This is a genomic window from Variovorax sp. J22P240, from assembly GCF_030316855.1.
Lineage (GTDB): Bacteria > Pseudomonadota > Gammaproteobacteria > Burkholderiales > Burkholderiaceae_C > Variovorax.
The window spans coordinates 56,350-112,099 of record NZ_JASZYR010000003.1; the positions used below are offsets into that span (position 1 = coordinate 56,350).

Sequence of the window (55,750 nt, forward strand, 5' to 3'; positions counted from 1 at the left end):
GATAGGGCTCGACCGAATCGAAGCCCATGAAGGGCGAGAGAGTGACGGCGTCGGCGCCGTAGCGCTCGAAAGCCTCGCGGGCGTACTGCTCGGCCGTCGAGCCGATGTCGCCGCGCTTGGCATCGAGGATCGTGGGCACGTGCGGCGCGTTGCGGCGCATGTGCTCCATGAGCTGCTCCAGCTGCCCTTCGGCCCGGTGCGCGGCAAAGTAGGCGATCTGCGGCTTGAAGGCGATCGCGAGATCGGCCGTGGCATCGACGATACGGGCGCAGAAGTCGTAGATCTTGCTGGCGTCGCCCTTCAGGTGGGCGGGAAACTTCGTCGGTTCGGGGTCGAGGCCGACACACAGCAGCGAGCCGTTTTGGCGCTCGGCGGCGCGCAGCTTGTCCAGGAAGGTCATGGGGCGGAATTTTAGGCGCGCCGGCTCAGGGCGGCCGGCGACGGGCTCAGCCCGCGCGTTCGAACTGTTCGGCGGCCAGGCAGAGGTCGGCCCAAGCGCGGCCCTTATCGCCCGGGTTGCGCAGCAGATAGGCAGGGTGGTAGGTGGCGACCACCGGCGGCGCGTCCTTCACGCCGGGCAGCATCGCTACCGGCACGGCGCGACCGCGCAGCTTGCCGAGCGGATCACCGCTTTGCAGCAGGCTTTGCGCCGCCAGCGGACCCATGGCGAGCACGAGACGCGGCGCCAGCGCGGCAGCATGCTCCGCGAAGACATCGGCGATCGGGCGCGGGCTGTCCGGCTGCCCCGAGGCCACGCCCCGGTGCGTGCGCATCAGGTGCACGGGCGTCTCGCCACCGTGCAGATGCAGGGTGCGAAGCATGTTGTCGAACAGGCGTCCCGCGTCGCCGGCAAAGGGCTCGCCGTGGCGGCCGTCGAGTTCCGGCGGCATGTCCGCGACGATGAGCCAGCCGCCTTTCGGTGCGGCTGCGTCGCCATAGAGAAGCCGTGGCGCATCCACGAGGATGGAGGCGCCGTGGGTCAGCGCGACCGGCGCGCGCGGGGCCATCGCAGGTGCCGCCGCCGGTTCGGCTGCCAGGGGGCGCACCGGCGCGGCCGGCGCCACGACCCGAGGTCGAGCTTCCGCGGCGGCTTCGCCCACTGCGGGCGCTTCCGCCACGGCAACAGCCGGCGCTTCGACCAGCTCCGTCGCCGGCCACCAGAAGAGCTTGATGCCCATCTCGTCCAGCATCGCGCGCTGCCGCGCATCGAGGCTCATTCCACTCGTCGTCATTTCAAGCCTCCCCAGGCGCTATTGGATTCTTGCAGGCGCAGGCTCATCACCACTGCGTCCTCGCGGCGACCGTCGTGGGCCGGGTAGTAGCCCTTGCGCACGCCGACGCGGCGGAAGCCATTTCGTTCGTAGACCGCGAGGGCGCGCGCATTGCTTGCGCGCACTTCGAGCCACAGCCATTGGACGTTCTGCCCGCGCGACCATCCGGCCAGCGCCTCCAGCATCAGCGGCGCCCATCCTTGCCCATGGAAGGCCGGCGCCACGGTGATGTTGAGCAGGTGGACTTCATCGACGCCCTTCATGGCGACGAAGTAGCCAATCAGCGTTTCGTCTTCGGTGCGACCCACGGCCCGGCTCCACAGTGCGCGCACGCCAGTCTGCGACGGCGCAGCCTGGCTGTCGGCGGCAGGTGCCACGAGGCATTGACAGTGATAGCCGGCGGCCAGGGAATCGGTGAAGTTGGCCTGCGTCCAGGGGTGGGTGAACGCCGTCTGCTCGATCGCGCAGACGGCGGGGACGCGCTCGACCGTCATCGGTTCGAGGCGGGCTTCACGCGGCTGTTGCAGGACGGCGCTCATGGTGAATGCGTGGCCGCCGCCTTGATGGCGGCGCGCTCTTCGGTAGTCTGCGCCACTTTATCGCGAACGTAGAGAGGCCAGGCGTCCGCCGGCGCGACGGTGCGGCCCGCGGCCAGCAGCGCGGGCGCGAGGCGCAGCAAGGCCGCCGCTGTGGGAAGCACTTCATGCCGCGCCGTCGCGCGCGGGAGGCGCTCGCCGTAGGCCCCGAAGGCATTGCCCGCCAAAGCCCAGCCGGCCGGCACGACAACGGCTTCGGGCGCCAGTAGTTCCGCTTCGCTCGCGGTGACTTCGAGGCCGAGGTCGTAGCACGCCGTGTAGACCTGCTCCATCCGCGCATCGAGCACTGCGACCACACGCTCGATACCAAATCGATGGCGCGCCTCCTCGGCGACGGCATGGAGCGTGTCGATCGGCAGCAGCCGCACGCCGGCGCCGAAACCCAGGCCCTGTGCGACCGAGCAGGCCGTGCGCAATCCGGTGAAGGAACCAGGCCCGCGGCCGAAGGCGATGGCATCGAGTTCGACGAGCGTCAGGCCGGCTTCGACGAGCAGTTGCTGGATCAGCGGGATCAGCGTCGATGACGATTGCGCGCCGCCGATGCCGCTGTGTTCCAGCAACGTGTCGCCGTGCCGAACGGCGATCGAGAGTGCCTCGGTGCTGGTGTCGAAGGCGAGCAGCTTAGGCATCGATACCGCTCCTCGCCGCGGCGCTCACCACGGGGGCGGTCGTCTTCACGATGGCCGCTCGGCTGCGCTGCACGCCGAACAGGATGCCCGCGGTGACCAGCAGCAGGCCCGCGATCAGATTCCAGTACAGCGGTTCGTCCAGGAAGATCACCGCACCGAGCGCCGAGAGCCCCGGCACCAGGGCCGTGATCATGGTGGAACGCACGGGCCCGAAGTACTGAATCATCCGCGTGAAGGTGATGCCCGAGATGACGACCGAGCCCACACCCTGGAACAGCATCTGGAAAGCGATTTCGCCGACAGGCGCCGTATCGAGCCGGCTTGCCACCGCGCCGAATGCCGCCAGCAGCGCATAGACCGGCACATAGGTCATGAAGGCGAAGACCGTGATGGCGATGGTTGCGCGCACGGCGTCGAGCCCGTGCTTGCGCACCACCACGCTGTAGCAGGCCCAGCAGAAGGCTGCACTCATGAACAGCAGGTCGCCCTTCCAGATCGCGCCGCCCTCCAGCGCATGTAGCAGGCTGGCGCCGCCGACGAAGAGATCGCCCAGGACGATCAGTGCCAGGCCCAGGGCGCGTCCCGGCGTGATGCGGTCGCGCAGCACGATGGCCGCGAGCACCGCCGTCCACAGCGGCAGGCTGCCGGGCATCAGGACGGACGCATGGACGGCCGGCGCAAAGACGAAGCCGGTGTAGGCGAGCAACGCATAGGCCAGGCCTCCGAAGACACCGGCGATCGCGGTGAGGCGCAGCGGGAGCGGCGACAACCCGAAGAACGAGCTTTGCGCGGTCGGATCGCTCGCTCGCGCGCGCATCACCAGCCAGGCGCCCCAAGGCATCAGCACCAGGCTGGCGCCGCAGATGCGGGCGAATGCGATGTCGAAGGGGCTCAGCGACCGGCCGGCGGAGGCCCGCGCGATCACGATGAAGGCGGTCCAGACGAAAACGGTGACGATGGCTGCGCCGATGCCGATGGTGCGGGGAGAAAAACGGGGAGCAACGGGCATCGAGGGATTATCGGCTCGGTGGCCATTGCTCCCCCCAGGCTAGCCCACTTCGTGTGGCCGCCCACCCCCTGCCGGGGGCAACACCAGCGGCCCGGCAAAGCCGGTTCCGCGGTGTTTCTGGTATGGCGGGTCGGATAATCGCGGGGATGTCTTGCTTGCCTCTTGTCTTGCGGCGCTTCTGCCGCGTTCTTCCGGTTGTTTTCGCGCTCTCACTGGCGCCGTTTCACGTTGGGGCGCAAGCGCTTCCCAACGAAGTCGATGCTGCGCTGGTCCGCGCGAAGGTGCCGCGCGATGCCGTGACGATGCTGGTGGTCGACGCCGAGGGCATCCGCCCGCCCCGGCTCGCATGGCGCACCCAGACGCAGGTCAATCCGGCGTCGATCATGAAGCTGGTCACGACCTATGCGGCGCTCGATCTGCTGGGCCCGGCGTTTACGTGGACGACACCGGTGTACGTCGACGGACCAGTGCGCAACGGAGTGCTCGAAGGCAATCTCTATATCCGGGGCCAGGGCGACCCGAAGCTCGTGCTGGAACGGCTGTGGCTCCTGCTACGCCGTGTGCAGGGCCTGGGCATCCAGAGCATCAATGGCGACATCGTGCTGGACCGCAGCGCGTTCGAAGTCGCGGACACCGACCCGTCCGCCTTCGACGGCGAGGGCCTGCGCCCTTACAACGCCGCGCCCGACGCGCTGCTGATCAATTTCAAGTCGGTCGTCATGACCTTCGTGCCCAACCGCGCGACGCAGACGGCGCAAGTGAGCTTCGAGCCGGCACTGGCCGGCGTGACCGCGCAAACTACGGTGCCACTCTCGGCCGGGGAGTGCAACGACTGGCGCACGACGCTGGCCGCCGACTTCGCCGATCCGGCACGCCTCGGCTTCGCAGGCAGCTTCCCGGCCGCCTGCGGCGAGAAGGTCTGGCCCGTGGCTTATGCCGATCCTCGCAGCTACGCGGCACGCGCGGTCGGCGGACTCTGGATCGAGATGGGCGGCCGCATCCAGGGCGTGGTGCGCGAAGGCCGCGTGCCTGCGGAACTCAAGCCGGCCTTCGAGCTGCCCTCACCGCCGCTGGCCGAGGTGATCCGCGACATCAACAAATACAGCAACAACGTGATGGCGCAGCAACTCTTCCTCACGCTGGGCCTGCAGCAGAAGAGGCGCGGAACGCTCGACGGCGCGCGCTCGACCATGCGCCAATGGTGGAACGACCGCATCGGCACCGGCGAAGGGCAGCCGGTGTTCGACAACGGATCGGGCCTCTCGCGCGAGGAGCGCATCAGCGCGGCCGCGCTTGCGAAGATGCTGCAGGTGGCGTGGCGCTCGCCGGTGATGCCCGAGCTGGTGTCGTCGCTGCCGGCTTCGGGTGTCGACGGCACGCTGCGCAAGCGCGGCCTGCGCTCGGGCGGCGCGGCCCACCTCAAGACCGGCACCTTGCGCGACGCTGCGGGCGTGGCCGGCTACGTGCATGCCGCGAGCGGCCGGCGCTATGTGGTCATCGCCATCGCGAATCACGCCAACGCCGTGGCGGCGCGGCCGGCCTTCGACGCGCTGGTCGACTGGGCCGCGCAGGACAACTGACTGTTCGCTGACCGCCGCCCCATGTAGGCGAACACCGCTTGCGCGGCTTGCCACCCCTGCCCAGAATCGAGCGCGAGTCCGATTCCAATCACAGCAGGAGACAAGGCCATGACCCGATTGCCCGCACTCGCCCTCTCGGGCATCGCGCTCCTCCTCTCCGGCTGTGGAGGCGGCGACCACAACAACTTCGTGTTCAACGTACCGTCCGCGGTCGATTCGGGACGCGGCTCGGTCGTGACGTTTCCGCCCGAGCGAACCAAGCAACTGTCGCTCAACGATTTCACGGCGCTGCTCGCCTCCACGCCCCAGGGAACGCAAATACAGCAGGTGACGGGGGCCGCCAAGTGCGGGGTCGACATCCGATACCTGGAGTACCGCACCGTCGGCGGCCAAGGCGAGGAAACCAACGCCACGGCCGCCATCATGGTGCCCACCGGCAGCGACGCCGTCTGCAACGGCCAGCGCCCGACGGTGCTGTACGCCCACGGCACCACCCCGGCGCGAGACTACAACCTCGCCAAGTGGACCGAGGCCAACCAGCCCGCCGCTGGCGAGGGCCTGATTGTCGCGGCCATGTTCGCCGCACAGGGCTACATCGTGGTGGCGCCCAACTACGCGGGCTATGACAAGTCGACGCTTCCCTACCACCCCTACCTCAACGGCGACCAGCAGGGCAAGGACATGGTCGACGCGCTGGCCGCGGCGCGCAAGACCTTCTCGGTGATCAGCGCGTCCGATTCGGGTGCCTTGTTCATCACGGGCTATTCGCAGGGCGGCTACGTGGCCATGGCGGCGCACCGCGAGATGCAGACGACCGGAAAAACGGTGACGGCCTCGGCGCCCCTGTCCGCGCCCTCAGCCATCGCCCTGCTGACGGACTACAGCTTCAGCGGCTGGCCGGCGCTGGCCTCCACGATCTTCACCCCCTTGCTTTCGACCAGCTGGCAGAAGCAGTTCGGCAACGTCTACACAGCCACCAGCGACATCTACGAAGCGCAATACGCGCCGGGCATCGACACCCTGCTACCCAGCCTGACGCCGATCAACACCCTGTTCCAGACTGGAAAGTTGCCGCCCCTCGCGCTCTTTCCGGCCAACGCCGTGCCGGGACCGATCAGCCCTGCGTTCTCCATCTTCTACGGCCCCAACAACCTGGTCAGGCAAAGCTACCTGACACAGGCCGCCAACGACATCCTGGCCAATCCCTGCGCCGGCAATGCCCTGCCGGCGACGGTGGCATCGCTGGGCACCACGGCGCCGCTCAACTGTCAGCCGTTGCTCGGCTTCCGCAAGGCAGCGGTGGCGAACGACCTGCGCAACTGGCTGCCGACCCGGCCCATGATGATGTGCGGCGGCGCCAACGACCCGACCGTGAACTTCCTGAGTACCCGCGCGACCGTCGGCTACTTCCGCGCCCGCGGCGTGCCGGCTGCGGCGTTGACGGTGGTGGACCTCGAAGACGGCGCCACGACCGATGCCTTCTCGTCCGCTCGAGCCGGTTTCGCCGCGGCCAGGGCCAGCGTCGTCGCGAATACGCCCGGCACGCCCGCGGACCAGGCGCAGGCCGTCGCGCTGGCGTACCACGGCACGCTGGTGATGCCGTTCTGCCTGGCGTCGGCCCGGGGCTTCTTCCAGGGCGTACTCGCTTCAGGACTCTGAAGCGGAACTGTGGGATTCAGGCCGCGGCTGCGCGCTGCAGTCGGTCCCGGACGCCTTCCCATTCGGGCCCGGATGGGGGCGTCTCCACCCAGATCAGCTTGACGCCTTCGGCGTCGAAGGCGCGCAGCACCGCGAAGAGCTGTTGCGCGGTGGCTGCCGCATCGTCCGGCATGCGCCGCTGCAGCACGCGCTGCGACCGGCTCTTGAGCGCGGTACGCGACCACACGGCGATGTGCGCTGCATTCGCGCCGAGCACGTCGAGCCCTGTCTGCAGCGCCTTGGCATCCATGAGGCGCACCTTGGCGCTGGGCGCGTAGTGCGCTTCGAGCGTTCCGGAGGCGCGCGGATCGGGCGTGGCGAGGTCTTCCTTGTCGCGCAGCGCTTCGCCGCACGCCGACTCGATCTGCCCGCGCGTGATGGCGCCGGGGCGCAGCAGCACGGGTGCGCCCCGGCTGCAATCCACGATGGTCGACTCGATGCCGACCTCGCACGGACCGCCGTCGATCACCAGGAGTTCGTCGCCGAATTCCTCCTGCACGTGCAGCGCCGTTGTCGGGCTCACGCGCCCGAAGCGGTTGGCGCTCGGCCCTGCGACGCCGTACACGCCCTGCCGGGCGCAAGCCGCGAGCAGCGCCTGCGCCACGGGATGCGAAGGGCAGCGCAGGCCGATGGTGTCCTGCCCGCCCGCGGCGGCCGCGCCGACGCCGGGCTGGCGCGCCACGATCAAGGTGAGGGGTCCGGGCCAGAAGGCGCGCACCAGCTTTTGCGCGAACTCGGGAAGTGGCTGGGCGAATCGGGCCAAGGCCTCGGTGCCGGTCGCGCCGGCCGGCACATGCACGATCAGCGGATGGTCGCTCGGCCGGCCCTTGGCCGCAAAGATCCTCGCGACGGCGGCGTCGCTGCCCGCATCCGCGCCCAGGCCGTAGACGGTTTCGGTCGGAAAGGCGACCAGCCCACCATCGCCCAGGATCCGGGCGGCCTCGTCGATGGCTTCGGGCGTACGACCGTCGCGGATCATTCCGCTCACTCCGACAAGGGGATGGGCAGGCCCAACAACGCCGCGGCAAAGTCCGCCGTGCTGCGAACCGCTTCGATACCGTCCCCGGTGATATTCAGGTGCCCCATCTTGCGGCCGCGACGCGCCTCGGTCTTGCCGTACAAGTGCAAGTGCGTGCCGGGCAGGGCGAGCACGTCGGCCCAGCGCGGCTCTTCCTGCACGTCGCTGTCGATGAACCACAGGTCGCCGAGCAGGTTGAGCATGATCGCGACGCTGTGCTGGCGCGGCGGATTCAGCGGCAGGCCCGCGAGCGTGCGCACCTGCAACTCGAACTGCGAGACGTCCGAGGCGTCCATCGACCAGTGGCCGCTGTTGTGCGGACGCGGCGCCATCTCGTTGACGACCAGCGAGCCATCGGACAACACGAAGAATTCGACGCACAGCACGCCGACGTAGCGGAGGCCTTCTGCGATTGAACGGGCCGCCGCCACGGCACGGCGCGCGGTCGATTCGGGCATGTTCTGCGGATGGACTTCGGTCACGGCGAGGATGCCGTCACGATGCAGATTGCGCTGCACCGGGAAATGCACCATGTGCCCGTCCACGCCCCGCGCGACGATCACCGAGCACTCGAAATCGAGCGGGAGCAGTTTCTCGAGCACGCACGGGACGCCACCGGCATCGGCCCAGGCCGCGGCCAGCTCGGCCTGCGTCGCCACGCGGCGCTGGCCCTTGCCGTCATAGCCAAGCCGGGCGGTCTTGAGGATCCCGGGTAGCAGGTTCGGCTGAACGGCCGCCAGGTGGTCGGCAGTCTCGATGACGGCGTAGGGAGCGCAATCGACGCCGCAGCGAATGAAATGGCCCTTCTCGCGGATGCGGTCCTGCGCGATCGCCACCGCATCGGCGCCGGGGGCCACCGGCCGCGCGATGGCGAGATGTTCGAGCGAAGGGGCCGGAACGTTCTCGAACTCGGTCGTGATGGCGTCGGCCAGCCCCGCGAGCCGCGCCAGGCCGTCCACGTCGGTGTAGTCGGTGTGGATGTGGTAATGGCTCACTCGCCCCGCAGGGCTGTCGGCATCGGGGTCGAGCACTGCGGTGAAATAACCCATGCGCTGGGCCGAGTGCACGAACATGCGGCCCAGCTGGCCGCCGCCGATCACGCCCAGCGTGGCGCCCGGCGGAATGGTGCTCACAGTGCGCCCCCACCCTGCGGCGAAAACGGTGATACCTCCGCGGACTCGACCGGCGGTAGTGTCATGGACTGGGCGGCCTGGGTCTGCTTTTCGCGGAAGGCGTCGAGCTGCGCGCGCAGCGTCGGGTTGCCCACCGCCAGCATCGCGACCGCGAACAGGGCCGCATTGGCCGCGCCCGCGTTGCCGATGGCGAAGGTGGCGACCGGCACGCCCTTGGGCATCTGCACGATGCTGTAGAGCGAATCCACCCCCTGGAGATGCCGGCTCGCGACCGGCACGCCGAGCACCGGCACCGTGGTCTTGGCCGCCAGCATGCCGGGCAGATGGGCGGCCCCGCCGGCGCCTGCAATGATCGCCGCCAGCCCGCGCGGCGCGGCGCTTTCGGCGTAGGCGAACAATTCGTCGGGCATCCGATGAGCTGATACGACCCGGGCTTCGTGGGCGATGCCGAATTGCTGGAGAATCTCGACGGCGTTGCGCATCGTCTCCCAATCGGAGTTCGAGCCCATCACCACACCGACCTGAATTGCTTGCTTCATGGTTCGAATTTTACGTTTCACCCCCCACATCCAGCGATGATCGACATCACCCTCGAAAATTTCCAGACCGAGCTCATCGACGGCTCGATGACCACACCGGTGCTGCTCGACATCTGGGCCGAGTGGTGCGGCCCGTGTAAGCAGCTCGGCCCGGTGCTCGAAAAGCTCGAAGTCGAATACGCCGGCCGCTTCACGCTCGCCAAGCTCGACGCCGACAAGGTGCCCCAGATTTCGCAGCAGCTGAGCCAGATGTTCGGCGTGCGCAGCATCCCGTTTTGCGTGATGTTCAAGGAAGGGCAGCCGGTCGACGGCTTCGTCGGCGCGATTCCCGCCGACCAGATCCGCACCTTCCTCGACAAGCACGTGCCAGGCGCCGACGAGACCGAGGCACTGGAACAGGAAGAGTCCGCGCAGGCAGCGCTGGCCGAGGGCGACACCGTGGGCGCGCTCGAAAAGCTCCAGCATGCGGTCGCCACCGACCCGGCCAACGACGATGCGCGCTTCGACTACATCAAACTGCTGCTGCAGGAAGGCCGCATCGACGATGCCAAGGTGGCCTTCGCTCCGGTGATCGCCAAGACCACGATCGTGCGCCGCTTCGACTCACTGCAGCGCTGGATGGACGCGATCGATTTCGCGATGCCGGCGACGGGCGCCGCACCCGCGCTGGCCGATCTGGAGTCACGGATCGCGGCCAACAAGCGCGACTTCGATGCCCGCTTCGACCGCGCCCGCCTGCTCATGAGCGCCCAGCACTGGACGGACGCAATGGACGAACTGCTCGACATCCTGATGCGCGACAAGAGCTGGAACGAGGACCTTGCGCGCAAGACCTACATCGCCATCCTCGACATCATCGAGCCGCCGAAGGTCAAGGTGGCCGATGGCCAGATCCCGCCCGACGATCCGACGGTGGCCAGCTACAGGCGCCGTTTGAGCAGCGTGGTCCTGAGCTAGGGCGACCTCGAATACGATGCCGGGGTGAACAATCTGTTGCAGAAGGAAGACAGACCATGCGTTTTCGCCCCGCTGCCTTTTTCGCCGTAGTCCTGCTTGCCGCCGGAGTGGTGGCCGGATGCGGTAGCGGCATCAGCCTCGACGAAGCAATCGAAGGCCCGGTCTGGCGCCTCGAACAGCTTGGCGGGGAAACGGTCACGCCCAGCGGCGATCCCCAGCGCGATGCGCAGCTCCAGTTCGACCGGCGCAACAACCGCCTGAGCGGCTCGGGCGGTTGCAATCGCGTGACGGGGACTTTCGAGCGCAGCGGCAGCGCGCTCAAGATGAGCCAGTTGGCCTCGACGCGCATGGCGTGCGTCGATCCGGCACGCAGCGCCAGCGAAACGCAGTTCTTCGCAGCCTTGCAGGCCACGGCGAGCTATCGGATGCAGGGGCCTTCGCGTCTGTCGCTGCTCGATGCGAGCGGGCGGACGGTGGCGACGCTGAGCAGCGCCTCGACACGCTGAAGGCGCCGCCCTACCAGCGGCTCGGCAGCGGCCCCTTGACCTTCATCCGCCCCTGGCTCACTTCGATGTAGCCACCGACGGCCAAGTCTTTCAACAATCGACTGACCATCTCGCGCGAACACCCGATCTCGCTCGCGATGGCCTGATGCGTCAAGCGCTCCTCGATGCAGCGCGTTCCGTCGGGCTGCAGCTTGGCGCGCTCCTCGAGCAGCAGCTTCAGGCGGCCATAGACGTCCAACAAAGCCATGCTGCGTGCGCTTTCCGTCGCCAGACGCGCGCGGCGGATCAGCCGCACGATCAGCGCCAGCGTGAACTCCCGATCCGCCCCGATGTGCTGCAGCACGGTTTCGCGCGTGACCACGGCGCAAACCGTCGGTTCGACCGCCTGCACGCTCGCGGATCGCGGGCCGCCGTCCAGCGACATCTCCCCGACGTACTCGCCGGGTCCGTGCAAGGCCAGCGTGACTTCGCGGCCTCGCGCATCGGCAAGAAAAGCCCGCAGCCGGCCGGACAGCACGATGTAGACGGAGCCGCCGGTGTCGCCCTCCTCGATCAGCATGGCGTGCGTCCGGTAGCGCCGCTGAACGCCGTGCTCCGCCAGCTTCTGCAACGGTGGCGGCAGCACGACTTCCGGGAGGTCGCCAATGGATGCGTGAGGAGCCATCCACTGAATATAAGCGCGCGCCCAGACCGCACGCGCTTGGGGTAAGTCGCTACTCGACCATCCGCAAGGCGGACACGATCTGCGGCATGCGCGACACGCGGTGGACGACCTCGCGGATGCTGCTACTGCCCGTCTTCTGGCGCACGTTCTTGATGTGAGTACGCACTGTGGACATTCGAATGCCTTCCAGGCAGGCGATCTCTTCGGCCCCGTGGCCGGCGCACAGCCGGGCCAGCACGTTCTGCTCGGCCCGTGTCAGGTGCCGGGCGCGCGCGAACATCTGCATCGTGAGCATCTCGCAGCCAGGGCGGCGGCTGCACATGACGAGCACGGTGTCGATGGTCGAGGCGCCATGCACGGCAGCGAGCGGGATGAAGGCCAGCGACAGCGTGTCGCCGTCATGCTCGAGTTCGACGATGCCGCGGCAGTCGCGCTCCGCGTCCTTGAGCGCCTGGCGAACCTGTGACTGGGCTGCGGGGTTGCTGGCGCAGAGCATGCCGTCCCCGTTGCGCAGCATGTGGCCTGTCGCCAACTCGCGGCGGGCTGGGTAGTTGGCGTGCAGGATGCGGCCGGTCAGGTCGATCAGCAGCAGTCCATGGTCGATTTCGTCGAGGACTCGGGCCAGCATGCCGGCCTGCAACGCGTCGGGTGGGCTCGCCGTGACGGGACTCCAATCCGAAACGTAACGGATCTGAAGGTCGGCTGTCGTTTCCATGGCGCTCTCCTCATTTGTAGGGATGCGCTCAGTTTGAAAGACGGCCGCCTTTGCGTGCGGTGACTATTGCCGGCGACTTTGTGATTTATTCACATCACCCCCCCGAGTGGGCTTGACTCAACCCGTCAGCCGTTGCAGCGCTTCGCGGTACTTGGCAGCCGTCTTCTCGATCACTTCAGCCGGCAGGCGCGGCGCGGGCGGGGTCTTGTCCCAGGGCTTGCCGTTGATCTTCGTGGCTTCGAGCCAGTCGCGCACGAACTGCTTGTCGTAACTCGGCGGGTTGGTGCCGGCGGCGAGGGCGGCCTCGTAGCCCTCGACGGGCCAGTAGCGCGAGCTGTCGGGGGTGAGCACCTCGTCCATCAGCACCAGCGTGCCGGCTTCGTCCAGGCCGAACTCGAACTTGGTGTCGGCGATGATCATCCCCTTGCCGAGCGCGATCTCGGCGGCCGCCTCGTAGATCGCAATGCTGGTCTCGCGGATCTGCTGCGCAAGCTTGGGGCCGACGATTTCCACCACCTTGTCATAGCTGATGTTCTCGTCGTGCGCGCCCGCCTCCGCCTTGGCGGCGGGGGTGAAGATCGGCAGCGGCAGCTTGCTCGCGTTGGTGAGGCCCTCCGGCAGGGGCACGCCGCAGACGGCGCGGTTTTCCTGGTATTCCTTCCAGCCGCTGCCTGCGAGATAGCCGCGCACGACTGCTTCCACGGGAATGGGCTTGAGTCGCTTGACAAGCATCGAGCGGTCCCTGACCTGCGGCACCTCCTCCGGCTTCACCACGCTTTCCGGCGCATCGCCGGTCAGGTGATTGGGGCACAGGTGGCCAAGCCGGTCGAACCACCACAGCGCCATCTGCGTGAGGATCACGCCCTTGCCCGGAATGGGCTCACCCATGATCACGTCGAAAGCGGAAAGGCGGTCGCTCGCGACCATCAGGATGCGGTCGTCGCCGACGGCATAGTTGTCGCGCACCTTGCCGCGCGCGAGCAGCGGAAGGCTCTGGATGGAGGAGGTGTGGACGGTGGTCATTGGGATGGCTGTGGAGCGGTGCGGTGGACGTCGGAGATTGTGCGCGCGGCGCCACTCAGAAAAAAGCCACCGCGAAGGTGGCTTCTGCGTCGGATCGTCGGATCTAAGGGGTCAGACGACTTCTTGGATCAGTTCGCCCTTGGCGTACTTGGCGGCGACCACTTGCAGGTTGTCGCCCTTGATCTTCGGGCCCTGGCCTTCGCAGCCGAACTCGATGTAACGCTGCTTGCAGATCAGCCTGGCGGCTTCGCGCGCCGGCTTGAGCCATTCGCGGGCGTCGAACTTCTCGGGGTTCTCGGCCAGGAACTTGCGCACCGCGCCGGTCATTGCCAGGCGAATGTCGGTGTCGATGTTGATCTTGCGCACGCCGTGCTTGATGGCTTCCTGGATTTCCTCGACCGGCACGCCGTAGGTTTCCTTCATGTTGCCGCCGTACTGGCGAATGATCGCCAGCAGTTCCTGCGGCACGCTCGACGAGCCGTGCATCACCAGGTGGGTGTTGGGAATGCGGCGGTGGATTTCCTTGATGCGGTCGATCGCCAGGATGTCGCCGGTGGGCTTGCGGGTGAACTTGTAGGCGCCATGGCTGGTGCCGATGGCGATGGCCAGCGCGTCGATCTGGGTGCGCTTGACGAAGTCGGCGGCCTGCTCGGGGTCGGTCAGGAGTTGCTCGCGCGTCATCGTGGCATCGGTGCCGTGACCGTCTTCCTTGTCGCCCTTCATGGTCTCCAGCGAACCGAGGCAGCCCAACTCGCCTTCGACAGTCACACCGTACTTGTGCGCCATGTCGGCGACCTTCTTGGTCACGTCGACGTTGTAGTCGTAGCTGGCGATGGTCTTGCCGTCGGCCTCGAGCGAGCCGTCCATCATCACGGAGCTGAAGCCGAGGTCGATGGCGCCCTTGCACACGTCCGGACTCTGGCCGTGGTCCTGGTGCATCACCAGCGGGATCGTCGGATAAGCCTCGATCGCCGCCTGGATCAGGTGCTTGATAAAGGCTTCGCCCGCGTACTTGCGGGCCCCGGCGCTGGCTTGCAGGATGACCGGCGCGCCGACTTCCTTGGCGGCCTCCATCACGGCTTGCACCTGTTCGAGGTTGTTGACGTTGAACGCCGGAATGCCGTAGCCATTGGCGGCGGCGTGGTCGAGCAGTTCGCGCATCGAGACGAGAGCCATGGAAATACCTCGCGGAAATCTGGGGATGAATCGGGAAAAACTCCAACGATTCTACTAACCACCCCCGCGGACATCACCCCATGGCCTCAGAGACCGCTCCCGATTCGGGAAACACTGCGGAACCGGCTCGGCCGGACCGCCGGTGTTGCCCCCGGTAGGGGGCAGGCGGCCAAACGAAGTGGGCGAGCCTGGGGGCGAGTCAAGTGACTCTGCAGATCTTGAGCATGTTCGTGCCGCCCGGCGCGCCCATCGGCTCGCCGCAGGTGATGGCGTAGACATCGCCCTTCTGTACGATCCCGCGCTTCTTCAGGTGGGCCTCCGCCTGCTCCAGCGCCGTGTCGCGATCGCTTTCCGAATCCATCAGCAGCGGGCGGACGTTGCGGTAGAGCGCCATCTTGCGCTGCGTCGAGAGGCGCGAAGTCAGCGCATACATGGGAATGTGCGCCCGGTGGCGGCTCATCCACAGCGGCGTAGAGCCCGATTCCGTCAGCGCGACGATCGCCTTGGCGCCGAGATGATGGGCCGTGAACAGCGCGCCCATCGCGATCGACTGGTCGATGCGGCTGTACTTCTGGCCGGTGAAATCGGCGTCGAGCTGCAAATCCTCGGCGGCTTCGGCGGCTTCGCAGATACGGCTCATTTCCTGCACGGTCTCCAGCGGATAGCGACCCGAGGCGGTCTCGGCCGAGAGCATCACGGCATCCGTGCCGTCGAGCACCGCGTTGGCCACGTCGCTGACCTCGGCGCGAGTGGGCACAGGATTGGTAATCATCGATTCCATCATCTGCGTGGCGGTGATGACGACCTTGTCCATCTCGCGGGCCATGCGGATCATCTTCTTCTGCAGCGCTGGCACGGCGGCATTGCCGACCTCGACGGCCAGATCGCCGCGCGCGACCATGATGCCGTCGCTCGCGCGCAGGATTTCCTCCAGCTTGGGAATCGCCTCGGCGCGCTCGATCTTGGCGATCATCCCGGGCTTGTGGCCGAATTCCGCGGCAGCCACATTGCAGAGCTGACGCGCCATTTCCATGTCGGTCGCGTTCTTCGGGAAGCTCACCGCCACATAGTCGGCCTGGAAGCTCATCGCGGTCTTGATGTCCTCCATGTCCTTGGCCGTCAGCGCCGGAGCCGTGAGGCCGCCGCCCTGCTTGTTGATGCCCTTGTTGTTGGAGAGATCGCCGCCAAGGCGGACGGTGGTGTGCACGGCATCGCCCTTCACGGCATCGACCGTGAGCACGATCAACCCGTCGTTCAGCAGCAGGCTGTCGCCGGGCTTGACGTCACGCGGGAGATCCTTGTAGTCCAGGCCGACTGCATCGATGTCGCCCGGTTCGGTGCGCGACGCGTCGAGCACGAATTTCGCGCCCGCCTCCAGGCGGACCTTGCCCTCGGCGAACTTGCCGACGCGGATCTTCGGACCCTGCAGGTCGGCCATGATCGCCACCTCGCGGCCGCTGCGGCGCGCGGCCTCGCGCACCATCAAGGCCCGATCGATGTGGTCCTGCGCCGTGCCGTGGCTGAAGTTGAGCCGCACCACGCTGACCTTGTGCTGAATCAGCTGCTCCACCAACTCGGGCGTACTCGACGCGGGTCCGAGCGTGGCGACGATCTTGGTGGCATGGCGGGGAAGGCGTGGCGTGCTCATTGAAGTCTCCGGTTTGTATTCCACACTGTATACACTTTGCCCGCCACCCGCCACCCATTTCTTCGGCGCCCCCTTCCAGAAACACCGCGGATCCGGCTCCGCCGGTCCGCCGGTGTTGCCCCCGGCAGGGGGTAGGCGTAGCGACACCAAGTGCGCGCAGCCTGGGGGCGAGCCCTATTCGGCGCGCTTGGCGAGGATTTCGAACGCCGGAAGCGTCTTGCCTTCGAGAACCTCGAGGAAGGCGCCCCCGCCGGTCGAGATATAGCCGATCTTGTCCTCGATGCCGTACTTGGCGATGGCCGCCAGCGTGTCGCCGCCGCCCGCGATCGAGAAAGCCTTGCTATCGGCAATGGCGCGGGCGATGGTCTTCGTGCCGCTGGCGAAGGCATCGAACTCGAACACGCCGACCGGGCCGTTCCACACCACGGTGCCGGCTTCGCGCAATTGCGCGGCCAGGAGGTCGGCGGTCTTCGGGCCGATATCGAGGATGAGGTCGTCGTCGGCCACGTCGCTCGCGTCCTTCACCGTCGCGGGCGCATCGGCTGCGAAAGTCTTGGCCGTGACGACGTCCACCGGTATCGGCACCGCGGCGCCACGCGCGCGCATGACTTCGATGACGGCCTTGGCCTCGTCGAGCAGGTCGGGTTCCGCGAGCGACTTGCCGATCTTGAGGCCCGCGGCCAGCATGAAGGTGTTCGCGATGCCGCCGCCGACGATCAACTGGTCGACCTTGTCGGCCAGGCTTTTGAGGATGGTGAGCTTGGTGCTGACCTTGGATCCCGCGACGATCGCGACCAGCGGCCGCTGCGGGTGGGCCAGTGCCTTGGTGATGGCGTCGATCTCAGCCGCCAGCAGCGGGCCGGCACAGGCAATCTTCGCGAACTGTGCGATGCCGTAGGTGGTGGCCTCGGCGCGGTGCGCGGTGCCGAAGGCGTCGTTCACGTAGATGTCCGTCAGAGCGGCGAGCTTGCGCGCAAGCGTCTCGTCGTTCTTCTTCTCACCCTTGTTGAGGCGGCAGTTCTCGAGCAGCACGACCTGCCCGGGCGCCACCTGGACGCCATCGACCCAGTCGGCCACCAGCGGCACCTCGCGGCCCAGCAGTTCGCCCAGGCGCGCCGCGACGGGCGCGAGCGAATCCTCGGGCTTGAACTGGCCCTCGGTGGGCCGGCCCAGGTGCGACGTGACCATCACCGCGGCACCCGCATCGAGCGCCAGCTGGATGCACGGCACCGAGGCACGAATGCGCGTGTCCTCGGTGATGCGGCCCGCGTCGTCTTGCGGCACGTTGAGGTCGGCTCGGATGAACACGCGCTGGCCGGAGGCCTTGCCTTGCGCACAGAGGTCGGTGAATCGAAGAACGTTCATGGGGATAAGCGGATTGGATGCGGATGAAAGTGCCTCGACGGGCAGCAACGGACATTGTAGGTATCGCTTGCTTTCAGGCGAGTGTCAGCCGGCGAGTCCCGGCTTCTCCACGAAGCCTTCCAGCAGTTCGACGAAGCTGGCGGCCGCCGGCGACAGCGAGCGCTTCGACGCACCGTACACGCACACCTCGCGGTGAAAGTCGGGCCGATCGAGCCGCACCATCTGCAACCCGTGCGCGCGCACCAGGGACGCAGAGTAGGTCGGGCAAACCGTGAGCCCCAGCCCGGAAGCGACCATGCCCAGCGCCGTGGTCATATAGGACACCTCCTGCGTCGTCGCCCGCAGCATGAATTCGCGCGCATCGGCCTCGAGTTCGGGCAGCACCCGCTGACGAAAGTCCCGCGTCGGCGCAATGAAGGTATAGGGCCCGAGTTCGCTCCAGCGCACCTTGCGGCGTCGCGCGAAGGGATGGTCGGGCGGACAGATCAGCCAATGGCGGTCGCGAAACAACGTGCGGCGCTCGATCGCGGCATCGACTGCCACGTCCTGCCCGACGGCCAGCTCCACCTCGCCCGACAGCACGCCGGCCAGCAGGTGCTCGGGCAGCGTGTCGGCCAGACGCACGTCGATGTCCGGATGGCGCTTGCGGTAGGCCGCGATCACGCGCGGCATCAGCGTGCAGGCCATGAGTTGCGGCGCGGCCAGGCGCAGCACGCCCCTCTTCTTGTCGCGCAGGTCGGTCACATCGGCCACCGCGCCTGCGAGGTCGACGAGCAGCCGCTGCACGGAGGGCTGGAACGCCCGCCCAGCCTCCGACAGCAGCACGCGCCGCGTGTGGCGGTCGAAGAGCTGCACGCCCATCTCTCGCTCCAGCTCACGCACCAGCACGCTCAGCGCCGATTGCGTGAGGTGCAGCGTCGCGGCGGCGGCCGTGAAGCTGCCGGTCTCGGCGACAGCAACGAAGGCGCGCAACTGTCGCAGGGTCAGATTCATGGCCTCAGTTCATCAATCAATGAATTTATTTCGATTGAATCATAAGAAGAACGACGGCCCAATCCCTCCCCAAGCCCCCTGATGGAGACAACCATGATCGCCGAGAACGCGCCTGCCGACTCGCCCCCCGTGCCCGTGCAGGGCCTGCACCACTTCGCCTGGCGCTGCCGCGACAGCGAGGAAACCCGCCGCTTCTACGAGGACCTGCTGGGCCTGCCGCTGACGCACGTGATCAAGAGCGACCACGTGCCGAGCACCGGCGAGCACTGCCCCTACGTGCACATCTTCTTCCAGATGCGCGACGGCTCGCACATCGCGTTCTTCGACCTCGGCGACGACGTCGCCGCGCTGCCCTCGCCCAATACACCGGCGTGGGTCAACCACATCGCGTTGCGCGTCGGTTCGGTCGAGGAGCTGATGGCGGCCAAGATGCGCCTCGAAGCGGCCGGTGTCGAAGTGCTGGGGCCGACGGACCACCACATCATCGAGTCGATCTACTTCTTCGACCCGAACGGCATCCGGCTCGAACTCACCACGCCCACGGCGTCCAAGGCGGAGATGGCCGCCCACGCGCAGCGAGCACGCGCCGAGCTGGACGCCTGGACGGTCCGCAAGGCCGAACTGCGGAAGGCGACGAACCATGGCTGACTTGCAACTCGCGGTCATCGACGTCAAGCCCGGCGCCACGCTGGAGAGCCAGTCGGGCCTGCAGATGCTGCGCCCGCGCATCTACGGCGCGTATCGCGCGCCGAGCGGCCCGAAGAAGGTCGCGGCGATCGTGATGCACCCCACGAGCAACTTCATGGGCCACTACCTGATCGGCCCGCTGGCCGAGCGCGGCATCTGCTGCATGGGCCTGAACTCGCGCTACATGGGCAACGACACGGTGCTGCTGATGGAACGCGCCATCCAGGACCTGGGCGCCGGCGTGCAGTTCCTACGGGCGGCGGGCTACGAGAAGGTGGTGCTGATCGGCAACTCGGGTGGCGCCGCATTGGCAAGCTTCTACCAGTCGCAGGCAGAGAACCTCACGGCGCACCACTTCCCCGACGGCGATCCGACGCACCTGCATCGAGACGACCTGCCGCCGGTGGACGGCATCGCGCTGTGCGCGGCGCACCAGGGTCGTTCGAAGCTGATGCGGGACTGGATCGATCCCTCCGTCACCGACGAGCACGAACCGATGTCCGTGGACCCCCATCTGGATATGTACGACGCGCGCCACGAAGTGCCCTACAGCGCCGACTTCCTCGCACGCTTCAGTGCGGCCCAGAAGGCGCGCCTCGACCGCATCGAGCAATGGGCACTGGAGCGGCTGCGCCAGTTGCGCAGCACGCCGGGCGCGCCACGCGACCAGGCCTTCGTCGTCTACCGCACGCATGCCGATCCGCGCTGCGTGGACCTGTCGATCGACGCTAACGACCGCGCACCCGGCAGCGTCTGGGGCGATGCGCGGCAGGTGAACTACTCGGCCAACGCGATGGGCCGCACGACCTCACTGACGGCCTTCCTCTCGCAATGGTCCTCGCGCTCGCAGGCCGATGGACCATCGAATCTCGCACGCACGACGGTGCCCAAGCTGCTGCTGACCTACACCGGCGACCAGTCGACCTTTCCGAGCACGCGCGACGCGTGGATGGCGGCGGGCGGCGAGCGCATCCGCAACGTCGACATCGTCGGCGGCAACCACTACCTCGCCGGCCAGCCGGAACTGGTGCTGCGCGCGGCCGATGCGGTCGCCGAGTGGGCGCACGCGCTATGAGCACGTTGAAGACACCAATGGAAAGCTACACCTTCGCACCCGAGTACCAGCTGCCGCATTGGCCCTTCGTTCCTCCGCCCGAGCTGGACAACGATGCCGTCGTGCGCCATCCGATCGTGATCGTCGGCGCAGGCCCGGCAGGGCTCACGCTCGCCTGCGACCTCGCCCGGCGCGGCGTGCACGCGGTGCTGCTCGACGAGGACGACACAGTCGGCGTGCGCGGCGCCTCGTCGCGCGGCATCTGCTACGCGCAGAAGAGCCTGGAAATCTTCGCGCGCCTCGGCATCTACGAGCGCATCGCGGAGAAGGGCATCACGTGGTCCTTCGGCCGCACCTTCTCCGGCGAGCAGGAGGTCTACAACTTCAACCTGAAAACCGACAGCGTCTCGGTGCAGCCGCCCTTCATCAACCTTCAGCAGTTCTACGTCGAGTGGTTCCTGGTCGACCGCATCCTCGAACTCGGCCTGACCGACCTGCGGTGGAAAAGCAGAGTGACGCAGGTGACGCCGCTCGTCGACGGGGTGCGCGTGCAAGTGGAAACGCCCGCCGGCAGCTACACCATCGAAGCCGATCACCTCATCGACGCCACGGGCGCCAACAGCCCGATCCGCACCCAGCTCGGTATCGACGCGCACCCGTCGCGCAGCACCGACCGCTGGTGCATCAGCGACGTGCGCTTCAAGAAGCCACTGCCGACGGAACGCTGGACCTGGGTCGACGCGCCCTTCAACGAAGGCCGCGCCGTCTGGCAGCACCTGATGGGCGATGGCGTCTGGCGCATCGACTACCAGATGCCCGAGGACTGCGACACCGCCCATATCAGCAGGCCCGAAGTGGCCGGTGCACGCCTGCGCGAGCAACTCGGGCCGGGCGTGGAATTCGAGTTCGTCTGGATTGGGCCGTATGGCTATCGCGATCACCTGCTCGACGACTTCCGGCATGGCCGCATCCTCTTTATCGGTGACGCGGCTCACGTCGTGAGCCCCTTCGGCGCGCGCGGCGGCAACAGCGGCATCCAGGACGCGGCGAATCTCGGCTGGAAGCTGGCGCTGGTCGCGCGGGGGCTGGCCGGTGACGCGCTGCTCGATACCTACGATGCAGAGCGACGTCCTGCGGCAGCGGAAAACCTCCGCGTCACCAGCCGCTCGGCGCGTTTTCTCGCGCCGCGCTCGCCGGCCGAGCACACGCTGCGGCGCGCGGTGGTCTCGCTCGCATCGCGCTACGCCTTCGCGCGAGCGCTGGTGAATACGGGTCGCATGTCGGTTGCCAACGAATACCCCGCGGCGGCTCATCTGCCCGAAGGCGGTCGGACTGTGCAGAACCTGCCGCTGCGCCGGCTCGACGGCAGGCCGACCACGTTGATGGAACTGCTGGCCGATGGCACGCAGTGCCTCGGCCTCTGGTTCGCGCCGACGCGCGCCCAAATCGCGGCAGCAGCGGACATGACGGCCTCACTGCCGCTTCGGCTCGTGGCCATCGACGGCGACAGCGGCTTGCCCACCCTGCAACCCGACGAACTTCTCGCGCGCCATCTCGGCAACCCGGCGGCCGGCAGCCTGTGCCTCGTCCGCCCGGACGCCTACCGGGCCGCGCTGCTGAACGACCCCACGCCTGCATCGATTTCGGCTGCGGTCCACGCCGCTCTGGCGCATCGCTGAGAAAGGACGGACACCCACATGATCACCGAGCCCCACATCCCCGATCCCGACGGCTTCTACGCGGCCTGGATCAGCGCCGTCGAGGGATTGACCGAATCGCAGAGCGCCGACTTCAACGCCCGCCTCGTGCTGCTGCTGGCCAACCAGTGCGGCGACCAGGCCGTGCTGCTGGACTGCATCGCCGCCGCGCGCGAGAGCGGCGAGCCCTCCCACCCCACGACAAAAAGCCCCGCATGAACGCATCCGTCTCCTTCGCCTCCGCCTCCGACACCCGCGAGCAGAAACCGCAAGTGCGAGAACTCGCGCCCCACGTGTACGGCTACATCAGCGACTTCGACCCCAACTGCGGCTTCATCGTCGGTGACGAGCACGTGGTGCTGATCGACACCCGGCCGACGCCGCGCATGGCGCGCGACTTCATGGCGGACATCCGCACCGTCACCGACAAGCCGATCAAGTTCATCGTGCTCACGCACTACCACGCGGTCCGCGTGATGGGCGCGAGCGCCTTCGACGATGTGCAGGCCATCATCGCCAGCCAGGGCACGCTCGACTGGGTGCGCGAGCGCGGACAGGCCGACTTCGATTCGGAGGTCGGCCGCTTTCCGCGCCTCTTCGCCGGCGTCGAGGAGATCCCCGGCCTCACCGTGCCGACCCTGAGCTTCGAGCGCGAGATGAGTCTCTGGCTCGGCGCGCGCGAAGTGCGGCTGATGTGCCTCGGCCGCGGCCACTCGGGCGGCGACACGGTAGCGTGGCTGCCCGACTGCGGCGTGCTGTTCTCCGGCGACGTGGTGGAGAACCACTGCGGCGTCTACGCCGGCGATGCCTACATCCAGGACTGGGCGGGCACGCTCGACGCCGTCGCCGCACTGAAGCCCGAAGTGCTCGTGCCCGGTCGCGGCGCGGTGCTGAAGGGCACGACGGCATGCGCCGAAGCCGTCGAACTCACGAAGGCCTTCCTCTCGACCCTGCTCGCCAGCGTGCGTTCGGGCATCGACGCGGGCGACAGCCTGCGCGGCTGCTTCGAGCGCGCCGAGCGGGCGATGAAGCCGCGCTTCGGCGAGTGGCCCGTGTTCCAGCACGTGCTGCCCTTCGATGTGTCGCGCGCCTATGACGAACTGCGCGGGATCGAGCATCCGGTCGTGTGGACCGCGGAGCGCGACCGCGAGCTGTGGCAGGTCCTGCGCGGCTGATCCTTATTTTTCAACCCCGGAGACAAACCGATGAAACGATTCCTGCATCTGCTCGCCGCCTGCCTCACGCTCGCGGCGACCAGTCACGCACCCGCGCAGACCGCGTACCCCAGCCAGCCCGTGCGCTGGATCGTTCCCTACGTCGCCGGCGGCGGAACGGACAATCTCGCGCGTTCCCTCGCCGAAGCGATGCAACCCTCGCTCGGCCAGCCGATCGTCATCGACAACCGCCCCGGCGCCTCGACCAACATCGGCGTGTCGGTGCTGATGCAGGCGAAGCCCGATGGCTACACGATCATGCAGGCCGAGAACGCGGCGCTGCTGTTCAACGAGCATATGTTCGCCAAGCTGCCCTACAAGCCGGCAACCGACTTCACCTACATCGGCACCATCGGCCGCTTCCCGGTGGCCCTGGTCGTGCATCCGGACTTTCCGGCAAAGACGGTCGCGGAATTCGTGGGTTACGTGAAGGCGAATCCCGACAAGGTGAGCTACGCCTCCCCCGGCAATGGCTCGCCGCATCACATGGCGATGGAGCTCTTCAAGCAGAAGGCCGGCATCAGCATCCAGCACGTGCCCTACAAGGGCGCCGCGCCGGCCATGACCGACATCATGGGCGGGCAGGTGCCGACCATGATGCTGGACCTCGCCTCGGGCCTGCCGATCATCAAGTCGGGCAAGGTGCGCGTGCTGGCGATTGCGCTGCCGCAGCGGGCCAGCGCGCTGCCTGATGTGCCGACCTTCTCCGAGCTGGGCTACAAGGACGTCAACGCCTACGCCTTCCACGGCCTCATCGGCCCGGCCGGCATGCCGCCGGAAGCCGTGAACCGCATCAACGCCGAACTGAAGAAGGCCATGCTGGCACCCAAGGTGGTGAAGCTGTTCTCGGAATTCGGCTTCGAGGCCCTGCCCGGGACGCCGCAGGATTTCTACAAGCTGTCGCGGGCGGAGAGTGATCGCTGGGGCCAGATCATCAAGACGGCCGGCGTGCAGTTGGACTGACTACCAGCCCAGACCCAAGTGCAGCGGGAGATAGACCGCCATCCCCGCCAGCATCGTCCCGAGCACGCCACGCCGCCAGAAGAAATAGGCGGCGCCCGCTGCCGCGGCATAGAGGCGGGCGTCGCGGAAGGTCGAGATCAGGTGGCCCTGCGTCATGACGATCTCGGGAATGATCACCGCCGCCAACGCGGCCACCGGCGCGTAATGCAACGCGCGGTGCGCCCACTCGGGCAGGCCCCAAGGGCGGTCGAGGATGAAGAAGAAGCAGCGCGTGAGCACGGTGACGCCGGCCAGGCCGACGATGACGGCGAGCGTCCACAGATCGGTTTCTCCTCCGTGACTCATTTGTCGTCCTCCGCGTCCGGATCCAGCCCGAACTGCTTCTCGAGCCAGAAGCACAGCAGCACGGCGACACCGATGCCGGCGACGATGTTCAGCTTGAGCGGCAATGCGTACGCGGCCACGGCCGTGACGCCCGCGATCAACGCGGCCAGCACGCGAAGGCGCGTCGTCGCCATGGAGCACACGATGGCGACCAGGCTCAGCACGCCGGCAAAGCCCAACCCCCAACTCTGCGGAATCATGTTCGCGAGCAGAATGCCGAGCAGGCTCATGCTCATCCAGGCGCACCACGTCACGAAATAGTTGCCCGTGAGGTAGGCCTCCTGCGATCGCATCTCGGCCTCGGTCGTGGGCGGTTGCGCATATCGGCGGGTGAACAGCGCATAGCTCATGTCGGCCGTGAGGTAGCCGTGCATCATGCGGCGCCAGCGCGGCATGTGCATGAGGTAGGGACGCAGGTGCAGGCTGAAGACGACGAAGCGCAGGTTGACGCAGAAGCCCGTCGCCAGCACGACCCAGGCCGGCGCGCCGGCGATCAGCAGCGGAATCGCCGCCAACTGCGAACTGCCGGCGTAGACCAGCAGGGTCATCGCGATGGCCTCGAACACGCTCATGCCCGACTTGAGCATGGCCACCCCGGTCATGAGGCCCCAGGCGCCGATGCCGACAGCGACGGAGGACATCTCGCGCACGCCTTGGCCGAACTCCGGCTGGCGACGGATCGACGATGAAAGAAACATCAGCCGAAGACCTGGCCGGCCTTCACGTCGAAGCCGCGCAGGAAATCGGCGACCCGCAGGCGCTTGCCGCCCGCGCGCTGCAATTCGGTGAGCGTGACGATGGAGTGCTTGGCGGCCACGGCAATGCCGGAAGGCGTGACGGCGAGCACCGTGCCGGGTGCTTCGGAGGGCGTGCCCGCCTGGGCCTCGGCAGCCCAGAGCTTGACGGTCTCGCCGTCGAGCGCGCTGCTGGCGCCGGGGAAGGGGTCGAAGGCACGGATGCGACGCACGATCGACGCGGCATCCTGCGTCCAGTCGACCTGTGCCTCGCTCTTCTCGACCTTGTGGGCGTAGGTCACGCCTTCGGTGGGCTGGGGTTCTGCATGCAGCGTGCCGGCCTCGGCCTGATGCAGCGCGTCGATGATCATTCTCCCGCCGAGTGCCGCCAGGCGGTCGTGCAGGCGGGCGGTAGTATCCTCGCCGATCGGCAGCGATTCGCGCAGCAGCATGTCGCCGGTGTCGAGGCCGGCGTCCATCTGCATGATGGTCACGCCGGTTTCGGCGTCGCCGGCTTCGATCGCGCGGTGGATGGGCGCGGCACCGCGCCAGCGCGGCAGGAGGCTCGCATGGATGTTCAGGCAGCCGAGGCGCGGCGCGTCCAGCACCCATTGGGGCAGGATCAGGCCGTAGGCCGCAACGACCATCACGTCGGCCTTCGCGTCGGCGATGGCGTCACGCGCGGCAGCGGCGTCTTCGGGGTACTTGCCGTCCAGCCGCAGGCTGCGCGGCTGCGCGACGGGCCAGCCGCAGCCGACGGCGAACTGCTTGACGGGCGAAGCCTGCAGCTTCATGCCGCGGCCGGCTGGCCGATCGGGCTGAGTCAGCACCAGGACGACCTCGAAACCGGCCCCGGCCATCGCCTCCAGCGCGACGCGCGCGAACTCGGGCGTACCCGCAAACACCACCCTCATGCGCGGCTCACCGGGAATTGTCCATGTCGCGGAACAGCTCGTCCGCAGTGTGATAGTGGTCGACCACGCCTGTCGGATCGACATATATATAGAGCAGGCGGCGGTTGTTGAGCGACTTGTAGCGCCAGGCCCAAACTTGGCCGTCGAAGGAAGTCACGCGCGACATCTCGAAAGGCCGGCCATAGGTGCGCAGCACATCCTCGACGCGCCATTCGCCGGGCTTGATGGTGCTATCGAACAGGCCTTCGTACAGCTCCTGGCGAATGGAGAAGACCTTTCCGTTCGCGTCGACGTCGACGTTGTTCACCGCGACACCTGCGGGCGCCCGCGAATACTGGAGCCGCTCTCCGCCCCCGGGCAGGGCGTAGGTAGCGGTCGGCGTGCCCAGGCGCTGCAGCGTCGTCGCGCGGTCCGTGCCGAGCGGCAGCCTGGTGGGCTCGCTCACACAGCCGGCCAGGATCGCCGCCAGCGCGACGACCAGAGGCCACAGGCGTCCGGACATCAGCGTCTTCCTTCGCGCTGATCGAGCTTCTGGTCCTCGCGCTGCTGTTTGAGCAGCTTGCTCTTGATGCGGTTGCGCTTCAACGGGGACAGGTATTCGACGAACACCTTGCCGAGCAGATGATCGAGTTCGTGCTGGATACAGACAGCCAGAAGGCCCTCGGCCTCGATGGTCTGCGGTTCGCCTTCGCCATCGAGCGCGGTGACTCGGACCGACGTGGAGCGCTCGACGCCGTCATAGATCCCTGGGACCGAGAGGCAGCCCTCTTCATTGAGCACCTTATCGTCGCTGGCCCATACGATTTCGGGATTGATCAGGACGATCGGCTTGTCGCGGTCCTCGGAGACGTCGATCACCACCAGCCGCTCGTGCACGTCGATCTGCGTGGCGGCCAGGCCGATGCCGTTGGCGTCGTACATGGTCTCCAGCATGTCGGCGACCAGCGTCTTGATGCGAGCATCCACACCCTGCACCGGCTTGGCGACGGTGTGCAGGCGCGGGTCCGGGTAACTCAAAATGGTTCGTTTGGCCATGAAAGCGAGGAAAAGTTGTCGCTATTTTCGCCATTTCCGCGACGCGCCGACGCGCCGCGAGGTCATAGTCGTTGCCCAATCAAGGGCTTCAGCGCAAAATTCGTAGCAAATTGTGAGGATTCGTACTGACTGCTCGGCGCAGTGTGTGCACACCATAAACCATGAACAAACTCCGCATCAACAAAGGTCTGCGTCCGAGCTTCGTCGCCACGCTGGCGGCGCTCACCGTGGCGACCATGGGTGGCACGGCACATGCGCAGAACTATCCCGTCACGCCGCAGCAGCGGGCCACGGCCCAGCAGACGGCGCAGGCGGGTATTCCGGTGAGCGAGCTGGCGCCGAACGCACCCGACGAATACACGGTCAAGCCCGGCGACACGCTCTGGGCGATTTCCCGCCTCTTTCTCCGCAGCCCGTGGCGCTGGCCCGAACTCTGGGGCATGAACATCAGCGAGATCTCGAACCCTCACCGGATCTACCCCGGCCAGGTGCTCTACCTCGACAAGACCGGCGGACGCGCCCGCCTGAGCACGCGCCGCGGCGGCGGAGCGCCCGAAGGCACGGTCAAGCTGTCGCCCCGCACGCGCTATGAATCGCTGTCGGGCATGGCATTGCCGACCCTCAATCCGAGCCTGATCGAGCCCTTCCTGAGCGAGCCGATCATCATCGACGACGACACGCTGAGGACAGCGCCGCACATCGTGGCGGGCAACGAGAGCCGCGTGCTCCTGGCGCGCGGCGACCGCGCCTACGCGCTGGGCGATTCCAATTCGCAACTGATCGAGACGGCCGGCCCGATCCAGACCTACCGCGTCTTCCGCAATGCCACGCCGCTGAGCGACCCGGCCACTGGCGAACTCCTCGGCTACGAGGCGGCGTACCTCGGCAGGGCACAGCTCAAGCGCAGCCAGTCGGTCGAAGGCCAACTGGTCGAAGGCAAGGAAGTGATCAACGTGATCCCGGCGACCATCGACATCACCTCCGCACGCGAGGAAATGCGCGCCGGCGACCGGCTCTTGCCGGAACCCCAGCGCCAGTTGCTGAGCTATGCGCCGCGTGCGCCGGAACAAGTGATCAATGGCCGCATCGTCTCGGTGTACGGCAATGCCGTGCAGTACGTTGGGCAGAACCAGGTGGTGGTGATCAACAAGGGCACGCGCGACGGCATCGAAAGCGGCCATGTGCTCGCCATTCTGAAAAACGGCGAGACCGTCGTTGATCGCGCGGCCAACCCCAATTACACCGGCAAGCAAGTCGTGAAGCTGCCCAACGAGCGCATCGGTCTCTTGATGGTATTCCGCCCGTTCGAAAAGGCTTCCTACGCCCTGGTGCTCGAAATCAGCGACGCGCCGAAGGCCGGCGACCTGCTGGTCAATCCCTGACGGCCAGCCCGCTTTCGTTTTCGCGTGGAGCGTGAAGAGCTCTCAAGCTGGCTCAGACTTTCGCTGACGCCGGGCATCGGCAACACCGCAGGCCGCAAGCTGCTCGCGGCCTTCGGCCTGCCTGCCGATGTCTTCAGGCAAACGCCGGACGCGCTCGGGCAGGTGGCGTCCGATGCGCAAGTGCAGGCACTGCTTCGAGTGCCGGCGGACCTGCCCCGGTTCATTGACCAGACGCTCGAATGGATGCACGGCGCCGACAGCCATGGCGCGACGCGGCGCATTCTGACCTTGGGCGATGCTGGCTATCCGGCATCGCTGCTCGAAACGGCCGATCCGCCGTTGATGCTCTACCTGCTGGGCGCGCCGGCCTTCGACCTGACTCGACTGGATCGCAGCATCGCCATCGTCGGCAGCCGCAATCCCACTTCGCAGGGCATTGAAAACGCACGCGGCTTCGCGCGGGCTTTCGGGCAAGCGGGCATCACCGTGGTGTCGGGCCTCGCGCTCGGGATCGATGGCGCTGCGCATGAAGGAGCCCTGGAAGCGGCTCAGGGCTCTGGCCGATGTGCCACGGTAGCCGTGGTGGGAACCGGCCTGGACCGCGTCTATCCCGCGAAACACCGGAACCTGGCGCATCGCATCGCGGCTCAGGGGCTGATCGTGAGCGAGTACGCGCTCGGCACGCCACCGCTCAACCAGAACTTCCCGAAACGCAATCGCATCATCGCGGGGCTCTGCAGCGGAACGCTCGTGGTGGAAGCGGCGCTCAAGTCCGGCTCTCTGATCACGGCGCGCCTCGCGGCCGAGCAAGGCAGGGAAGTGTTCGCGATCCCGGGGTCCATCCATTCGCCGCAAGCGCGCGGCTGCCATGCACTGATTCGCCAGGGCGCGAAGCTGGTCGAATCGGTCAACGACGTGTTCGAAGAGTTGCGCTTCGACGTGGCAGCGCCCGCAGCGGCGCGCTCATCCGGCCCGGGAGCCGACGCTGCAGATGAACCCGCGCTGCTGCGCGAATTGGGCTTCGAACCCGTGAGTCTCGACATGCTGTGCGCACGCACGGGCCACAGCGCCGCGGACCTGCAGGCGAAACTGCTGGAACTCGAACTGGAGGGCCGCGTCGCCCGCCTTCCGGGCGGATTGTTCCAGCGCGTCGCGCTCGGCTGACCATCGGGCGAAACACGCGGCGTCGTGTTCGCGCAACTTGCGGGGCGCCGCGCCATGACTGGGCTATATTGGCTTCATGTTCGAAGTGCTCGTGTTTGTCTACGAAAACTACTGGCGCGGCGATGCGTGCCCCGAACCCGAACAACTGGGCCGCAAGCTCAGTGCACAGGGCTTCGATGCGGAAGAGATCCGCGAAGCGTTGCAATGGCTCGATGGCCTGAGCCTCGCGACCCAGGGCATCGAGCTCACCCGGCATGCCGACGGCCTCTCCGCCACCGTGAGTGCTCGCAGCGCGGGAGATGCCGTGATTGCGCAGTCACCGGGCTCGATGCGCGTCTATTCGAGCGCCGAGCAGGAGCACATCGGCGCGGAGTGCCTGGGCTTCATCAGCTTTCTCGAATCGTCGGGCGTATTGCCCGCCGGCATGCGCGAAATCGTGATCGAGCGCGCCATGGCGACACCGGGCGACCCGTTGGCACTCGACGAACTCAAGATCATCGTGCTGATGGTCCACTGGAGCACCGGCGTCGAGCCCGATGCCTTGGTGCTCGACGAACTCTGCGACGACACCGCGAGTCGTACGGCCCACTAGGATGACCCTGCCAGGAACACCGAGGAACCGGCTCCGCCGGGCCGCCGGTGTTGCCCCAGACAGGGGGTAGGCGAAGCGACACGAAGTGCGCGCAGCCTGGGGGTGAGCTCAGTTCAGGAGACGTTCGGGGTTGGCGTCCAGCTTTGCTAGCGCCTCGCGCGTGGCACGGACTGTGAGGGTTTCTTCTTCAGCTGGTACCAGCAAGCCGGCCTGCAGGTAGGACGCCAGCCTCCCGACCTGAATCAGGAAGCTGCGGCCGTCGCTCGAGGCGAACAGGTGCAGCTGCTTGCGTTCGCTGCGCCAGACGAACTGGACCTGACTGACCCGGTCGTTGTGGTCGAGCATGAACCAGGTGCCCACCTGAAGTTCGTGCGCCCAGGCGAGCATGTCTTCGCCGACCTTCGTGCCGGTGTCGGGCACCACTTCGATGGATGCGGCATCGACGCCCAGCAGGAGTTCGATGCTCGCGGCATCCAGCGGCAGGTCGGTCGCGCCTTCGTCGGAGACGAAGTCCTCGATGTTGGCCAGACGTTTTGCCATGGCCTCGATCTTGGCCGGCGGGATGGCCTCAGTCTTCGACAGGAAGGCGTCCGACAGCGTTGCGCCGATGGTCTTGATGTGTGCCTCTTGCGGCTCGCCCACGATGCCGAGCAGCGTCATGCCCTGGCGCAGGCGCTGGAGCAACTTGGGGAGGTCCTGGATCACGCGGGTGCGGTCGTTGCGATTGGGCTTGGCGCTCGCGGCCCACACGAGATCGGAGGCGGAGCGCTTCAGCGTCACTGTCTGCTCGTCCTGCGGCCCATAGCGCAGGGCCGCGATGGCCAGCACCTCGGCCCAGACCTTGAACAGGAACTCTCGGATCTCCTCGCGCACCGGCATGTCGTTGAGCATCTTGCGCAACTCGATGGTGTACTGGATCGCCATCGTTTCCTTCTGCTCGACCTGCTGCGCCACGCTCATCACCTTCTGGGTGGTGTCGCTTTGCGTAAGGTACTTGTTGAGGAAGGCGACAAACTCGTCGAACACCAGCTTGAAGACGCGCTGCCCAGTTTCGGGGTACTGCTCGATCACCTGCACGACGCGGCGGATTTCGCCTTCAAGCGCACTGCCCGAAATGGCGGCGGCATCGAAGCCCATCACGCAAGACCCCATGCGGTCGATCAGCATGCGCGCGGGGTGCTGCAGGGTGCCGAAGAATTCCGGCTCGGCAATCGCCACTCGCAGGACCGGCATCTGAAGCCGTGCGAACCAGACGCGCGCGGAAAAGGGAATGCGCTCCTCGGCCAAGATGGCCTGGAACATCAGCGCCACGATCTCGACGGTGGCCTTGTCCGCGGTCGTCGGCGCCTTCTTCTTGAGTTCGCTGGTGCGGCGGCGCAGTTCGGCCGACGCATTGTGAATCGCGGTGGCTTCGTCGCCGACCACGTATTGGGACGCGTGCACCTGGTAGGCCACTTCCGCATCGGCGATGGCCGCCGCGAAGGCAGGTGCGCCGCCGGCGCCGCCAACGTGAACCCCTGCCCCACCCACCACCATCTCGCCCGGCCCTGCCTGGCGATGTTGCGTGATGTCGCCACCGATGCGCGCACTCACGAAGCGCTTGAGATTGAGCAGCACGCCCTGCGCGCGCTGACGCGCCAGCAGCAAGGGCGAGCCCCCGGTGGCCACCATCGTGTCGCCGCCCGCATACCCGGCGCCGCCGGTCATGCCGCGCCCGACGACGCCGATCGCCGCCGGTGCAAAGCTGCCCGCGGGGGCGCCAAAGCCGCCGCGCATGACGGGCTGCTGGACAGTCATTCCCATGGCGGCGCTGCTGCTGCCGGCATGGCCGCCCGCAAAGCTGCCGCCGAGCGCTGCGTTGCCGGAGTTGGCCGAGCCCGTGCGCCGCACGAAGCTCTTGAGATCGATCTCGCGCATCACCTCCTTGGCGACCAGGAAGGCATTGGCGTCCTTGTAGGCCTTGACCATCACGTCGACCATGTGCTGCTGCACCTGGTCCTGGACCTTGGTCCAGAGCGCGCGGCTCAGGCCGGTGGCAAGCCACTGGTCGACCATCACCTTGGCGAGCGCCTCGGGCTTGAGGATGTCCTTGGCGTCGAGTTCGTTCGTCCCTTCGAGATGCTGAATGCGCAGCCGCAGGTCGTTGAGTTCGAAGTTGGCCTTGTCCTGAATCGCTTGGGCCAGCCGCGACGACAAGATGCTGGTTTCCACCACCTCGTCGCCGATCAGTTCAAGGCGCGAGAGAGAGTTGGAGGGCGTCCCGCCGGCCGTGCTGGCGGCCAGCGCCTTGCGCCACGCGTTCTGCGACAGCTGCACCCAGTTCGAACCCTGCGCCTGGAAGGCGAGGAAGCCGTCGCGGTTCTCCTGCATGTCGCGCGCGTTGCCGGTTTGCGCGGCCAATGCGACGAGCCTTTCGCGGATCGCATGGGCAACCGGCGCGATCACCCCCTCGGTGGCGGCGACGAAACGCTCGCGCGTCTCGCGGGAGAGCTGGAGAGAAGAGGCATGGGACCGCGTGGGCATGGAGGTCAGGATCAGGACGGCAATTAATTCGATTCGGCAAGCACGAGCTTGCATCGGGAAGCGTAACCGCACAAGAGCCGGCAATGCTCGGCAACCCCAACTCTGACCCCTAACGCAAGCGTCGGGCCAGGCCCGCGCCGGGCCGCCCCAAGGCGGCCTGCAGCCCCCTCGCGGGGCAGCGAGTACACGCAGTGAAGGAGCTTGGGGGCCAGATTCACACCGTGGCGCCGGCGTTCGGATCGTCGGGGTCGCCCTCGCGCTTGATCGGCCCCTTGACCAGGTCCTCGCGCTTGACGCCCAGCCACATCGCGATGGCCGCCGCCACGAAGGCCGACGAGTAGATGCCGAACAAGATGCCAATGGTCAGGGCGAGCGCGAAGTAGTGCAACGTCGGACCGCCGAAGAAGAACATCGAGAGCACCACGAGCTGCGTGGACCCGTGCGTGATGATGGTCCGGCTGATGGTCGAGGTGATCGCGTTGTCGATGACCTCGCGCGTGGTCATCTTTCGATAGCGCCGGAAGTTCTCGCGCACCCGGTCGAAGATCACGACCGACTCGTTGACCGAGTAGCCCAGCACCGCCAGCACCGCCGCCAGCACTGCCAGCGAGAACTCCCACTGGAAGAAGGCGAAGAAGCCCAGGATGATCACCACGTCGTGTAGGTTGGCCAGCACGGTCGCGAGCGCGAACTTCCATTCGAAGCGGAAGGCCAGGTAGATCATGATGCCGACCACCACCATGCCCAGTGCCTTCAGGCCGTTGGTGGTGAGTTCATCGCCGACCTGCGGCCCGACGAACTCGGTACCGCGCAGCGTGGCGGTCGGGTCGACTGTCTTGAGCGCCTCCATGACCTGGGAACTCTGCTGCGCGGAGGTCTGGCCCTTGTGGACCGGCAGGCGGATCTGCACGTCGCGCGAAGTGCCGAAGTTCTGGACCTGCACATCGGTGTAGCCCAGCTTGCCGATGGTCTCGCGCACCTTGCCGATATCGACCGACTGCTGGTAGGCGACCTCCATCACCGTGCCGCCGGTGAATTCGACCGACAGGTGCAGACCGCGATGGAACAGGAAGAACACCGCGAGCAGGAAGGTCACGATGGAGACCGCGTTCAGCACCAGCGCGTGGCGCATGAACGGAATGGTCTTGTGGATTCGGAAAAATTCCATTTTGCGTGTCCCTTATTTCGCGGCGGCCTCGGCCGGGTCGGCCGGTGGCTTCCAAACGGTGCCGATCGACAAGGTCTTGAGCTTCTTCTTGCTGCCGTACCAGAAGTTGACCAGCCCGCGCGAGAAAAACACCGCCGAGAACATCGAGGTGACGATGCCGATGCAGTGCACGACCGCAAAGCCGCGAATCGGGCCGGAGCCGAAGGCCAGCAGCGCGATGCCCGCGATGAGCGTGGTGACGTTGGAGTCCAGGATCGTGCCCCAGGCGCGGTCGTAGCCCGCGTGGATGGCGGCCTGCGGCGAGGCCCCTGCGCGCAGTTCCTCGCGGATGCGCTCGTTGATCAGCACGTTGGAGTCGATGGCAACGCCGATCGCGAGAGCCATGGCCGCGATGCCCGGCAGGGTCAGCGTGGCCTGCAGCATCGAGAGGATCGCGACGAGCAGGAGCAGGTTGACGGCCAGCGCGATCGACGAGAACACGCCGAACAGCGCGTAGTACAGGCACATGAACACCATGATGGCGATGAAGCCATACATCACGCTGTCGAAGCCCTTCTTGATGTTGTCGGCGCCGAGGCTCGGGCCGATGGTGCGTTCCTGGATGATCTCCATCGGTGCAGCGAGCGAACCGGCGCGCAGCAGCAGCGCGAGGTCGTTGGCCTCGACGACGCTCATGGAGCCGGAAATCTGGAAGCGATTGCCCAGTTCGCCGTTGATCGACGGCGCGGTGAGCACTTCGCCCCTGCCCTTTTCAAAGATCAGCATCGCCATGCGCTTGTGCATGTTCTCACGGCTGACGTCGCGCATGATGCGGCCGCCCTTGGAGTCCATGGTCAGGTCGACCTTGGGCTGCTGGGTCTGTGAATCGAAGCCGGGCTGGGCGTCGGTCAGGTTCTCGCCCGTCACCAGCACCTGCTTCTTGACGATCACCGGGCGGCCTTGCCGGTCGAGGAATTTCTCGGAGCCGAACGGCACCGGCCCCGCGCCCTGCTCGGCGGCCCGCGCTTCCGCGCTCTCGTCGACCAGACGCATTTCGAGCGTGGCAGTGCGGCCGAGGATGTCCTTGGCCTTGGCCGTGTCCTGCACGCCGGGCAGTTGAACCACGATGCGGTCCAGCCCTTGCTGCTGAATCACGGGCTCGGCCACGCCGAGTTCGTTGATCCGGTTGTGCAAGGTCGTGATGTTCTGCTTGAGCGCCGCGTCCTGCAGGCGCCGCGCCGCTTCGGGCCTGATCGAGACCGTGAGCTTGAAGTCGTTGCCTTCCTGGCTTTCGACCGCCGTGAGGTCCTGGAACTGGTCCTGCAGCAGCGCCTTGGCTGCCGTCACGCCGGCCTCGTCTCGGAAACGCATTTCGATGGTCTGGCCGACGCGATTGACCGCGCTGCCACGGACGCCTTTGTCGCGCAACCCCGTGCGAAGGTCGCTCGCGAAGGATTCGGCCCTCTTGTCGATGGCGCCCTTCATGTCGACCTGCAGCAGGAAGTCCACACCGCCGCGCAGATCGAGACCCAGGTACATCGGGAAGGCATGCAGCGCGGTCAACCAGGACGGCGACCGCGAAAGCAGGTTGAGCGCCACCACGTAGGGCGGGTCACTCGGGTCCGGCACCAGCGCGTGCTGCAGGACATCGCGCCCCTTCAGTTGGTCGTCGGTGTTGGTGAAGCGCGCGCGCACCGAAGTGGCATCAAGCGTCAACAGGTCGGGCGTGACACCGGCGGCCTTCAGGGCCTCGGCGACACGCGCCTGCGTGCCGGCATCGACCTTGACGGTCGACTTGGCCGACGACACCTGCACCGCAGGCGCCTCGCCGAAGAAATTGGGCAGGGCATAGATCAGCCCCACGAGCAATACGATCACGATGATCGCGTACTTCCAAACCGGATATCGGTTCATCGAATCACCTCAAAAACTCTCTCGCCAGCCGGGAGGGGCATGTGCTTTTCGGCTGCGCGGAGCGCGCCCGTTCGTGGGCTGACGTGGAACCGGCTTTGCCGGCCCACCGGCAGCGCCCCCGGTAGGGGGTGGGCGGCCACACGAAGTGGGCAAGCCTGGGGGCGAGCATTTACTTGATCGCGCCTTTCGGGAGCACCTGGACCACCGCGCTGCGCTGGACCTGGACTTCGACGCCCTTGGCGATCTCGACGGTCAGGTACTGCTCGCCGATCTGGGTGATCTTGCCGAGCAGGCCGCCGGCCGTCGCCACCTCGTCGCCCTTGGCGAGCGCCTCGATCATCGCGCGGGCTTCCTTCTGGCGCTTCATCTGCGGACGGATCATCACGAAGTAGAGGACCACGAACATCAGCACCAGCGGGAGCATGCTGCCGAGCGAGGACATCATGTCGCCGCCTCCGGAAGCAGCGGGCGCGGTCTGGGCATAAGCAGAGGAAATGAACAAGGGAGTCTCCAGCAGAGGGGAAGAAATAAGTGCGCCGGCCTCCAATACAAGAGGGCCCGCAGATCCGCGGCGGAGCAAAACCCGCCGCGCAGCGCGGTACCTTGGCCGCGCACAGCGCCGAACATTGTATTCGTCAGGGAAACGCCGCGCCGGGGGGATCCCGGCGCGGCGATCGGGGCTTTTGGCGGTGGGGTCAGGCCGCAGCGCGCGCTGCCTGCGGATGGCGCCACTTGGCCATCAACTCGGCCCAGCGCACGCGCGCCGCGGCCAGGTTGCGCTCCTTGACGTGGCCATAGCCGCGGATCTGCTCGGGCAGGCTGGCGATTTCCAGGGCCGTGGCGTAGTTCTCGGCGCTCAGGCCGGACAGCACTTCGTCGATGCTCGCGCGGTATTCGCCGATCAGTGCGCGCTCGGTCTTGCGCTCCTCGGTGCGGCCGAAAATGTCCAGCGCCGTGCCGCGCAGGCCCTTGAGCCTGGCGAGCACCTTGAAGCCGGTCAGCATCGCGGGACCGAACTTCTGCTTTTGCAGTTCGCCCTTGGCATTCTTCTTCGCGATGATGGGCGGCGCGAGGTGGTAATTGAGCTTGAAGTCCTTGCCCATCTGCCCCTCGAACATGCCTTCGACCCGGTCGAGGAAGCTGCGGTCGGTGTGCAGCCGCGCCACCTCGTACTCGTCTTTGTAGGCCATCAGCTTGAACAGATAGCGCGCGACGGCCTCGGACAGGCTGGTCTTTCCCAGCGCCGACTCGGCCTTCTGCACCTTGGCGACGAAGGCCTTGTACTGGTCGGCGTAGGCCGCGTTCTGATAGCCGGTCAGGAATTCGACGCGGCGCGCCACCAGGCTTTCGACCGTGTCACGCTTCTTGAATTCGATGATCTGGCCGGGCCGGACGCGCTTTTGCAGTTCGCCCGGTCGCTGGGCGGCCTGGCGGCCCCACTCGAAGGCGGCCTTGTTGTTGTCGACCGCCACGGCGTTCAGCTCGATAGCGCGCATCAGCGACGCATGCTCGAGCGGGAGCCAGCCCTTTTGCCATGCGTAGCCGAGGATCATCGGATTGACGTAGATCAAGTCACCCATCAGCGAGGTCGCGGCCGCATCGGCGTCGAAGGCGCCGACGGCATCGGCGCCCACCGCGCGTGCGATCTCGACAGCGCAGGCATCCTGCGGGTTCTGCCAGTTGGCATTGCGCACGAAGGACGCCGTCGGACTGCTGTGGCTGTTGAGCGCCACGTGCGTGCGGCCTTCGCGCATGCGTGCCATGGTCTCGGCATTGACGCTGACCAGCGGATCGCAGGCCAGGATCAAATCGGCCGCCGCCGTGCCGACGCGGGTGGTGCGGATGTCGTCCTGCGTGTCGCCGATCAGCACATGGCTCCAGGTAGCGCCGCCCTTTTGCGCGAGGCCCGCCGCGTCCTGCGTCACGATGCCCTTGCCTTCGATGTGCGCCGCCATGCCGAGCAACTGGCCGATGGTGATGACGCCCGTGCCTCCCACACCCGCGACCACAACTCCCCAGACGTTCCCGCCCGCGAGCGAAGGCAGTGCCGGCTCGTCGAGCGCGCCCAGTTCGGCCGGCGTGGAGCCCTTGCTCTTCGACTTCTTCTTGAGTTGGCTGCCCTCGACAGTCACGAAGCTGGGGCAGAAGCCCTTGAGGCAGCTCATGTCCTTGTTGCAGGTGCTCTGGTTGATGGTGCGCTTGCGACCGAACTCGGTTTCGAGCGGCTCCACCGACAGGCAATTGCTCTGCACGCTGCAGTCGCCGCAGCCTTCGCAGACGAGCTCGTTGATGACGACGCGCTTGGCCGGATCGACGGCCGTACCCCGCTTGCGGCGGCGGCGCTTTTCGGTCGCGCAGGTCTGGTCGTAGATGATGGCCGTGGTGCCCTTGATTTCGCGGAACTCGCGCTGGATCTCGTCCAGCTCGTCGCGGTGGCGCACCTTGACGTTCTCGCCGGGCACGTTCACGCCCTCGTACTTCTCGGGTTCGTCTGTGACGACGACGACCTTCACTGCGCCCTCGGCGTGCAGGCTTTCGGCGATCTGCAGCACCGAGTGGCCCTCGGGGCGCTCGCCGACCTGCTGGCCGCCGGTCATCGCGACCGCGTCGTTGTAGAGGATCTTGTAGGTGATGTTCACGCCGGCCGCGATGCTCTGGCGGATCGCCAGCAGGCCGCTGTGGAAGTAGGTGCCGTCGCCGAGGTTGGCGAAGATGTGCTGGTCGGTCGTGAAGGGCTGCTGGCCGACCCACGGCACGCCCTCGCCGCCCATCTGCGTGAAGCCGATGGTCGAGCGGTCCATCCAGGTCGCCATGAAGTGGCAGCCGATGCCACCCATCGCACGCGAGCCTTCGGGCACGACGGTGCTGGTGTTGTGCGGGCAGCCCGAGCAGAACCAGGGCTGGCGGCCCGCGTCCGACACGCCAGTGGTTTGCGGCGCCGCCATGGCGCGCTCCTTGGCCTCGAGAATCGCGAGCTGGGCGTCGATGCGCGCGGCCATGTCAGCGCCGGCTGCCGCCAGCAGACCGGTCTTCTTCAGGCGCTGTGCGATCGCCTTGGCGATCAGCGCCGGATTCAGGTCCGCATTGGCGCGCAGCAGCGTGTGCGAGGTCGGATTGGGCATCGACCATTCGCCGCCCGAGTAGCCCTCGGCCTGATGCACTTCGCCCTCGTCGAACTTGCCGACCACGTTGGGCCGCACGTCGGGGCGCCAGTTGTAGAGCTCTTCCTTGAGCTGGTATTCGATGACCTGGCGCTTTTCCTCGACCACCAGGATTTCCTGCAGCCCGGTGGCGAAGGCGCGCGTGAGCTGCGCTTCGAGCGGCCACACGACGGCTACCTTATGGAGACGAATGCCGAGCTGGCGGCAGGCCGCGTCGTCCAGGCCCAGGTCGATCAGCGCCTGGCGCGTGTCGTTGAAGGCCTTTCCGCTGGCCATGATGCCGAAGCGGTCGTTCGGCCCTTCGATCACGTTGTGATTGAGCCGGTTGGCGCGGATGTAGGCGAGCGCGGCGTACCACTTGTAGTGCATGAGCCGCGCTTCCTGCTCCAGCGCATGGTCGGGCCAGCGGATGTGCAGGCCGCCTGGCGGCATCTGGAAGTCGGTGGGCATGACGATCTCGACGCGCTCGGGGTCGATCATCGCGGTGGCGCTCGATTCGACGATCTCCTGGATCGTCTTCATGCCCGACCAGATCCCGGCGAAGCGGCTCATCGCGAAGGCATGGATGCCGAGGTCGAGGATCTCCTGCACGTTGGCCGGGAAGAACACCGGCGTGCCGCAGGCCTTGAAGATGTGGTCGCTCTGGTGCGCCGCGGTGGAGCTCTTGGAGATGTGGTCATCGCCGGCCACCGCGATCACGCCGCCGAATTCGGTGGTGCCGGCCATGTTGGCATGCTTGAATACGTCGGAGCAGCGGTCCACGCCCGGGCCCTTGCCGTACCAGATGCCGAAGACGCCGTCGAACTTGTTGGTGCCGGCTGGCGAGAAGCCGAGCTGCTGAGTACCCCAGAGCGCGGTCGCCGCGAGTTCTTCATTCACGCCCGGCTGGAAGACGATGTTCTGTTCTTTCAGGAACTTGCTGGCCTTCCAGAGCGCCTGGTCGTAGCCGCCGAGCGGCGAACCGCGGTAGCCGCTGATGAAACCTGCCGTGTTCCTGCCCTGCTGCTGGTCGCGCAAGCGCTGCAGCATCGGCAGCTTGACCAGCGCCTGCACGCCGCTCATGAAGGCGCGGCCGTAGTCCAGTGAGTATTTGTCGTCGAGCGTGACCGTTTCCAGGGCCTTGCGAATGTGCTCGGGCAGGGGGGCATTCATCGTGTCTGTCTCCAGGTGGGCTGAGCCTTGTGGGCGTGGCTTTGCGAGGCATCCGGGTCGGATTCCCCTCGGCCATCATGACGCAAAGTGTATGCCTGCTGTCGTGACAGGTGTTTGCGTTCTTTGCCTGTTGGTCGCCCCATTTTGAAAGAATCTTGCTTAATATGCACACCAATGGAAAGCATTGACAAGTTTGACCTCGCCATCCTGCAAGAACTGCAGGCCGACGGGCGCCTCACCAACGCCGAGCTTGCACTGCGCGTGGGCCTTTCGGCCGCACCGTGCTGGCGCCGCGTGCGGGCGCTCGAGGAGGCCGGCTTCATCAAGGGCTATCACGCGGAGATCGACCGCCACAAGATCGGCCTCGGCGTGCTCGCTTTCGTGCGCGTGGACGCGGAGCGCGTGACCGTCGATGTCACGCGCAAGCTGGAGGACGCGATCCGCAAGCTGCCGGAAGTCATTGCCTGCCACTACATCAGCGGCACCGGCACCTTCGAGCTGCAGGTGGTGGCGCAGGACCTCGACAGCTTCTCCCGCTTCGCGCTGCAGCACCTGCTCAACCTGCCGAACGTGAAGGATCTGCACACCAGTTTCTCGCTCGGCGAAGTCAAGGCGAGCCACGCCTTGCCGCTCGACCACCTGGCGCCCCAGACGGGGCGCCGACAATAGGCCTCGATGCCACCGATCTCGCCCCAGGAAACTCCCTCTGCTCCGCGCGTGCAGCCACGCGTCGGGCCTCTCGAACCGCTGAGGCTCCCGGTGTTCCGCATGCTGTGGAGCACCTGGCTGATCGCCAACGTCTGCATGTGGATGAACGACGTGGCGGCCGCCTGGATGATGACCTCGCTCACCACCTCGCCGATCTGGGTCGCGCTGGTGCAGTCGGCCTCCACGCTGCCGGTGTTCCTGCTCGGACTGCCCAGCGGCGCGCTGGCCGACATCCTCGACCGGCGGCGCTGGCTGGTCGCCACCCAGTTCTGGCTGGCCGGCACCGCGATCGTGCTGTGCGTCGCGGTCGTGATGGACGTCATGAACGCGCCACTGCTGTTGGCCCTGACCTTCGCCAACGGCATCGGCCTGGCCATGCGCTGGCCGGTGTTCTCGGCCATCGTCCCCGAGTTGGTGCCGCGAACGCACCTGCCGGCGGCGCTCGGGCTCAATGGCATCGCGATGAATGCCTCGCGCATCGTCGGCCCGCTGCTGGCCGGCACGCTGATCGCTAGCACGGGCACGGTGTGGGTGTTCGGGCTCAATGCCGTGATGTGCGTGGCCTCGGGCTTCGTCGTGCTGCGCTGGCGGCGCGAGCACACGCCCAATCCGCTGGGACGCGAGAAGCTGATCAGCGCCATGCGCGTCGGCGTGCAGTTCGTGCGCCAGTCGCAACGCATGCGCGCGGTGCTCACGCGCGTGGCGCTCTTCTTCCTGCATTCCACGGCGCTGCTCGCGCTGCTGCCGCTGCTGGCGCGCAACCTGCACGGAGGCGGCGCCGGCACCTTCACGCTGCTGCTCGCGGCCATGGGTTCGGGCGCCATCGTGGCGGTGCTGTTCCTGCCACGGCTGCGCCAGGCGATGGTGCGCGACCAGTTGGTGCTGCGCGGCGCGCTGCTGCAGTCCGGCGCGACGGCGGTGATGGCGGTAGCGCCCAATGCATGGGTGGCCGTGCCCGCGATGTTCCTCGGCGGCATGGCCTGGATCACCGTCGCCAATTCGCTGTCGGTGTCGGCCCAGCTCGCGTTGCCCGACTGGGTGCGTGCGCGCGGCATGTCGATGTATCAGATGGCCATCATGGGCGCGAGCGCGTTCGGCGCCGCGCTCTGGGGCCAGGTGGCGGAACTCACCTCGCTCTACATCAGCCTCGGCATCGCCGCGGTCACCGGCACGCTGTGCATGCTGGCCGCGCTGCGCTACGTGACCGACGGCACCGGCGAAGAGGACGACACCAGCCCCGCCCAGCAGGGCTGGGCCGCCGGTCCGCCGAAGAGCGCGCCCGGCGAAGAGGGCCGCGTGGTGATCACGGTTGAATACCTGATAGACCCCGCGCGCGCCGCCTCTTTCCTGATCGTCATGCACCAGACGCGCCGCGCACGGCTGAGCCAGGGCGCGATCGCGTGGGAGTTGCTGCATGACATCACGGACCCGTCACGCTATGTCGAGCAGATCGTCGATGAGTCATGGACCGAGCATCTGCGGCGCTTTCACCGCGCGACAGCGGCGGACATGGCGTTGCGGGAGCGGCGGCTGGCGTTCCATCAGGGGGAATCGCTGCCGGTGGTGACTCGCTACATCGTGCACCGCTAGGGGCTCGTCCCTAGTGGAAGAAGAGGAGCCGCGTCAGCAACGTGTGCCCCGCCTCCGCGAACATCAGCCCCACCAGCACCAACAGGCACAGCGGCGGCAGCAGGATCGCATACACCAGCGACAACCTTTCCCACGCCATGTGCATGAAGATCGCCACGATTAGCCCGGCCTTCAACAGCATGAAGGTGATGATCAGCCCCCAGCGCAGGTAGCCCTGGAAGTGCAGGTAGTCGACCATGTACGACATCGCGCTGAGCACGAACAGCAACCCCCAGATCTTGAGGTAGAGGCTGATCGGATGTTGCTGGCCTGTGCCTGGGGTCATGATCGTCCTCACCAGAGATAGAAAAACGCAAAGATGAACACCCACACGAGATCCACGAAGTGCCAGTACAGGCCCGTGATCTCGACGATCTGGTAGTTGCCGGTCCGGTCGTAGTCACCGCGCATCAGCTTGAAGGCCACGATGAACAGCAGGATCACGCCGCCGGTCACGTGAAGACCGTGGAAGCCGGTGATCATGAAGAAGGTCGAGCCGAACTGCGCCGCGCCCATCGGATTGCCCCAGGGCCGCACGCCCTCCATGATCAGCTTGGACCACTCGAAAGCCTGCATGCCGACGAAGAGTTCGCCGAAGGTCGCGGTCACGAGCATGAGCGTGGCGGCGTTCACCTTGTCGCGGCGATAGGCGAAGTTGACGGCCATCGCCATCGTGCCGCTGCTGCTGATGAGCACGAAGGTCATGATCGCAATCAGCAGCAAGGGCACGTTGGCGCCGCCCACGTGCAGCGCGAACACCTCGCTCGGATTGGGCCATGCAGCGGTGGTCGACACGCGCACCGTCATGTAGCCGGTGAGGAAGCAGCTGAAGATGAAGGTGTCGCTCAGCAGGAAGATCCACATCATCGCCTTGCCCCACGAGACGTGGAAAGCACGGCGGTCCGACGACCAGTCGGCAATCAGCCCGCGCCAGCCTTCCGCAGCGATTGGAGGGCTGAGCACAGGTGTCGCGATGGTTGCGGTGTTCATGAATGCCTCCTCAAGCGGTTCCGCAGATGAATCGCGCCACTTCCGGCGTGACCAACCCCAGCGTGGCGAACAGCAAGACCCACACCGCGAGCATGAAGTGCCAATAGCGCGCGCAGAGCGCAATCCGCCAGGCCGCCTCGGCGGGTTCGCGCCGGACGGCACGCACCGTCCACGCCCAGGCGGCGAGCCCACCGGCCATGTGAAGGCCGTGCATTGCGGTCAGCAGGTAGAAGAAACTGCCGGCCGGATTGCCGGCAGGCATCACCTGTGCGCTCCACAAGGCCTGCCAGGCCCACAGTTGCACACAGATGAACGCCGCCGCGAACAGCCCTCCCGCTTGCAGCAGGCGACGCGTATGCAAGACATCGGCGGCGCGCGCCGCCCGGTGGGCCAGTTGCAAGGCCACGCTGCCCGCAACGAGCAACGACGTGCTGAGCCAGAGCTGCCACGGCAGCGCGAGTGTCACTGCGTCGCTGCTGTTCATGCGCATCACGTAGGCCGTGATGAAGAGCGAGAACAGGCTGGTGGCGACGCCCATGAACACCCACAGGCCGATGCTGGCCGCGCTCGCGTGCGCGGCGCGCAGCCTGCCGCTCCGATCGATGCCGTTGGCGACCATCGAAACGCTCATGCCAATGCCCCTCGGGCTTCGTCCTTGCCGCCATGAGGCTCGGGCTCGACGCCGCCGGCTTCGGGCGGTGCGGTCTGCGGGATGAAATCTTCCGACTTGCCCGGCACGCCATAGGCATAGGCCCACCGATAGACCACCGGCAACCGCGGCCCCCAGTTGCCATGGGTCGGCGGCGTCTCGGGCGTCTGCCATTCGAGCGAAGCGGCGCGCCACGGATTGGCATTCGCCGGCCGGCCGCGCCACGCGCTCCACGCGAGGTTGATGATGAACAGCAGCTGCGCCGCGCCGACGACCAGCGCGACCACGGTGATGAAGGTGTTCAGGCTGAACGCCGACGGCGGAATGAACTTGTAGCCGTCGAAGTTGTAGTAGCGCCGCGGCATGCCCAGCACGCCGAGGTAGTGCATGGGGAAATAGATCAGATAGGTGCCGATGAATGTGATCCAGAAATGCAGGTGCCCGAGCCGGTCGTCGAGCATGCGGCCCGTGACCTTCGGGAACCAGTGGTAGATGCCGCCGAACACCACCAGCAGCGGTGCCACGCCCATCACCATGTGGAAGTGCGCCACCACGAAGTAGGTGCCCGAGAGCGGAATGTCCACGCTCACGTTGCCGAGGAACAGTCCGGTCAGCCCGCCGATGGCGAAGGTGCACACGAAAGCCAGCGCGAACAGCATCGGCACCGACAGGTGGATGTCTCCGCGCCACAGGGTCAGCAGCCAGTTGTAGACCTTGATGGCCGTGGGCACGGCAATGATCAGTGTCGTGGTGGCGAAGAAGAAGCCGAAGTACGGGTTCATGCCCGCCACGAACATGTGGTGCGCCCAGACGACCACGCTCAGCCCGCCGATCGCCACGATGGCCCACACCATCATCCGGTAGCCGAAGATGCACTTGCGCGCGTGCACGCTGATCAGGTCGGAAACGATCCCAAAGGCCGGCAGCGCCACGATGTAGACCTCCGGATGGCCGAAGAACCAGAACAGGTGCTGGAACAGCAACGGGCTGCCGCCCTTGTAGCCCGTGATCTGGCCCATCGACACCAGCGCCGGCATGAAGAAGCTGGTGCCCAGCGTGCGGTCGAGCAGCAGCATCACGCCGCTCACGAACAGCGCCGGAAAGCCGATCAACGCGAGGATGGTGGCGACGAAGATGCCCCACACGGTCAGCGGCATGCGCATCAGCGTCATGCCTTCGCAGCGGGCCTGGAGCACGGTGGTCACGTAGTTCAGGCCGCCCATCGTGGTCGCAACGATGAAGATGACGAGCGACACCAGCATAAGGACGATGCCCCAGTCGTAGCCCGGCGTGCCCCGCAGGATCGACTGCGGCGGATACAGCGTCCACCCCGCGCCGGTCGGCCCACCCGGAACGAAGAAGCTCGCCATCAGCACCACGACCGACAGCAGGTAGACCCAGAAGCTCAGCATGTTGAGATAGGGGAAGACCATGTCCCGCGCGCCCACCATCAGCGGGATCAGGTAGTTTCCAAAGCCGCCGAGGAAGAGCGCGGTCAACAGGTAGATCACCATGATCATTCCGTGCATGGTCACGAACTGGTAGTAGCGCTCGGGGTTGATGAACTCGAAGTGGCCGGGGTAGCCGAGTTGCAGCCGCATCAGGTTCGACAGCACGACCCCCACCACCCCCACCGTGATGGCGACGCAGGCGTACTGGATCGCGATGACCTTGTGGTCCTGGCTCCAGATGTAGCGCCTCAGGAACGATGTCGGCGCGTGGTGTTCGGCGTCGTCGTCGTGTGGCACGGTGTGCCCCGCGGGCGAATCAGGGTTCATCGCTGCACCTTCGGTTCGGTGGCTGCCTGCGCCGGCGGGCTGCCGAGGGACTGGATGTAGGCCACCAGCGCGGCCAGTTCTTCGTCGGTCAGGTCGATCTTGGGCATGACGGGCGCAAAGCCCTTCACGCCACGCGCCTGCGGATCGCGGATGAAGCTGCGCAGGTAGTTGTCATCGACCAGCGCGGTGGTGCCGTCCCTCATGTTTTCGGTCTTGCCGTAGAGGCCCTTCCACGTCGGCCCTACGCGGGCGGTGCCGTCGATGGTGTGGCACGCCACGCAGCCCTTGGATTCGGACAGCGCGCGGCCCTGCTCCACGCGCGCGCCCGCGCCACCAGCGGCCGCTTCGCCCGTCGGAGGCGGGAGCGTCTTGACCTGCGTCCTGGCGAAGGTCGGCAATGCCACCTGCCAGGCCTGGAACTGCGCCGGATCTTCCACCACCACGAAGCCGCGCATGTTCGGATGGCCCACGCCGCAGAGCTGCGCGCACAGCGCCTCGAAGCGGCCCACGACGGTCGGCGTGAACCAGAAGCGGCTGACCTGCCCCGGCACTATGTTCATGCGGGCGCGAAACGGCGGGACGTAGAAGTCGTGCAGCACGTCGTGCGAGCGAACCAGCACCAGCACTGGCTTGCCGAGCGGCAGGTGCACCTCGTCGCTGGCGACCATGATGTCGTCCTGCCCAGCCGGGTCGCCGGGATCGAGCCCGAAGGGATTGGAGGCGCTGTAGAAGCGCGCATCGCTCGCGCCCAGCTTGCCGTCAGCGCCGGGAAAACGGTAGCGCCACTGCCATTGCTGGCCCACCACCTCCAGCACGAGCGAGTCGCGTGGCTCCCTTACGTAGTTGGCGTAGACCACGAGACCCGGCGCCAGCAGCGCGATGATCCCGACCGTCGTGCCGCCGATCAGCCAGCGTTCCAGCTTCTTGTTGTCGGGCTCATGTGCCGCGCGGCTGCCTTCGCGGTGGCGGAAGCGCACCAGCGTGTAGACGACGAAAAGATTGATCGCGACGAAGAAAATGCCCGTGATGACCAGCGTGATGGTCAGCGTGTGGTCCATCTCCTGCCAGTTGGAAGCCAGTGGCGTCAGCCACCACGGATTGAGAAAGTGAAAGGCCACCGAGGCGACCACGATGAGCAGCAGGGCAACGGCCATGATCATGTGCGGTTCCTTTGCTGTGCATCGGCGGTCCGCGAGTCATCGGCGATGCGGCGGCGTTTCAGCGGAACGCCGGTACCTGCTGCTCCTCGCCCTCGAAACGGGCTTCAGGATGCGCGGTCTGCAACAGTGCCTCGATGTCCTGCACGCGCGATCGCGGCAAATCCACCATCAGGAGAATCCGGCCCTCGGCCATGGCGCCTTCGAAGCGCTGCAGCCGGGTGCTCGGAATGGAGATGCCGATCATGCTGGCGGACCAGGCGCCGATCACGCCGCCCAGCACGCCGAGCAGCACGGCCACTTCCCATTCGGGGTCGTCGCCCATGATCGGAAAAAGCAAGCCGGCCACCAGGCCGATGACCATGCCGCAGGCGCTGCCGATCACCCACCCGGTCTTCGCCGCGTGCACGACGTCCGAGGTCTGCCACACGTTGGCCGTGTGCAGGCCAGTCATGTCCATGCCTTCCGACCCGGCGAAATGAATGCGCGCAACGTCGACACGCGCCTGCACGAGATCGTGCATCGCTTGCCTGGCGCTCGCCAGATCTGGCATGAGCCAGTAAATACGTCTCCTCATGGCACCCTCCTTTCCGTCTTGCGACGAGACAAGGAACCATGGACGACTTATATGCCCATGAGCGTCTGTTATCAAGTCGGCAACCACCGACCCGCGTCACGCCGACGGCAGAAGCATTCTCAGCAGGCCCTGGGCCGTCACGAGGTTTCGCGGCGTGTGGGTTTCCTCGATCACGCCGCTCAGCCGCTTCCTGACGCTCTCGCTGTGGCGCGCGCGCCAGATCAGGAGGTCCGCGAGCCACGGGTGGTTGTTGATGCGGTTGGCCTGCTCGTAGGCATCGAAGCGCGGCTTCAGCGCGTGCAACGCGGCCTCGTAGCGTGCGCGCACTTGCGCGTCGCCCAGCCGCTGGTCGCGGCCTTCTGCGATCGCCTGCGCGGCGAGCATGCCGGTCTCGAGCGCCTTGCCGATGCCCTCGCCGGTGAAGAGATAGGTGCTGCCCGCCGCCTCGCCCGCCACCAGCAGCCCGGGCCGCGACCACTTCGCGCCGTCAAGCGAACAGCGCAACGGCGCGCCCTTCAACGGACCCAGCGGCTCGCCGCCCTCCATCAGCTCGCGCGCCGGCGCGTACAGCCTTGTGAAGGTGGCGAACAACTCGCGCAGGTTGACGTCGGGCACGTCCGCGCGGCTGTGGGTGATCCCGACACCAATGTTGAACACGCCGCCGGCGCACGGGAAGATCCAGCCGTAGCCGCGCCGCAATGCGCGATGCCACACCACGTCGAGTCCCTTGATCCGACCCACCATCGCATCGTTCCGGACGTAACCCCGCAGCGCCATCCCGCTCGGCGTGCGGCGCGTGCACAAGCCGGCCGAGTTCAGCGGAACCGATGCCGCGCCGGTGGCGAGCACGGTCCAGCGGGCGCGCAGCGCGTGCGGTACGCGCGGCGCGCCATCCGGCAAGGCAAGCCGCGCGCCGATCACCTGTTGACCGGGATCGAGGAGCGGTGCATCGAAGCGGGCCGGAGCGAGCCAGCGCACACCCGCCCTGATCGCCGAAAGCCGCAGGATCTCGTCCAGTTCACGGCGCGGCAGCACCGCGAGATGCGCCGGCACCTCCACCCGCCCGCCGCGCGGGCCGACACAGGCGACGTGCGTCGCGGCCCGTGCGTGTGCCAGCACTTCGTCGAGCACGCCGAGCCGCTCCAGCGCCCGGTGAGCATCCGGAATCAATCCGTCGCCGCAGACCTTGTCGCGCGGGAACAACTGCTGGTCGGCGAGCACTACATCGAAGCCCGCCCGCGCCAGCGACTGGGCACAAGCGGTCCCGGCCGGGCCGGCGCCGATTACCAGCACCTCGCACGCTTGCGGGACCGGCGCCACCGGATCAGCCGCCGCTGCCATAAGGCCGGGTGAGGATTTCAAGGACGTGGCCGTCGGGGTCGTCCCAGTAGACCCCCCGGCCGCCGTCGCCGTGGTTGATCTCGCCGGGCTGGTGGTGGCCGGGATCGGCCCAGTAGGGAATCCCGCGTGCGCGGATGCGCCCGAAGATGTCGTCGAACTCGCTCTCGCTCACGAGAAAGGCGTAGTGCGCCCAGTCGAACTCACCATCGACTTTCATGAAATCGAGCGTGACGCCGTTGTCGATTTCCACGCCATGAAACGGCCCGAAGGGAACCGGCGCGCCGCGCCCGAGCAACTCGGCCAGGAGTGCCGCTGATGCCCGCGGGTCGCGGGCCTTGACGATGGTGTGGTTCAACTGGATGGACATGATGGTCACCCTTCGATGCAAGCCACAAGTATTACGGCCACATCCGGCAGGCGCAACGCGGGGACGACGAATGACGGGCCGCAGCATGGGCAATGAGCCCCGCCAAGCTCGCTCTTGAAAGCCGCCGCCTGGCCCCCACGTCTCTTGGGATACCGCGCCCCGATGAAGGCGATGACCATCGACGATGATCGCTGCCCACTCGCGCAGCGTATCGCCAAGCAGCCATGTACAAATTCCTGAAGATCTTCGCGCGCCCGTTGGCCGCGCTCCGGCAATCCGGCACCCAAGTCGCCAGCGAGCCCGGCATCCCGTCCGCCGGGGTTCGCGCATCGAGCCCCCGCCATCTCGCAGATATCCGCGAGATCGTGGGCCAGATGTCGGAGTCTCTGGGTGCCCGGCTCAAAGCGGCGGGCATCGCGATGGATCTGCGCATTCCATCGGATCCACTGACCGTGTTTCTCGACCGCTCGGGGATGCAGGAGGTCTTCACGCAAGTCGCCGATCTGGCCTGCCGCATCATGCCGGCGGGTGGCACGTTGCAGTTGTTGGCCCGCGCGGATGGCGCGCACGCCGTCATCAATTTCATGGACCAGGCGCCTGCCGAAGAGCCGCGTCTCGGTCGGTGCTTCAGCGCCGCTTTGGCGCGTCGAGACGATGCGGCCCACGCCCAGTCGATCGACGGCGTCAAGCTGTGCGAACAGATCGTGAGCGACAACGGTGGGCGCATCTACGCGGCACCGTCGCCGCTGGGCAGCCTCGGGGTCACTCTGCGGCTGCCGCTCTGCTAGCTGCACGCCCACCCGCGGCGCGCCTGCTCAGTGCTGCGGCAAATACATCGTCGCTTCCACCTCGATCAGCACTTCGTCCCCCGGCAGGAAGCGCGATACCTCCACCACCGTGCTGACCGGCGGTTCGCCCGGGTAGAAGAGTCCACGCACGCGGTTGTACGGCGCGTAGTCGGAGCCTCATGCGCCCGAGGTGCGCGGCAGCGAGCGCAGCCAGCCGAGCCCGTCCGAGGTGCCGTTGGCGACGGCACCGCGCCGCGGCCGGTATTCGCAGCCGACCCAGCCCTCCCAGCCGCATTGCGCGGACACCTCGTCGATGACATCGAAGAGATAGGGATGGTTCATCTCGCCAATGTCGGGCTCGTTCCGGTCCGGCACGCCCGCGATCTGAAAGTGCCCGACGCGGCCCGTGGGCAGGTACTTGCGGATCTTCATCGCCACATCGCCCTCGACGATCTGGCAATGGTAGAGATCCATCTGCACCTGCACGTTCAGCGCGCCGACGGCCTCGACGATCTCGTGTGCGTGGTCCTGCCGGTTCAGGAAAAAGCGCGGAATGTCGCGCGTGTTGATCGGCTCGATCAGCAGATCGAGCCCGCCCTTGGCCGCTTCGACCGCGGCCCAACGAAGGTTGTCGATGTAGTTGGGCTGCACGGCGTCCCGTTCCGTGCCTCCCGGCACCAACCCGGCCATGACGTGGATGCGCGGACACGACAGTGCGGCGGCGTAGTCGAGCGCCTTGAGAATGCCTTCCCGAAACTCCGCTTCGCGCCCCGGCAGGCAGGCGAGACCGCGCTCCCCACGCTCCCAGTCACCGGGCGGCCCGTTGAACAGCACCTGCTGCAACCCATTGGCCGACAGCCGAGCCGCGAGTTCCCGCTGTTCATAGGCATAGGGAAACAGATATTCGACCGCCCGAAAGCCATCCTTCGCAGCGGCTTCAAAGCGGTCCAGAAAATCAAGCTCCGGATAGAGCATTGAAAGATTGGCGGCAAATCGAGGCATCAAAAACTCCAACAGATCGAAGGCGCGGCGGCGCCCCGCAATTCCAGAAATGCCACGGATCCGGCTCCGCCGGTCCGCCGGCGTTGCCCCCCGGAGGGGGGTGTCCGAGCCACACGCAGTGGGCGAGGCTGGGGGGTAGTCACCATCTAGCACCGAAGTTGCGGCGCAGGTCGTTGATCTGCTTTGGGCCCAGGGGTTCGGGCGCGCTTTGCTTCGCCTGGCTCGACAGGAGCCAGAGCTTGGCGGTTTCCTCCAGCTCCTCCAGCACGGCCATCGCGGCGGCGGGCGTGTCGTGCCAGACGTTGGGGCCGAGGCGGTCGAGCATCACGGCGCGCAGCGGCGTGCCTTGCGTGCCGTAGCGCTCGATGGTCTGCGCGACCAGCGCCGCGGCTTCGGGCGCGCCGGGGAGGTGGTACGGAATCACCGGGACATGGCCAACCTTCATCACGAAATACGGCGTGATCGGCGGGAGCAACTCCGCGCCCGCCGTGTTCAGCGTGAGCGCCACGCAGTGCGTGCTGTGCGTGTGGATGACGCAGCGCGTGCCCGCATCGAACTGGCTCGCAGCGCCGTAGATGCGCGCGTGCAGGGCGATGGTCTTGCTGGCGAGGTCGCCGTGGGTCTGGTGCAGATGGGCGTCGAGCCGTGCGAGCTTCGCAGGGTCGAGAAAGCCGAGGCAGGCATCGGTCGGCGTGATCAGGAAGCCGCTGTCGAGCCGGATGCTGATGTTCCCGGCAGTGGCGTGCACGTAGCCGCGCTCGAAGAGGCTGCGGCCGATGCGGCAGATTTCTTCTCTCGCGTGGCTCTCGTTCATCCGAGGAATGTAAAGGCTTTGGTGAAGAAATCGTCGCTGCCGAAGTTGCCGGATTTGAGCGTGATGTGAAGGCCCGCACCGTCGGCCGCATCGCTGTGCGCATGGCACCACGGCACGCCCGGATCGATCTGCGCACCGATCTGCAACTGAGCAATGCCAAGCGCCTGCACGACCGCGCCCGAGGTCTCGCCGCCCGCCACGACCAATTGCCGCACACCGCGCTCGATCAGCCCACGTGCAATGGCGGCAATGGCTTCCTCGACCATGGCGCCCGCCTCCGCGACACCGAGGCGCCCCTGCACCGACTTGACGGCCTCGGGGTCCGCCGTCGAATAGATCAGCACGGGCCCTTGCTCGATGAGTGGCGCCGCCCAGGCCAACGCCTGCGCGACCACGTTGATGCCCGAAGCGATCTGCACCGGATCGATCGCCAGGGCCGAGCGGCCCGATGCGATGAAATCCGCGACCTGCCGATTCGTCGCGAGCGAGCAGCTGCCCGAGACGACCGCCTGCAAGCCGCTCGCCGCGGGCAGCACGCTGGCGGCGGACGAAGGCGCGAGCCCGAAGTTGGCCGGCAGGCCGATCGCCACACCAGAGCCTGCGGTGACGAGCGGCATGTCGGCGAGCGCGGGCCCGAGGCGCATCAGATCGTCGTTGGACACTGCATCGACGATGGCGACACCCACGCCATCGCGGCGCAGCTGCGCGATGCGCTCGCCGATCGTCGCAGCGCCCCTTGCCACGGTGGCGTAGTCGATCAACCCGACCTTGCGCCGCGTCTGCGCCTGCATCACGCGCACGAGGTTCGGGTCGGTCATGGGCGTGAGCGGATGGTTCTGCATGCCGCTCTCGTTGAGCAGCACGTCGCCCGCGAACAGGTAGCCCTTGAACACGGTGCGCTTGTTGTCCGGGAACGCGGGCGTGGCGATGGTGAAGTCGCAGTCCAGCGCATCCATCAGCGCCTCGGTGACTGGTCCGATGTTGCCCTCGGCCGTGCTGTCGAAGGTGGAGCAGTACTTGAAATAGACCTGCCGCGCGCCCTGCACCTTCAGCCAGCGCAGCGCGTCGAGCGACTGCGCCACCGCTTCGGCCGGCGCGATGGTGCGCGACTTGAGCGCCACCACCACCGCATCGACCTCCGCCGCCAGCGGCGAGGCCGGCACGCCGATGGTCTGGACCACGCGCATGCCCGCGCGCACGAGGTTGTTCGCGAGATCGGTCGCGCCCGTGAAGTCATCGGCGATGCAGCCGAGCAGGAGCGTCATGGCTTGCCCGCCTTGGTGGAGGGCGGCAGCTCGATGCCCGGAAAGATCTTGATCACGGCGCTGTCGTCCTCCTTCGCGAAGCCCGCGGTGGATGCCTGCATGAACATCTGGTGCGCGGTGGACGCGAGCGGCAGCGGAAACTTGCTCGCCCGCGCGGTGTCGAGCACCAGCCCCAGGTCCTTCACGAAGATATCGACCGCCGACAGCGGCGTGTAGTCGCCCGCCAGCACATGGGCCATGCGGTTCTCGAACATCCAGCTGTTGCCGGCGCTGTGCGTGATGACCTCGTAGAGCGCATCGGGCGCCACGCCTTCGCGCAGGCCCAGCGCCATGGCCTCGGCCGCCGCGGCGATGTGCACGCCGGCGAGCAGCTGGTTGATGATCTTCACTTTGCTGCCAGCGCCGGCGCGGTCGCCCAGGCGGTAGACCTTGCCGGCCATGGCGTCGAGCACCGGGTCGGCCTTCGCGTAGGCCTCGGGCCGGGCGGCGCTCATCATGGTCATCTGCCCGCTCGCGGCCTTGGCGGCGCCGCCGGAGATCGGCGCGTCGATGTAGTGGATGCCCGAGGCGTTCAGACGCTCTTCGAGCGCGATCGACCAGTTGGGGTCGACGGTCGAGCACATCACGAACACGCTGCCGGGTTTCATCGCAGCAGCCGCTCCGCCTTCGCCGAAGAGCACGTCCTCGGTCTGCTGCGCGTTGACGACGACGGAGATGACCACGTCGCACGCGGCCGCGACCTGCGCCGGGGTGGCCCAGGCGACGCCGCCCTGTTCGGCGAAGCGCAGTGCCGCACCAGGCCGCACGTCGCACACATGCACTTCGTAGCCCTTGCTGCGCAGTGTTCCCGCAATGCCTGCGCCCATGGCGCCCAGGCCGATGAGTCCCGCTTTGTTCATGGATGGTCCCGAGGGTTTCGAAGGAAGGCCAGCACGCGAGAAACGCGCTGGCGTCCGCGCCGGCCGCCTGGCGGGCCGCGCGGGATCAGGGGGCCATCATAGAAATTCGCGACCGCATCACAACGGGACTAACCCCTCATGGCGACACGTCGAAACCGGAGACGTTTCAGCGCGGCGCCAGTGCGTGCCGTGCGGCCCGCACGATGCTCTGGGCATCGACACCGAAGAACTGCCGCAACGCGGCACGGGTGTCGCTGCGGCCGAAGCCGTCGGTACCGAGCGTGAGGTAGCGGCGGCCTTCGGGCAGGAAGGCGCGGACGCTCTCTGGCACGGCGCGCACATAGTCGGTCGCGGCAACCACCGGGCCGCTTCCGCCGGCCAATTGCTGCGCGATGAACGGCGTGCCCGGGCTCGGGTCGCCCGCCAGCGCGCGCTCTTCGCAAGCCCGGCCGTCGCGGGCCAGCTCGCTCCAGCTCGTGACGCTGAAGACCTCGGCGGCAATGCCCTCTCCGGCCAACATCTGCGCGGCCTTGATGACTTCGGTCAGGATCGCGCCGGAGCCGAGCAGCGTGACCTTCGCGCTCACGGACTTCGGCTGCGCGCCCTTCCAGCCGTCGAAGCGATAGCAGCCGCGCAGCACGTGGGTTTCCGCGCCCGCAGACAAGTCAGGCTGCGCGTAGTTCTCGTTCATGAGCGTGACGTAATAGAACACGTCCTTCTGCTCGACCAGCATCTCGCGGATGCCGGCGTCGACGATGACCGCCATTTCGCCCGCGAAGGCCGGGTCGTAGGCCTTGCAGTTCGGAATGGTGGCGGCGATGAGGTGGCTCGATCCATCCTGGTGCTGCAGACCCTCTCCGCCCAGCGTGGTGCGGCCCGAGGTTGCGCCGAGCAGGAAGCCGCGCGGCCGCTGGTCGGCGGCGGCCCAGATCTGGTCGCCCACGCGCTGGAAGCCGAACATCGAGTAGTAGATGTAGAAGGGCAGCATCGCCAGGCCATGCACGCTGTAACTGGTGGCAGCAGCCGTCCAGCTCGCGATGGCGCCGGCCTCGCTGATGCCTTCCTCGAGGATCTGGCCATCGGTCGCCTCGCGGTACGAGAGCACCGAGCCGATGTCTTCCGGCGCATAGCGCTGGCCCACGCTCGAATAGATGCCGACCTGCTTGAATAGGTTGGCCATGCCGAAGGTGCGCGCCTCGTCCGCGACGATGGGCACCACGCGCGGGCCGAGCGCCGGGTCCTTCATGAGATTGCCCAGCATGCGCACGAAGGCCATGGTGGTGCTCATCTCCTTGCCCGCGGCGGCCACCGCGAATTGCGCGTAGGCCGCGATGTCGGGCTTGGCGACCACCTCGCAGGCGGTCTCACGGCGCGGCATGCTGCCGCCGAGCGCGGCGCGGCGCCCCAGCAGATAGTGCATCTCGGCGCTGTCGTCGGCCGGCTTGTAGAAGGCGGCCTTCGTGGCCTGCTCATCCGTGAGCGGCAGGTTGAAGCGGTTGCGGAACTCGATGAGGTCGGTGTCGTCCAGCTTCTTCTGCGAGTGCGTGGT

At 66.9% G+C, this 55,750-nt stretch carries 54 protein-coding genes and 1 pseudogene (2 of these 55 running past the window's edge); 16 read left to right on the forward strand and 39 right to left on the reverse strand.

Going from position 1 to position 55,750, the window contains the following annotated elements:
* The 5 genes in view from pyrF to QTI24_RS10215 are tightly spaced (at most 46 nt apart) and all read right to left on the reverse strand, a layout consistent with a single transcriptional unit that may run on beyond the window.
* Positions 1-400, reverse strand: the 5' end (the start) of a protein-coding gene (gene pyrF, locus QTI24_RS10195; protein WP_286600159.1) for an orotidine-5'-phosphate decarboxylase. Its footprint begins 425 nt before the window's first position; only the first 400 of its 825 coding nucleotides appear in the window; its start codon is at positions 398-400; the stop codon falls past the left edge of the window.
* 46 nt (positions 401-446) lie between these two features.
* Entirely contained in the window at positions 447-1,232 is a 786-nt protein-coding gene (locus tag QTI24_RS10200; RefSeq protein WP_286600160.1) for a uracil-DNA glycosylase family protein, read from the reverse strand.
* Complete coding sequence (gene rimI / locus QTI24_RS10205; protein ID WP_286600162.1) at positions 1,229-1,810, reverse strand: ribosomal protein S18-alanine N-acetyltransferase; 582 nt, start codon at positions 1,808-1,810, stop codon at positions 1,229-1,231. The genes QTI24_RS10200 and rimI overlap by 4 nt, the downstream gene beginning before the upstream one ends.
* Entirely contained in the window at positions 1,807-2,496 is a 690-nt protein-coding gene (gene tsaB, locus QTI24_RS10210; RefSeq protein WP_286600163.1) for a tRNA (adenosine(37)-N6)-threonylcarbamoyltransferase complex dimerization subunit type 1 TsaB, read from the reverse strand. Before tsaB ends, rimI begins: the two co-directional genes overlap by 4 nt.
* Complete coding sequence (locus tag QTI24_RS10215; protein ID WP_286600165.1) at positions 2,489-3,505, reverse strand: DMT family transporter; 1,017 nt, start codon at positions 3,503-3,505, stop codon at positions 2,489-2,491. Before QTI24_RS10215 ends, tsaB begins: the two co-directional genes overlap by 8 nt.
* Positions 3,506-3,651: 146 nt before the next feature.
* On the opposite strand from QTI24_RS10215, the gene dacB reads away from it, so the two are divergent.
* Both dacB and QTI24_RS10225 read left to right on the forward strand, forming a co-directional pair.
* Positions 3,652-5,085, forward strand: coding sequence for a D-alanyl-D-alanine carboxypeptidase/D-alanyl-D-alanine endopeptidase (dacB, locus tag QTI24_RS10220; RefSeq protein ID WP_286600167.1), 1,434 nt, complete (start codon positions 3,652-3,654; stop codon positions 5,083-5,085).
* 108 nt (positions 5,086-5,193) lie between these two features.
* Complete coding sequence (locus tag QTI24_RS10225) at positions 5,194-6,744, forward strand: alpha/beta hydrolase family protein (protein ID WP_286600168.1); 1,551 nt, start codon at positions 5,194-5,196, stop codon at positions 6,742-6,744.
* A gap of 16 nt (positions 6,745-6,760) precedes the next feature.
* Here the strand turns inward: QTI24_RS10225 and QTI24_RS10230 are convergent, their stop codons facing one another.
* From QTI24_RS10230 to purE, 3 genes are read right to left on the reverse strand one after another with little or no spacing between them, the layout of a single operon-like run.
* Complete coding sequence (locus QTI24_RS10230; protein WP_286600169.1) at positions 6,761-7,762, reverse strand: L-threonylcarbamoyladenylate synthase; 1,002 nt, start codon at positions 7,760-7,762, stop codon at positions 6,761-6,763.
* A 5-nt stretch (positions 7,763-7,767) separates the two neighbouring features.
* On the reverse strand, positions 7,768-8,934 hold the full coding sequence (locus tag QTI24_RS10235) for a 5-(carboxyamino)imidazole ribonucleotide synthase (protein ID WP_286600171.1): 1,167 nt from the start codon (positions 8,932-8,934) through the stop codon (positions 7,768-7,770).
* Complete coding sequence (gene purE, locus QTI24_RS10240) at positions 8,931-9,473, reverse strand: 5-(carboxyamino)imidazole ribonucleotide mutase (protein ID WP_286600172.1); 543 nt, start codon at positions 9,471-9,473, stop codon at positions 8,931-8,933. Before purE ends, QTI24_RS10235 begins: the two co-directional genes overlap by 4 nt.
* A 36-nt stretch (positions 9,474-9,509) precedes the next feature.
* Here purE and QTI24_RS10245 point away from each other — a divergent pair, with 36 nt between their 5' ends.
* A complete protein-coding gene (locus QTI24_RS10245; protein ID WP_286600173.1) occupies positions 9,510-10,430 on the forward strand; it encodes a tetratricopeptide repeat protein in 921 nt (306 codons plus the stop codon).
* A 56-nt stretch (positions 10,431-10,486) separates the two neighbouring features.
* A complete protein-coding gene (locus QTI24_RS10250) occupies positions 10,487-10,936 on the forward strand; it encodes an META domain-containing protein (protein ID WP_286600174.1) in 450 nt (149 codons plus the stop codon).
* A gap of 10 nt (positions 10,937-10,946) precedes the next feature.
* Here the strand turns inward: QTI24_RS10250 and QTI24_RS10255 are convergent, their stop codons facing one another.
* The 7 genes from QTI24_RS10255 to QTI24_RS10285 all read right to left on the reverse strand — a co-directional run bounded on the left by QTI24_RS10255 (position 10,947) and on the right by QTI24_RS10285 (position 18,520).
* Positions 10,947-11,600 carry a Crp/Fnr family transcriptional regulator gene (locus QTI24_RS10255; RefSeq protein WP_286600176.1) on the reverse strand — a complete coding sequence of 218 codons (654 nt, stop codon included), beginning with the start codon at positions 11,598-11,600 and terminating at the stop codon, positions 10,947-10,949.
* Between the two features lie 49 nt (positions 11,601-11,649).
* Positions 11,650-12,315 (reverse strand): helix-turn-helix transcriptional regulator, encoded by a 666-nt coding sequence (locus QTI24_RS10260; RefSeq protein ID WP_286600178.1) that lies wholly within the window; start codon positions 12,313-12,315, stop codon positions 11,650-11,652.
* Positions 12,316-12,432: 117 nt separating this feature from the next.
* Positions 12,433-13,338, reverse strand: coding sequence for a phosphoribosylaminoimidazolesuccinocarboxamide synthase (locus tag QTI24_RS10265; protein WP_286600180.1), 906 nt, complete (start codon positions 13,336-13,338; stop codon positions 12,433-12,435).
* A 111-nt stretch (positions 13,339-13,449) separates the two neighbouring features.
* Positions 13,450-14,514 carry a class II fructose-bisphosphate aldolase gene (fba, locus tag QTI24_RS10270; protein WP_286600182.1) on the reverse strand — a complete coding sequence of 355 codons (1,065 nt, stop codon included), beginning with the start codon at positions 14,512-14,514 and terminating at the stop codon, positions 13,450-13,452.
* Positions 14,515-14,713: 199 nt separating this feature from the next.
* Positions 14,714-16,162 (reverse strand): pyruvate kinase, encoded by a 1,449-nt coding sequence (pyk, locus tag QTI24_RS10275; RefSeq protein ID WP_286600183.1) that lies wholly within the window; start codon positions 16,160-16,162, stop codon positions 14,714-14,716.
* A gap of 174 nt (positions 16,163-16,336) precedes the next feature.
* The gene (locus QTI24_RS10280) at positions 16,337-17,527 is read right to left on the reverse strand and encodes a phosphoglycerate kinase (RefSeq protein ID WP_286600184.1); all 1,191 of its coding nucleotides are present in this window, start codon (positions 17,525-17,527) and stop codon (positions 16,337-16,339) included.
* An 84-nt stretch (positions 17,528-17,611) separates the two neighbouring features.
* Positions 17,612-18,520 (reverse strand): LysR family transcriptional regulator, encoded by a 909-nt coding sequence (locus tag QTI24_RS10285; protein WP_286600185.1) that lies wholly within the window; start codon positions 18,518-18,520, stop codon positions 17,612-17,614.
* 93 nt (positions 18,521-18,613) lie between these two features.
* Here QTI24_RS10285 and QTI24_RS10290 point away from each other — a divergent pair, with 93 nt between their 5' ends.
* The 6 genes from QTI24_RS10290 to QTI24_RS10315 are packed head-to-tail and all read left to right on the forward strand — an operon-like array spanning position 18,614 to position 24,135.
* A complete protein-coding gene (locus QTI24_RS10290) occupies positions 18,614-19,168 on the forward strand; it encodes a VOC family protein (RefSeq protein ID WP_286600186.1) in 555 nt (184 codons plus the stop codon).
* On the forward strand, positions 19,161-20,282 hold the full coding sequence (locus QTI24_RS10295) for an alpha/beta hydrolase family protein (RefSeq protein WP_286600188.1): 1,122 nt from the start codon (positions 19,161-19,163) through the stop codon (positions 20,280-20,282). Before QTI24_RS10290 ends, QTI24_RS10295 begins: the two co-directional genes overlap by 8 nt.
* A 17-nt stretch (positions 20,283-20,299) precedes the next feature.
* The gene (locus QTI24_RS10300) at positions 20,300-21,940 is read left to right on the forward strand and encodes an FAD-dependent oxidoreductase (RefSeq protein WP_286600190.1); all 1,641 of its coding nucleotides are present in this window, start codon (positions 20,300-20,302) and stop codon (positions 21,938-21,940) included.
* Between the two features lie 18 nt (positions 21,941-21,958).
* Entirely contained in the window at positions 21,959-22,177 is a 219-nt protein-coding gene (locus tag QTI24_RS10305; RefSeq protein WP_286600191.1) for a DUF2783 domain-containing protein, read from the forward strand.
* Positions 22,174-23,133 (forward strand): MBL fold metallo-hydrolase, encoded by a 960-nt coding sequence (locus QTI24_RS10310; protein ID WP_286600193.1) that lies wholly within the window; start codon positions 22,174-22,176, stop codon positions 23,131-23,133. The genes QTI24_RS10305 and QTI24_RS10310 overlap by 4 nt, the downstream gene beginning before the upstream one ends.
* Positions 23,134-23,163: 30 nt before the next feature.
* Positions 23,164-24,135: a Bug family tripartite tricarboxylate transporter substrate binding protein gene (locus QTI24_RS10315; protein ID WP_286600194.1), complete on the forward strand. Its 972-nt coding sequence runs from the start codon at positions 23,164-23,166 to the stop codon at positions 24,133-24,135.
* Here QTI24_RS10315 and QTI24_RS10320 read toward each other — a convergent pair whose 3' ends face one another.
* The 5 genes from QTI24_RS10320 to def are packed head-to-tail and all read right to left on the reverse strand — an operon-like array spanning position 24,136 to position 27,202.
* The gene (locus tag QTI24_RS10320; RefSeq protein WP_286600195.1) at positions 24,136-24,480 is read right to left on the reverse strand and encodes an AzlD domain-containing protein; all 345 of its coding nucleotides are present in this window, start codon (positions 24,478-24,480) and stop codon (positions 24,136-24,138) included.
* Positions 24,477-25,217 (reverse strand): AzlC family ABC transporter permease, encoded by a 741-nt coding sequence (locus QTI24_RS10325; protein WP_286600196.1) that lies wholly within the window; start codon positions 25,215-25,217, stop codon positions 24,477-24,479. The genes QTI24_RS10320 and QTI24_RS10325 overlap by 4 nt, the downstream gene beginning before the upstream one ends.
* The gene (gene fmt, locus QTI24_RS10330) at positions 25,217-26,167 is read right to left on the reverse strand and encodes a methionyl-tRNA formyltransferase (RefSeq protein ID WP_286600197.1); all 951 of its coding nucleotides are present in this window, start codon (positions 26,165-26,167) and stop codon (positions 25,217-25,219) included. The genes QTI24_RS10325 and fmt overlap by 1 nt, the downstream gene beginning before the upstream one ends.
* 7 nt (positions 26,168-26,174) lie before the next feature.
* A complete protein-coding gene (locus QTI24_RS10335) occupies positions 26,175-26,669 on the reverse strand; it encodes a hypothetical protein (protein WP_286600199.1) in 495 nt (164 codons plus the stop codon).
* The gene (gene def, locus QTI24_RS10340; RefSeq protein ID WP_286600201.1) at positions 26,669-27,202 is read right to left on the reverse strand and encodes a peptide deformylase; all 534 of its coding nucleotides are present in this window, start codon (positions 27,200-27,202) and stop codon (positions 26,669-26,671) included. Before def ends, QTI24_RS10335 begins: the two co-directional genes overlap by 1 nt.
* Before the next feature lie 161 nt (positions 27,203-27,363).
* Here def and QTI24_RS10345 point away from each other — a divergent pair, with 161 nt between their 5' ends.
* From QTI24_RS10345 to QTI24_RS10355, 3 genes are all read left to right on the forward strand, one after another.
* On the forward strand, positions 27,364-28,584 hold the full coding sequence (locus tag QTI24_RS10345; RefSeq protein WP_286600202.1) for a LysM peptidoglycan-binding domain-containing protein: 1,221 nt from the start codon (positions 27,364-27,366) through the stop codon (positions 28,582-28,584).
* Positions 28,585-28,608: 24 nt separating this feature from the next.
* Positions 28,609-29,748: a DNA-processing protein DprA gene (dprA, locus tag QTI24_RS10350; protein ID WP_286600203.1), complete on the forward strand. Its 1,140-nt coding sequence runs from the start codon at positions 28,609-28,611 to the stop codon at positions 29,746-29,748.
* A gap of 76 nt (positions 29,749-29,824) precedes the next feature.
* Positions 29,825-30,340, forward strand: coding sequence for a Smg family protein (locus QTI24_RS10355; RefSeq protein WP_286600205.1), 516 nt, complete (start codon positions 29,825-29,827; stop codon positions 30,338-30,340).
* Between the two features lie 108 nt (positions 30,341-30,448).
* On the opposite strand, the gene QTI24_RS10360 is transcribed toward QTI24_RS10355, so the two are convergent.
* The 5 genes from QTI24_RS10360 to QTI24_RS10380 form a co-directional block, all read right to left on the reverse strand.
* Positions 30,449-32,863 (reverse strand): DUF1631 family protein, encoded by a 2,415-nt coding sequence (locus QTI24_RS10360; protein WP_286600206.1) that lies wholly within the window; start codon positions 32,861-32,863, stop codon positions 30,449-30,451.
* 214 nt (positions 32,864-33,077) lie between these two features.
* Positions 33,078-34,031, reverse strand: coding sequence for a protein translocase subunit SecF (secF, locus tag QTI24_RS10365; protein WP_286600208.1), 954 nt, complete (start codon positions 34,029-34,031; stop codon positions 33,078-33,080).
* A gap of 12 nt (positions 34,032-34,043) precedes the next feature.
* A complete protein-coding gene (gene secD / locus QTI24_RS10370) occupies positions 34,044-35,924 on the reverse strand; it encodes a protein translocase subunit SecD (RefSeq protein WP_286600209.1) in 1,881 nt (626 codons plus the stop codon).
* 169 nt (positions 35,925-36,093) lie between these two features.
* The gene (yajC, locus tag QTI24_RS10375) at positions 36,094-36,426 is read right to left on the reverse strand and encodes a preprotein translocase subunit YajC (RefSeq protein WP_286600210.1); all 333 of its coding nucleotides are present in this window, start codon (positions 36,424-36,426) and stop codon (positions 36,094-36,096) included.
* 193 nt (positions 36,427-36,619) lie between these two features.
* Entirely contained in the window at positions 36,620-40,237 is a 3,618-nt protein-coding gene (locus tag QTI24_RS10380; RefSeq protein ID WP_286600211.1) for an indolepyruvate ferredoxin oxidoreductase family protein, read from the reverse strand.
* Positions 40,238-40,411: 174 nt separating this feature from the next.
* On the opposite strand from QTI24_RS10380, the gene QTI24_RS10385 reads away from it, so the two are divergent.
* Both QTI24_RS10385 and QTI24_RS10390 read left to right on the forward strand, forming a co-directional pair.
* A complete protein-coding gene (locus QTI24_RS10385; protein WP_286600212.1) occupies positions 40,412-40,906 on the forward strand; it encodes an Lrp/AsnC family transcriptional regulator in 495 nt (164 codons plus the stop codon).
* Between the two features lie 6 nt (positions 40,907-40,912).
* On the forward strand, positions 40,913-42,535 hold the full coding sequence (locus QTI24_RS10390) for an MFS transporter (protein ID WP_286600214.1): 1,623 nt from the start codon (positions 40,913-40,915) through the stop codon (positions 42,533-42,535).
* A 10-nt stretch (positions 42,536-42,545) separates the two neighbouring features.
* On the opposite strand, the gene QTI24_RS10395 is transcribed toward QTI24_RS10390, so the two are convergent.
* The 8 genes from QTI24_RS10395 to QTI24_RS10430 all read right to left on the reverse strand — a co-directional run bounded on the left by QTI24_RS10395 (position 42,546) and on the right by QTI24_RS10430 (position 49,433).
* On the reverse strand, positions 42,546-42,860 hold the full coding sequence (locus QTI24_RS10395; protein ID WP_286600216.1) for a cytochrome C oxidase subunit IV family protein: 315 nt from the start codon (positions 42,858-42,860) through the stop codon (positions 42,546-42,548).
* 8 nt (positions 42,861-42,868) lie between these two features.
* Complete coding sequence (locus QTI24_RS10400) at positions 42,869-43,564, reverse strand: heme-copper oxidase subunit III family protein (RefSeq protein ID WP_286600219.1); 696 nt, start codon at positions 43,562-43,564, stop codon at positions 42,869-42,871.
* A gap of 10 nt (positions 43,565-43,574) precedes the next feature.
* Positions 43,575-44,183 (reverse strand): cytochrome c oxidase subunit 3, encoded by a 609-nt coding sequence (locus QTI24_RS10405; RefSeq protein ID WP_286600790.1) that lies wholly within the window; start codon positions 44,181-44,183, stop codon positions 43,575-43,577.
* Positions 44,184-44,191: 8 nt separating this feature from the next.
* A complete protein-coding gene (gene ctaD / locus QTI24_RS10410) occupies positions 44,192-45,961 on the reverse strand; it encodes a cytochrome c oxidase subunit I (protein ID WP_286600791.1) in 1,770 nt (589 codons plus the stop codon).
* A gap of 26 nt (positions 45,962-45,987) precedes the next feature.
* Complete coding sequence (locus QTI24_RS10415) at positions 45,988-47,151, reverse strand: cytochrome c oxidase subunit II (protein WP_286600220.1); 1,164 nt, start codon at positions 47,149-47,151, stop codon at positions 45,988-45,990.
* Positions 47,152-47,209: 58 nt separating this feature from the next.
* Complete coding sequence (locus tag QTI24_RS10420) at positions 47,210-47,725, reverse strand: DUF1269 domain-containing protein (protein WP_286600221.1); 516 nt, start codon at positions 47,723-47,725, stop codon at positions 47,210-47,212.
* Between the two features lie 96 nt (positions 47,726-47,821).
* Positions 47,822-49,066: an NAD(P)/FAD-dependent oxidoreductase gene (locus QTI24_RS10425; RefSeq protein WP_286600222.1), complete on the reverse strand. Its 1,245-nt coding sequence runs from the start codon at positions 49,064-49,066 to the stop codon at positions 47,822-47,824.
* The gene (locus QTI24_RS10430) at positions 49,050-49,433 is read right to left on the reverse strand and encodes a VOC family protein (protein ID WP_286600223.1); all 384 of its coding nucleotides are present in this window, start codon (positions 49,431-49,433) and stop codon (positions 49,050-49,052) included. The genes QTI24_RS10425 and QTI24_RS10430 overlap by 17 nt, the downstream gene beginning before the upstream one ends.
* A gap of 224 nt (positions 49,434-49,657) precedes the next feature.
* Between QTI24_RS10430 and QTI24_RS10435 the strand changes: the two genes are divergently transcribed.
* A complete protein-coding gene (locus QTI24_RS10435; RefSeq protein ID WP_286600224.1) occupies positions 49,658-50,221 on the forward strand; it encodes a histidine kinase in 564 nt (187 codons plus the stop codon).
* A gap of 27 nt (positions 50,222-50,248) precedes the next feature.
* Here QTI24_RS10435 and QTI24_RS10440 read toward each other — a convergent pair.
* From QTI24_RS10440 to mdeB, 6 genes and pseudogenes are all read right to left on the reverse strand, one after another.
* A pseudogene (locus tag QTI24_RS10440) lies at positions 50,249-50,389 on the reverse strand (RidA family protein); the annotation flags it as partial.
* Positions 50,390-50,398: 9 nt separating this feature from the next.
* Entirely contained in the window at positions 50,399-51,223 is an 825-nt protein-coding gene (otnI, locus tag QTI24_RS10445; RefSeq protein WP_286600225.1) for a 2-oxo-tetronate isomerase, read from the reverse strand.
* A 139-nt stretch (positions 51,224-51,362) separates the two neighbouring features.
* The gene (locus QTI24_RS10450) at positions 51,363-52,037 is read right to left on the reverse strand and encodes a class II aldolase/adducin family protein (protein ID WP_286600227.1); all 675 of its coding nucleotides are present in this window, start codon (positions 52,035-52,037) and stop codon (positions 51,363-51,365) included.
* The gene (gene otnK, locus QTI24_RS10455; protein ID WP_286600228.1) at positions 52,034-53,302 is read right to left on the reverse strand and encodes a 3-oxo-tetronate kinase; all 1,269 of its coding nucleotides are present in this window, start codon (positions 53,300-53,302) and stop codon (positions 52,034-52,036) included. The genes QTI24_RS10450 and otnK overlap by 4 nt, the downstream gene beginning before the upstream one ends.
* Positions 53,299-54,201, reverse strand: coding sequence for an L-threonate dehydrogenase (gene ltnD, locus QTI24_RS10460; RefSeq protein ID WP_286600230.1), 903 nt, complete (start codon positions 54,199-54,201; stop codon positions 53,299-53,301). Before ltnD ends, otnK begins: the two co-directional genes overlap by 4 nt.
* 166 nt (positions 54,202-54,367) lie before the next feature.
* Positions 54,368-55,750 carry the 3' portion of an alpha-ketoglutarate dehydrogenase gene (gene mdeB, locus QTI24_RS10465; protein ID WP_286600232.1) on the reverse strand. 1,275 nt of this gene lie beyond the right edge of the window, so 1,383 of the gene's 2,658 nt are visible here — the last part of the coding sequence; its start codon lies off the right edge, out of view; it ends in the stop codon at positions 54,368-54,370.

Excerpts from the sequence above, each read along its gene's own strand:
- QTI24_RS10200 (WP_286600160.1), bottom strand. The coding sequence starts at position 1,232 with ATGACGACGAGTGGAATGAGCCTCGATGCGCGGCAGCGCGCGATGCTG.
- rimI (WP_286600162.1), bottom strand. The coding sequence starts at position 1,810 with ATGAGCGCCGTCCTGCAACAGCCGCGTGAAGCCCGCCTCGAACCGATG.
- tsaB (WP_286600163.1), bottom strand. The coding sequence starts at position 2,496 with ATGCCTAAGCTGCTCGCCTTCGACACCAGCACCGAGGCACTCTCGATC.
- QTI24_RS10215 (WP_286600165.1), bottom strand. The coding sequence starts at position 3,505 with ATGCCCGTTGCTCCCCGTTTTTCTCCCCGCACCATCGGCATCGGCGCA.
- dacB (WP_286600167.1), top strand. The coding sequence starts at position 3,652 with ATGTCTTGCTTGCCTCTTGTCTTGCGGCGCTTCTGCCGCGTTCTTCCG.
- QTI24_RS10225 (WP_286600168.1), top strand. The coding sequence starts at position 5,194 with ATGACCCGATTGCCCGCACTCGCCCTCTCGGGCATCGCGCTCCTCCTC.
- QTI24_RS10230 (WP_286600169.1), bottom strand. The coding sequence starts at position 7,762 with ATGATCCGCGACGGTCGTACGCCCGAAGCCATCGACGAGGCCGCCCGG.
- purE (WP_286600172.1), bottom strand. The coding sequence starts at position 9,473 with ATGAAGCAAGCAATTCAGGTCGGTGTGGTGATGGGCTCGAACTCCGAT.
- QTI24_RS10245 (WP_286600173.1), top strand. The coding sequence starts at position 9,510 with ATGATCGACATCACCCTCGAAAATTTCCAGACCGAGCTCATCGACGGC.
- QTI24_RS10250 (WP_286600174.1), top strand. The coding sequence starts at position 10,487 with ATGCGTTTTCGCCCCGCTGCCTTTTTCGCCGTAGTCCTGCTTGCCGCC.
- QTI24_RS10255 (WP_286600176.1), bottom strand. The coding sequence starts at position 11,600 with ATGGCTCCTCACGCATCCATTGGCGACCTCCCGGAAGTCGTGCTGCCG.
- QTI24_RS10260 (WP_286600178.1), bottom strand. The coding sequence starts at position 12,315 with ATGGAAACGACAGCCGACCTTCAGATCCGTTACGTTTCGGATTGGAGT.
- QTI24_RS10265 (WP_286600180.1), bottom strand. The coding sequence starts at position 13,338 with ATGACCACCGTCCACACCTCCTCCATCCAGAGCCTTCCGCTGCTCGCG.
- fba (WP_286600182.1), bottom strand. The coding sequence starts at position 14,514 with ATGGCTCTCGTCTCGATGCGCGAACTGCTCGACCACGCCGCCGCCAAT.
- pyk (WP_286600183.1), bottom strand. The coding sequence starts at position 16,162 with ATGAGCACGCCACGCCTTCCCCGCCATGCCACCAAGATCGTCGCCACG.
- QTI24_RS10280 (WP_286600184.1), bottom strand. The coding sequence starts at position 17,527 with ATGAACGTTCTTCGATTCACCGACCTCTGTGCGCAAGGCAAGGCCTCC.
- QTI24_RS10285 (WP_286600185.1), bottom strand. The coding sequence starts at position 18,520 with ATGAATCTGACCCTGCGACAGTTGCGCGCCTTCGTTGCTGTCGCCGAG.
- QTI24_RS10290 (WP_286600186.1), top strand. The coding sequence starts at position 18,614 with ATGATCGCCGAGAACGCGCCTGCCGACTCGCCCCCCGTGCCCGTGCAG.
- QTI24_RS10295 (WP_286600188.1), top strand. The coding sequence starts at position 19,161 with ATGGCTGACTTGCAACTCGCGGTCATCGACGTCAAGCCCGGCGCCACG.
- QTI24_RS10300 (WP_286600190.1), top strand. The coding sequence starts at position 20,300 with ATGGAAAGCTACACCTTCGCACCCGAGTACCAGCTGCCGCATTGGCCC.
- QTI24_RS10305 (WP_286600191.1), top strand. The coding sequence starts at position 21,959 with ATGATCACCGAGCCCCACATCCCCGATCCCGACGGCTTCTACGCGGCC.
- QTI24_RS10310 (WP_286600193.1), top strand. The coding sequence starts at position 22,174 with ATGAACGCATCCGTCTCCTTCGCCTCCGCCTCCGACACCCGCGAGCAG.
- QTI24_RS10315 (WP_286600194.1), top strand. The coding sequence starts at position 23,164 with ATGAAACGATTCCTGCATCTGCTCGCCGCCTGCCTCACGCTCGCGGCG.
- QTI24_RS10320 (WP_286600195.1), bottom strand. The coding sequence starts at position 24,480 with ATGAGTCACGGAGGAGAAACCGATCTGTGGACGCTCGCCGTCATCGTC.
- QTI24_RS10325 (WP_286600196.1), bottom strand. The coding sequence starts at position 25,217 with ATGTTTCTTTCATCGTCGATCCGTCGCCAGCCGGAGTTCGGCCAAGGC.
- fmt (WP_286600197.1), bottom strand. The coding sequence starts at position 26,167 with ATGAGGGTGGTGTTTGCGGGTACGCCCGAGTTCGCGCGCGTCGCGCTG.
- QTI24_RS10335 (WP_286600199.1), bottom strand. The coding sequence starts at position 26,669 with ATGTCCGGACGCCTGTGGCCTCTGGTCGTCGCGCTGGCGGCGATCCTG.
- def (WP_286600201.1), bottom strand. The coding sequence starts at position 27,202 with ATGGCCAAACGAACCATTTTGAGTTACCCGGACCCGCGCCTGCACACC.
- QTI24_RS10345 (WP_286600202.1), top strand. The coding sequence starts at position 27,364 with ATGAACAAACTCCGCATCAACAAAGGTCTGCGTCCGAGCTTCGTCGCC.
- QTI24_RS10355 (WP_286600205.1), top strand. The coding sequence starts at position 29,825 with ATGTTCGAAGTGCTCGTGTTTGTCTACGAAAACTACTGGCGCGGCGAT.
- QTI24_RS10360 (WP_286600206.1), bottom strand. The coding sequence starts at position 32,863 with ATGCCCACGCGGTCCCATGCCTCTTCTCTCCAGCTCTCCCGCGAGACG.
- secF (WP_286600208.1), bottom strand. The coding sequence starts at position 34,031 with ATGGAATTTTTCCGAATCCACAAGACCATTCCGTTCATGCGCCACGCG.
- secD (WP_286600209.1), bottom strand. The coding sequence starts at position 35,924 with ATGAACCGATATCCGGTTTGGAAGTACGCGATCATCGTGATCGTATTG.
- QTI24_RS10380 (WP_286600211.1), bottom strand. The coding sequence starts at position 40,237 with ATGAATGCCCCCCTGCCCGAGCACATTCGCAAGGCCCTGGAAACGGTC.
- QTI24_RS10385 (WP_286600212.1), top strand. The coding sequence starts at position 40,412 with ATGGAAAGCATTGACAAGTTTGACCTCGCCATCCTGCAAGAACTGCAG.
- QTI24_RS10390 (WP_286600214.1), top strand. The coding sequence starts at position 40,913 with ATGCCACCGATCTCGCCCCAGGAAACTCCCTCTGCTCCGCGCGTGCAG.
- QTI24_RS10395 (WP_286600216.1), bottom strand. The coding sequence starts at position 42,860 with ATGACCCCAGGCACAGGCCAGCAACATCCGATCAGCCTCTACCTCAAG.
- QTI24_RS10400 (WP_286600219.1), bottom strand. The coding sequence starts at position 43,564 with ATGAACACCGCAACCATCGCGACACCTGTGCTCAGCCCTCCAATCGCT.
- QTI24_RS10405 (WP_286600790.1), bottom strand. The coding sequence starts at position 44,183 with ATGGTCGCCAACGGCATCGATCGGAGCGGCAGGCTGCGCGCCGCGCAC.
- QTI24_RS10415 (WP_286600220.1), bottom strand. The coding sequence starts at position 47,151 with ATGATCATGGCCGTTGCCCTGCTGCTCATCGTGGTCGCCTCGGTGGCC.
- QTI24_RS10420 (WP_286600221.1), bottom strand. The coding sequence starts at position 47,725 with ATGAGGAGACGTATTTACTGGCTCATGCCAGATCTGGCGAGCGCCAGG.
- QTI24_RS10425 (WP_286600222.1), bottom strand. The coding sequence starts at position 49,066 with ATGGCAGCGGCGGCTGATCCGGTGGCGCCGGTCCCGCAAGCGTGCGAG.
- QTI24_RS10430 (WP_286600223.1), bottom strand. The coding sequence starts at position 49,433 with ATGTCCATCCAGTTGAACCACACCATCGTCAAGGCCCGCGACCCGCGG.
- QTI24_RS10435 (WP_286600224.1), top strand. The coding sequence starts at position 49,658 with ATGTACAAATTCCTGAAGATCTTCGCGCGCCCGTTGGCCGCGCTCCGG.
- otnI (WP_286600225.1), bottom strand. The coding sequence starts at position 51,223 with ATGCCTCGATTTGCCGCCAATCTTTCAATGCTCTATCCGGAGCTTGAT.
- QTI24_RS10450 (WP_286600227.1), bottom strand. The coding sequence starts at position 52,037 with ATGAACGAGAGCCACGCGAGAGAAGAAATCTGCCGCATCGGCCGCAGC.
- otnK (WP_286600228.1), bottom strand. The coding sequence starts at position 53,302 with ATGACGCTCCTGCTCGGCTGCATCGCCGATGACTTCACGGGCGCGACC.
- ltnD (WP_286600230.1), bottom strand. The coding sequence starts at position 54,201 with ATGAACAAAGCGGGACTCATCGGCCTGGGCGCCATGGGCGCAGGCATT.